Annotated in this window: 60 protein-coding genes and 1 tRNA gene (1 of these 61 running past the window's edge); 51 read left to right on the forward strand and 10 right to left on the reverse strand. The window is 63.4% G+C overall.

The window, feature by feature from the left end; genetic code table 11:
* Positions 1 to 142: 142 nt before the first annotated feature.
* Positions 143 to 706, reverse strand: coding sequence for a hypothetical protein (locus ACPUD7_RS14080; protein WP_425120257.1), 564 nt, complete (start codon positions 704 to 706; stop codon positions 143 to 145).
* Between the two features lie 269 nt (positions 707 to 975).
* Here ACPUD7_RS14080 and ACPUD7_RS14085 point away from each other — a divergent pair, with 269 nt between their 5' ends.
* From ACPUD7_RS14085 to ACPUD7_RS14110, 6 genes are all read left to right on the forward strand, one after another.
* Positions 976 to 1,656: a hypothetical protein gene (locus ACPUD7_RS14085; protein ID WP_425120258.1), complete on the forward strand. Its 681-nt coding sequence runs from the start codon at positions 976 to 978 to the stop codon at positions 1,654 to 1,656.
* A 52-nt stretch (positions 1,657 to 1,708) separates the two neighbouring features.
* Positions 1,709 to 1,966: a hypothetical protein gene (locus ACPUD7_RS14090; RefSeq protein WP_135809917.1), complete on the forward strand. Its 258-nt coding sequence runs from the start codon at positions 1,709 to 1,711 to the stop codon at positions 1,964 to 1,966.
* Between the two features lie 178 nt (positions 1,967 to 2,144).
* Complete coding sequence (locus ACPUD7_RS14095) at positions 2,145 to 2,354, forward strand: hypothetical protein (protein ID WP_425120259.1); 210 nt, start codon at positions 2,145 to 2,147, stop codon at positions 2,352 to 2,354.
* The gene (locus ACPUD7_RS14100; protein ID WP_425120260.1) at positions 2,354 to 2,983 is read left to right on the forward strand and encodes a hypothetical protein; all 630 of its coding nucleotides are present in this window, start codon (positions 2,354 to 2,356) and stop codon (positions 2,981 to 2,983) included. The genes ACPUD7_RS14095 and ACPUD7_RS14100 overlap by 1 nt, the downstream gene beginning before the upstream one ends.
* Positions 2,980 to 3,228 (forward strand): hypothetical protein, encoded by a 249-nt coding sequence (locus ACPUD7_RS14105; protein ID WP_425120261.1) that lies wholly within the window; start codon positions 2,980 to 2,982, stop codon positions 3,226 to 3,228. The genes ACPUD7_RS14100 and ACPUD7_RS14105 overlap by 4 nt, the downstream gene beginning before the upstream one ends.
* Before the next feature lie 149 nt (positions 3,229 to 3,377).
* Entirely contained in the window at positions 3,378 to 4,349 is a 972-nt protein-coding gene (locus ACPUD7_RS14110; RefSeq protein ID WP_425120262.1) for a squalene cyclase, read from the forward strand.
* A 13-nt stretch (positions 4,350 to 4,362) separates the two neighbouring features.
* Here the strand turns inward: ACPUD7_RS14110 and ACPUD7_RS14115 are convergent, their stop codons facing one another.
* From ACPUD7_RS14115 to ACPUD7_RS14130, 4 genes are all read right to left on the reverse strand, one after another.
* Positions 4,363 to 4,824, reverse strand: a complete 462-nt coding sequence (locus tag ACPUD7_RS14115; protein ID WP_425120263.1) for a nuclear transport factor 2 family protein — start codon at positions 4,822 to 4,824, stop codon at positions 4,363 to 4,365.
* A gap of 187 nt (positions 4,825 to 5,011) precedes the next feature.
* Positions 5,012 to 5,608 (reverse strand): hypothetical protein, encoded by a 597-nt coding sequence (locus tag ACPUD7_RS14120; RefSeq protein ID WP_425120264.1) that lies wholly within the window; start codon positions 5,606 to 5,608, stop codon positions 5,012 to 5,014.
* 312 nt (positions 5,609 to 5,920) lie between these two features.
* Positions 5,921 to 7,249: a serine hydrolase domain-containing protein gene (locus tag ACPUD7_RS14125; RefSeq protein ID WP_425120265.1), complete on the reverse strand. Its 1,329-nt coding sequence runs from the start codon at positions 7,247 to 7,249 to the stop codon at positions 5,921 to 5,923.
* Between the two features lie 97 nt (positions 7,250 to 7,346).
* The gene (locus tag ACPUD7_RS14130) at positions 7,347 to 9,101 is read right to left on the reverse strand and encodes a biotin carboxylase (RefSeq protein WP_425120266.1); all 1,755 of its coding nucleotides are present in this window, start codon (positions 9,099 to 9,101) and stop codon (positions 7,347 to 7,349) included.
* 184 nt (positions 9,102 to 9,285) lie between these two features.
* On the opposite strand from ACPUD7_RS14130, the gene ACPUD7_RS14135 reads away from it, so the two are divergent.
* The 14 genes from ACPUD7_RS14135 to rplL all read left to right on the forward strand — a co-directional run bounded on the left by ACPUD7_RS14135 (position 9,286) and on the right by rplL (position 21,702).
* Entirely contained in the window at positions 9,286 to 9,735 is a 450-nt protein-coding gene (locus tag ACPUD7_RS14135) for an FAS1-like dehydratase domain-containing protein (RefSeq protein WP_425120267.1), read from the forward strand.
* Positions 9,732 to 10,175: a MaoC/PaaZ C-terminal domain-containing protein gene (locus ACPUD7_RS14140; protein ID WP_135537151.1), complete on the forward strand. Its 444-nt coding sequence runs from the start codon at positions 9,732 to 9,734 to the stop codon at positions 10,173 to 10,175. The genes ACPUD7_RS14135 and ACPUD7_RS14140 overlap by 4 nt, the downstream gene beginning before the upstream one ends.
* A complete protein-coding gene (locus ACPUD7_RS14145) occupies positions 10,172 to 11,269 on the forward strand; it encodes a UDP-N-acetylmuramate dehydrogenase (RefSeq protein ID WP_425120268.1) in 1,098 nt (365 codons plus the stop codon). Before ACPUD7_RS14140 ends, ACPUD7_RS14145 begins: the two co-directional genes overlap by 4 nt.
* A gap of 42 nt (positions 11,270 to 11,311) precedes the next feature.
* Positions 11,312 to 12,970, forward strand: coding sequence for a metallophosphoesterase (locus ACPUD7_RS14150; protein ID WP_425120269.1), 1,659 nt, complete (start codon positions 11,312 to 11,314; stop codon positions 12,968 to 12,970).
* A 126-nt stretch (positions 12,971 to 13,096) separates the two neighbouring features.
* Positions 13,097 to 13,169: transfer RNA gene (locus ACPUD7_RS14155), tRNA-Trp, on the forward strand.
* 96 nt (positions 13,170 to 13,265) lie between these two features.
* Positions 13,266 to 13,544 carry a preprotein translocase subunit SecE gene (secE, locus tag ACPUD7_RS14160; RefSeq protein WP_135537149.1) on the forward strand — a complete coding sequence of 93 codons (279 nt, stop codon included), beginning with the start codon at positions 13,266 to 13,268 and terminating at the stop codon, positions 13,542 to 13,544.
* Between the two features lie 82 nt (positions 13,545 to 13,626).
* On the forward strand, positions 13,627 to 14,469 hold the full coding sequence (gene nusG / locus ACPUD7_RS14165) for a transcription termination/antitermination protein NusG (RefSeq protein WP_135537148.1): 843 nt from the start codon (positions 13,627 to 13,629) through the stop codon (positions 14,467 to 14,469).
* Between the two features lie 303 nt (positions 14,470 to 14,772).
* On the forward strand, positions 14,773 to 15,210 hold the full coding sequence (rplK, locus tag ACPUD7_RS14170; protein WP_135537147.1) for a 50S ribosomal protein L11: 438 nt from the start codon (positions 14,773 to 14,775) through the stop codon (positions 15,208 to 15,210).
* A 65-nt stretch (positions 15,211 to 15,275) separates the two neighbouring features.
* The gene (gene rplA, locus ACPUD7_RS14175) at positions 15,276 to 15,971 is read left to right on the forward strand and encodes a 50S ribosomal protein L1 (protein ID WP_135537146.1); all 696 of its coding nucleotides are present in this window, start codon (positions 15,276 to 15,278) and stop codon (positions 15,969 to 15,971) included.
* A 244-nt stretch (positions 15,972 to 16,215) separates the two neighbouring features.
* On the forward strand, positions 16,216 to 17,508 hold the full coding sequence (locus ACPUD7_RS14180; RefSeq protein WP_425120270.1) for a GAF domain-containing protein: 1,293 nt from the start codon (positions 16,216 to 16,218) through the stop codon (positions 17,506 to 17,508).
* A gap of 192 nt (positions 17,509 to 17,700) precedes the next feature.
* Positions 17,701 to 19,224, forward strand: coding sequence for an acetaldehyde dehydrogenase ExaC (gene exaC, locus ACPUD7_RS14185; RefSeq protein ID WP_135537144.1), 1,524 nt, complete (start codon positions 17,701 to 17,703; stop codon positions 19,222 to 19,224).
* A gap of 125 nt (positions 19,225 to 19,349) precedes the next feature.
* Positions 19,350 to 20,369 carry an alcohol dehydrogenase AdhP gene (adhP, locus tag ACPUD7_RS14190; RefSeq protein ID WP_135537476.1) on the forward strand — a complete coding sequence of 340 codons (1,020 nt, stop codon included), beginning with the start codon at positions 19,350 to 19,352 and terminating at the stop codon, positions 20,367 to 20,369.
* Positions 20,370 to 20,722: 353 nt separating this feature from the next.
* Positions 20,723 to 21,256, forward strand: a complete 534-nt coding sequence (gene rplJ / locus ACPUD7_RS14195) for a 50S ribosomal protein L10 (RefSeq protein ID WP_135537143.1) — start codon at positions 20,723 to 20,725, stop codon at positions 21,254 to 21,256.
* A 59-nt stretch (positions 21,257 to 21,315) separates the two neighbouring features.
* Positions 21,316 to 21,702 (forward strand): 50S ribosomal protein L7/L12, encoded by a 387-nt coding sequence (gene rplL / locus ACPUD7_RS14200; protein ID WP_135537142.1) that lies wholly within the window; start codon positions 21,316 to 21,318, stop codon positions 21,700 to 21,702.
* Between the two features lie 148 nt (positions 21,703 to 21,850).
* Here rplL and ACPUD7_RS14205 read toward each other — a convergent pair whose 3' ends face one another.
* Positions 21,851 to 22,645 (reverse strand): MBL fold metallo-hydrolase, encoded by a 795-nt coding sequence (locus ACPUD7_RS14205; protein ID WP_135537141.1) that lies wholly within the window; start codon positions 22,643 to 22,645, stop codon positions 21,851 to 21,853.
* A gap of 139 nt (positions 22,646 to 22,784) precedes the next feature.
* Here ACPUD7_RS14205 and ACPUD7_RS14210 point away from each other — a divergent pair, with 139 nt between their 5' ends.
* The 3 genes from ACPUD7_RS14210 (at position 22,785) to ACPUD7_RS14220 (ending at position 31,467) form a co-directional block, all read left to right on the forward strand.
* Positions 22,785 to 23,849 (forward strand): GNAT family N-acetyltransferase, encoded by a 1,065-nt coding sequence (locus tag ACPUD7_RS14210; RefSeq protein ID WP_425120271.1) that lies wholly within the window; start codon positions 22,785 to 22,787, stop codon positions 23,847 to 23,849.
* 197 nt (positions 23,850 to 24,046) lie between these two features.
* Positions 24,047 to 27,526, forward strand: coding sequence for a DNA-directed RNA polymerase subunit beta (gene rpoB / locus ACPUD7_RS14215; protein WP_135537139.1), 3,480 nt, complete (start codon positions 24,047 to 24,049; stop codon positions 27,524 to 27,526).
* A 68-nt stretch (positions 27,527 to 27,594) separates the two neighbouring features.
* Entirely contained in the window at positions 27,595 to 31,467 is a 3,873-nt protein-coding gene (locus tag ACPUD7_RS14220) for a DNA-directed RNA polymerase subunit beta' (RefSeq protein WP_135537138.1), read from the forward strand.
* Positions 31,468 to 31,623: 156 nt separating this feature from the next.
* Here ACPUD7_RS14220 and ACPUD7_RS14225 read toward each other — a convergent pair whose 3' ends face one another.
* The gene (locus ACPUD7_RS14225; protein WP_135537137.1) at positions 31,624 to 32,649 is read right to left on the reverse strand and encodes an ATP-dependent 6-phosphofructokinase; all 1,026 of its coding nucleotides are present in this window, start codon (positions 32,647 to 32,649) and stop codon (positions 31,624 to 31,626) included.
* Entirely contained in the window at positions 32,646 to 33,341 is a 696-nt protein-coding gene (locus ACPUD7_RS14230; protein WP_135537136.1) for a DUF1707 SHOCT-like domain-containing protein, read from the reverse strand. Before ACPUD7_RS14230 ends, ACPUD7_RS14225 begins: the two co-directional genes overlap by 4 nt.
* Before the next feature lie 294 nt (positions 33,342 to 33,635).
* On the opposite strand from ACPUD7_RS14230, the gene ACPUD7_RS14235 reads away from it, so the two are divergent.
* Genes ACPUD7_RS14235 through ACPUD7_RS14245 form a run of 3 tightly spaced genes read left to right on the forward strand, consistent with a single transcriptional unit; the run spans position 33,636 to position 35,885 of the window.
* Positions 33,636 to 34,352 carry a response regulator transcription factor gene (locus tag ACPUD7_RS14235; RefSeq protein WP_135537135.1) on the forward strand — a complete coding sequence of 239 codons (717 nt, stop codon included), beginning with the start codon at positions 33,636 to 33,638 and terminating at the stop codon, positions 34,350 to 34,352.
* Positions 34,349 to 34,732 (forward strand): hypothetical protein, encoded by a 384-nt coding sequence (locus ACPUD7_RS14240; RefSeq protein ID WP_425120272.1) that lies wholly within the window; start codon positions 34,349 to 34,351, stop codon positions 34,730 to 34,732. The genes ACPUD7_RS14235 and ACPUD7_RS14240 overlap by 4 nt, the downstream gene beginning before the upstream one ends.
* Positions 34,659 to 35,885 carry a sensor histidine kinase gene (locus tag ACPUD7_RS14245; protein ID WP_425120273.1) on the forward strand — a complete coding sequence of 409 codons (1,227 nt, stop codon included), beginning with the start codon at positions 34,659 to 34,661 and terminating at the stop codon, positions 35,883 to 35,885. Before ACPUD7_RS14240 ends, ACPUD7_RS14245 begins: the two co-directional genes overlap by 74 nt.
* Positions 35,886 to 36,167: 282 nt before the next feature.
* On the opposite strand, the gene katG is transcribed toward ACPUD7_RS14245, so the two are convergent.
* Both katG and ACPUD7_RS14255 read right to left on the reverse strand, forming a co-directional pair.
* Positions 36,168 to 38,375, reverse strand: a complete 2,208-nt coding sequence (gene katG, locus ACPUD7_RS14250; RefSeq protein ID WP_425120274.1) for a catalase/peroxidase HPI — start codon at positions 38,373 to 38,375, stop codon at positions 36,168 to 36,170.
* A 120-nt stretch (positions 38,376 to 38,495) separates the two neighbouring features.
* The gene (locus ACPUD7_RS14255; RefSeq protein WP_425120275.1) at positions 38,496 to 38,972 is read right to left on the reverse strand and encodes a Fur family transcriptional regulator; all 477 of its coding nucleotides are present in this window, start codon (positions 38,970 to 38,972) and stop codon (positions 38,496 to 38,498) included.
* Between the two features lie 535 nt (positions 38,973 to 39,507).
* On the opposite strand from ACPUD7_RS14255, the gene rpsL reads away from it, so the two are divergent.
* The 25 genes from rpsL to secY all read left to right on the forward strand — a co-directional run.
* Positions 39,508 to 39,882: a 30S ribosomal protein S12 gene (gene rpsL, locus ACPUD7_RS14260; protein ID WP_092015674.1), complete on the forward strand. Its 375-nt coding sequence runs from the start codon at positions 39,508 to 39,510 to the stop codon at positions 39,880 to 39,882.
* A complete protein-coding gene (rpsG, locus tag ACPUD7_RS14265) occupies positions 39,882 to 40,352 on the forward strand; it encodes a 30S ribosomal protein S7 (protein WP_135537132.1) in 471 nt (156 codons plus the stop codon). The genes rpsL and rpsG overlap by 1 nt, the downstream gene beginning before the upstream one ends.
* A gap of 98 nt (positions 40,353 to 40,450) precedes the next feature.
* On the forward strand, positions 40,451 to 42,556 hold the full coding sequence (gene fusA, locus ACPUD7_RS14270; RefSeq protein WP_425120276.1) for an elongation factor G: 2,106 nt from the start codon (positions 40,451 to 40,453) through the stop codon (positions 42,554 to 42,556).
* 116 nt (positions 42,557 to 42,672) lie between these two features.
* Complete coding sequence (gene tuf / locus ACPUD7_RS14275) at positions 42,673 to 43,866, forward strand: elongation factor Tu (protein ID WP_135537130.1); 1,194 nt, start codon at positions 42,673 to 42,675, stop codon at positions 43,864 to 43,866.
* A 459-nt stretch (positions 43,867 to 44,325) separates the two neighbouring features.
* The gene (gene rpsJ / locus ACPUD7_RS14280) at positions 44,326 to 44,634 is read left to right on the forward strand and encodes a 30S ribosomal protein S10 (protein ID WP_009379191.1); all 309 of its coding nucleotides are present in this window, start codon (positions 44,326 to 44,328) and stop codon (positions 44,632 to 44,634) included.
* Between the two features lie 11 nt (positions 44,635 to 44,645).
* Positions 44,646 to 45,320, forward strand: coding sequence for a 50S ribosomal protein L3 (gene rplC, locus ACPUD7_RS14285; RefSeq protein WP_135537129.1), 675 nt, complete (start codon positions 44,646 to 44,648; stop codon positions 45,318 to 45,320).
* Positions 45,321 to 45,325: 5 nt separating this feature from the next.
* On the forward strand, positions 45,326 to 45,979 hold the full coding sequence (gene rplD, locus ACPUD7_RS14290) for a 50S ribosomal protein L4 (RefSeq protein WP_135537128.1): 654 nt from the start codon (positions 45,326 to 45,328) through the stop codon (positions 45,977 to 45,979).
* A complete protein-coding gene (gene rplW, locus ACPUD7_RS14295) occupies positions 45,976 to 46,275 on the forward strand; it encodes a 50S ribosomal protein L23 (protein ID WP_135537127.1) in 300 nt (99 codons plus the stop codon). Before rplD ends, rplW begins: the two co-directional genes overlap by 4 nt.
* Before the next feature lie 30 nt (positions 46,276 to 46,305).
* Positions 46,306 to 47,142 (forward strand): 50S ribosomal protein L2, encoded by an 837-nt coding sequence (gene rplB / locus ACPUD7_RS14300; protein ID WP_135537126.1) that lies wholly within the window; start codon positions 46,306 to 46,308, stop codon positions 47,140 to 47,142.
* A gap of 15 nt (positions 47,143 to 47,157) precedes the next feature.
* Complete coding sequence (rpsS, locus tag ACPUD7_RS14305) at positions 47,158 to 47,439, forward strand: 30S ribosomal protein S19 (RefSeq protein ID WP_135537125.1); 282 nt, start codon at positions 47,158 to 47,160, stop codon at positions 47,437 to 47,439.
* A gap of 42 nt (positions 47,440 to 47,481) precedes the next feature.
* The gene (gene rplV / locus ACPUD7_RS14310; RefSeq protein ID WP_025777926.1) at positions 47,482 to 47,868 is read left to right on the forward strand and encodes a 50S ribosomal protein L22; all 387 of its coding nucleotides are present in this window, start codon (positions 47,482 to 47,484) and stop codon (positions 47,866 to 47,868) included.
* Positions 47,868 to 48,683 carry a 30S ribosomal protein S3 gene (rpsC, locus tag ACPUD7_RS14315; protein ID WP_135537123.1) on the forward strand — a complete coding sequence of 272 codons (816 nt, stop codon included), beginning with the start codon at positions 47,868 to 47,870 and terminating at the stop codon, positions 48,681 to 48,683. The genes rplV and rpsC overlap by 1 nt, the downstream gene beginning before the upstream one ends.
* 3 nt (positions 48,684 to 48,686) lie before the next feature.
* On the forward strand, positions 48,687 to 49,103 hold the full coding sequence (gene rplP, locus ACPUD7_RS14320; protein ID WP_135537122.1) for a 50S ribosomal protein L16: 417 nt from the start codon (positions 48,687 to 48,689) through the stop codon (positions 49,101 to 49,103).
* 2 nt (positions 49,104 to 49,105) lie between these two features.
* The gene (gene rpmC, locus ACPUD7_RS14325) at positions 49,106 to 49,357 is read left to right on the forward strand and encodes a 50S ribosomal protein L29 (protein ID WP_135537474.1); all 252 of its coding nucleotides are present in this window, start codon (positions 49,106 to 49,108) and stop codon (positions 49,355 to 49,357) included.
* A complete protein-coding gene (gene rpsQ, locus ACPUD7_RS14330; protein WP_135537121.1) occupies positions 49,357 to 49,644 on the forward strand; it encodes a 30S ribosomal protein S17 in 288 nt (95 codons plus the stop codon). Before rpmC ends, rpsQ begins: the two co-directional genes overlap by 1 nt.
* A gap of 144 nt (positions 49,645 to 49,788) precedes the next feature.
* Positions 49,789 to 50,157 (forward strand): 50S ribosomal protein L14, encoded by a 369-nt coding sequence (gene rplN / locus ACPUD7_RS14335; protein WP_135537120.1) that lies wholly within the window; start codon positions 49,789 to 49,791, stop codon positions 50,155 to 50,157.
* Between the two features lie 2 nt (positions 50,158 to 50,159).
* The gene (gene rplX / locus ACPUD7_RS14340; protein WP_135537119.1) at positions 50,160 to 50,528 is read left to right on the forward strand and encodes a 50S ribosomal protein L24; all 369 of its coding nucleotides are present in this window, start codon (positions 50,160 to 50,162) and stop codon (positions 50,526 to 50,528) included.
* The gene (rplE, locus tag ACPUD7_RS14345; RefSeq protein WP_135537118.1) at positions 50,528 to 51,097 is read left to right on the forward strand and encodes a 50S ribosomal protein L5; all 570 of its coding nucleotides are present in this window, start codon (positions 50,528 to 50,530) and stop codon (positions 51,095 to 51,097) included. Before rplX ends, rplE begins: the two co-directional genes overlap by 1 nt.
* Positions 51,098 to 51,164: 67 nt before the next feature.
* Positions 51,165 to 51,563, forward strand: coding sequence for a 30S ribosomal protein S8 (gene rpsH, locus ACPUD7_RS14350; RefSeq protein ID WP_135537117.1), 399 nt, complete (start codon positions 51,165 to 51,167; stop codon positions 51,561 to 51,563).
* Between the two features lie 16 nt (positions 51,564 to 51,579).
* Positions 51,580 to 52,116 (forward strand): 50S ribosomal protein L6, encoded by a 537-nt coding sequence (gene rplF / locus ACPUD7_RS14355; RefSeq protein ID WP_135537116.1) that lies wholly within the window; start codon positions 51,580 to 51,582, stop codon positions 52,114 to 52,116.
* A 2-nt stretch (positions 52,117 to 52,118) separates the two neighbouring features.
* Positions 52,119 to 52,499 carry a 50S ribosomal protein L18 gene (rplR, locus tag ACPUD7_RS14360; RefSeq protein WP_135537115.1) on the forward strand — a complete coding sequence of 127 codons (381 nt, stop codon included), beginning with the start codon at positions 52,119 to 52,121 and terminating at the stop codon, positions 52,497 to 52,499.
* On the forward strand, positions 52,496 to 53,179 hold the full coding sequence (rpsE, locus tag ACPUD7_RS14365; RefSeq protein ID WP_135537114.1) for a 30S ribosomal protein S5: 684 nt from the start codon (positions 52,496 to 52,498) through the stop codon (positions 53,177 to 53,179). The genes rplR and rpsE overlap by 4 nt, the downstream gene beginning before the upstream one ends.
* The gene (gene rpmD, locus ACPUD7_RS14370) at positions 53,179 to 53,361 is read left to right on the forward strand and encodes a 50S ribosomal protein L30 (RefSeq protein ID WP_135537113.1); all 183 of its coding nucleotides are present in this window, start codon (positions 53,179 to 53,181) and stop codon (positions 53,359 to 53,361) included. Before rpsE ends, rpmD begins: the two co-directional genes overlap by 1 nt.
* A 1-nt stretch (position 53,362) precedes the next feature.
* Positions 53,363 to 53,815, forward strand: a complete 453-nt coding sequence (gene rplO, locus ACPUD7_RS14375; protein ID WP_135537112.1) for a 50S ribosomal protein L15 — start codon at positions 53,363 to 53,365, stop codon at positions 53,813 to 53,815.
* Positions 53,816 to 54,052: 237 nt separating this feature from the next.
* On the forward strand, positions 54,053 to 55,148 hold the 5' portion of the coding sequence (gene secY, locus ACPUD7_RS14380; RefSeq protein ID WP_135537111.1) for a preprotein translocase subunit SecY. The gene runs 206 nt beyond the window's last position; the window shows 1,096 of its 1,302 coding nt (coding positions 1-1,096); its start codon is at positions 54,053 to 54,055; the stop codon falls past the right edge of the window.

The raw sequence follows: 55,148 nt of genomic DNA on the forward strand, positions 1-55,148 counted from the left end.
CGCGACGGCGTCGGCCTTGAACTCCGAGGTGAACTCTCTGCGGGGCCGCCGCGGGGATTGGTTGGTAGTCATGTGCAGCAGTTTCCTTTCATCGGGTTCTGCTGTCTACTCAAATCATGACACCCCACTTCGCCAGAAACTCTCAGATGCTTTCAGCGTGGTCTTTCGAGGTCCTGGCGGTCTCCACAATGTTCTTCAGCTCCGGAATGGCGATGTACAGAGCGCAGAGCAGCCACTGCAGAGTGAAGGTCACCGCGAGCCGTGCCGCTTTCCTCTTCTGCTCGACAGTGCCTTCTCCTGCATCGTCGGACTCGGCCACTGTTTCAATGGCGTCCTCGATTTCGGGGGCGACCTCGGAGTAGTCGAACTCATTTTCGTCGATGTCCAGCTCGCCCGATCTCACGCCAGCCAGCACGTGGGCGAACATTTGCTCAGTTATTGAATCGGACACTCCGTAGCGGGCAACAGCCGAGTTGATCTTGGCGATATGAGTGAATGAAGGAATGTAGGTAGAGGCGACCAGTTTCGACTGGAGTTGCGCATGTAGTGCTGGCGATATGCCGAATCGTGCATAGTTGATCTTGAGGTCTGGTGAAAGCGCCTGGTTAAGCGTCTTGAGTTGCGTCTCGAGCGTCGACTCTCGCGGCAAGAAGCTGGCGACATTGAGGATCTGCTGAATCGCGGGATTGAACTTGGGTTGCACCATCTGCCGATCCGATCCCTGAAAACTACATCGTGCGTGAGGCTGGCGAGCTACTGCATGAACGTCTTCCACCGGTCTTGCCGGCGTTCGATCGCGAACCGTTCCGCCCGCAAGCGTCTGACCCGATCGACAACGGCCAGGGCGTAACTGTATGCGGTGTCCGTATCCGCCAGCTCAGTCGGAAAGTTTTGGCTAAATCTCATACTTACGTGCGATGTGGGGAAGCTATGGCGATACATATAGTTGCGGTTACATCAAGAAAGGATGTGCGAATGACCGCAACCACAAGAAGCGTCACAGTAGTCGCTTCGATACTCAGCTCTGCAGCTCTACTGCTGGGAACCGTAGTCCCTGCGCAGGCAAGCACCCCCGCTGGGCTGCACAAAGTGTCGACCACCAACTTCGTCGACGAGTCCTGTGTGAAACAAGTCGAGGAAGCCTACGAGAAGGTTGGCCAATCGGCTGAAGCCAAAGACCTCGAGCTCTGCGAAGGCAAGGTCACCGTCGAAGAAGGCGCTACAGAAACGGTCGATATTGCAGAGGCCAAGGCGTTCGCTGCCACCGAAGACATGGGCAAGCAGGAAACAGTTCAGGTCGTCGAGGCCGCAAAAGCAGGGAAGATAAAGAGCAAGAAGTGGAAGCACGCCTACTGGGGCGGCTCCAACTATGAGAAGCATGCAGGCAGAACCTACTGGAATGGTTCGAAAGCTTGGGTCAAGAAGTACAAGGGTAAGACCGGGTATCACACTTGCCACTCCGAAGGATCGTGGCAGGTTGGCTGGTCTGTCAAGCCCACCCGGTGCACCAAACCCAAGGCTGGCACCTACGCTGATTCGTACTACCGGTTCGACGCTTCGCTCTTCGTGAAGGGAAGTCCGATCACTCTCGGCGTGGGCCTTCACTACCGCACGTCCAAGTCAGGGGCGGTTAAAACCTGGCAGGTTGGCGGCTAATATTGAATCAATCATCAACGCAGTCACGACTAAACGGATGCAGGTGCAAGATATGGCGACCGATCAGCGTGAGCGATTCCTCTCAAAGACGGAATGGAAGTTCATCGGCTTCCTCGCACTCGCATTTGTGTTGACACCGATCTTCTACGGTCTGCCCTTGCTTAGCCCTTTGTTTGCTTTAGGCACGAGCGTCCGCTCGCATAAGGCAAAGATGGTGTGGCTTTGGGTGGTCTCATCGGTCCTGGTTCTGATGTCGATCGCACCGTTCATCCTAAGGATCGCTGGCCTGAGCAACTTCATCGTTGAATGACATTGCGAGGCATCAGACTTCGATCGAGCCTCGGCGCGTATCCGCCATTTGTTGGTAGTTGAAGTAAACAGCCCCTGAGCCTGAATGGACGGGGGGCTGTTTTCGTTCCTCAACTTGCGCCCAGAACCTCGCGTGTCGTCGCTGGCAACTCTTCCGTGTCCGGTCACAAGCTACGGGCATGATCATCCGACACTTGACCGCCGAGCACATCGGTAAGACCGTCACCCTGCCGACCCTCGCAGCCCTCGGCCGGTGCCGTAGCGGCACACTCCACTCCATCACCCTCGAAACCGCCACCGACACGAGTACCCTCCGCATCGGCGACCACCTGCACTCGGTACCCAACGACGCGACCGTGTACGTCACCACCGAAGTGAGCGGACTCTGATGGTCGACAAGTCCGGTTGGGATCCGGAGAAATGCCAAGCCACCAGCAAGAAACGCGGCGACCAGTGCAAAAACGACCCCGTCCGCGGCCTCCGCGTATGCCTACGCCACGGCGGGGGATCGAAGAAAGCCCGTACCGCAGCTACCCGCAACCCCGAGCAGGAGAAACTCACCCGCGTCGCCCGTCGTCTCGGCACACCTCACGAGAACCTCGACCCCGCACAGGCACTGCTGGACCTCGTCGCATCCAAAGCCGGCGAAGTGGAGTGGTTGCGACACCAGGTGGAGCTCCTCGAAACCGACGGCGACCTCTGGTGGGGTGAAACCAAGGTCGTCGGCAAGGACAACCCGGAGTTCGGGGAACAGTTCGAACGCACCGAGGAAGCCCGCCAACACATCGTCTACACGCTGTTGCACAAAGCGCAGGACCAGCTCGCGAAGTACGCCGGCGAAACACTCAAGGCCGGCGTGGACGAACGCCAAGTGCGTATCGCCGAGCAGACGGGCGCCCAGTTCGAAACCGTCCTCACATCACTCCTCACCGCCATCAGTGCCACACCCGAACAGATGCAGACCGCGACCACCGAGATCCCACGGATCCTCAGCAACCTCGCAGGGGGTGGCAAATGAACGTCGAATACGTCAGATACCAAGAAGGCGAGAAGCAACGCCGCCGCATCCGCAACGCCTCCATCGAACTCGCCATGACTTACCACGCGATCGACCGCACACCGGACGGCATGACGATAGGTGATCACGTCAACAGCATTGAAACCAACGCCCTCGAGCAGACCGATAATGCGGCCGGCACGGGCATGTTGTGGGTGCAAACAGGGGCCTCTCCCGCTACCGATCAAGCCCCTCACCAGGGATAAGGTCCCGGCGTGGGGGTCTTCTCGTATGCTCAGGGCCGGTCCGAGCGCGACGGATGTCCGTTCGACCGCAATTCGGCGGCGGGTATGGTCATCGGACGGTTCGTCACCTACTCTCATAGAGACTGTTCGACCGAAGCGGGAGATCAACGATGATCAACGCACAACTGTCCGACTGGCTGCTCGATTCCGACCCGTCCTTGCGCTGGCAGGTCGAACGTGACCTCCTCGGTGCTGAGGACTCGACCTGGCAGTCAAGCAGAGCCGAAGTCGCGCACGTCGGATTCGGTGCCGAGCTGCTCGCCAGGCAGGACCCGGATGGTCAATGGGCCGGCGGAGCATATTTCCCCGCCGGCTTCGATTTCGACACTGAGCGTTCACAGCCGTGGACGGCGACGACTTGGGCGCTCAAGGACCTGCGCGAGTGGGGAGTGGCTGCGTCGGTGCTGGCAGGGACCGCAGAGAAACTGGCGCCCGTTCGGTGGGAATACGAGAACCTGCCCTACTGGGGCGGCGAAGTCGATGTGTGCATCAATGCGTGGACACTGTCGAACGGCCTCTGGCTGGGTGCCGATGTCGACGGGCTCGTCGACTGGTTCCTCGACCACCAGCTCGATGACGGCGGGTGGAACTGCGAATGGGTCGACGGTGCGAAGGTGTCCTCCTTCCATTCCACCCTCAACGCCCTCGTCGCGCTCCTCGATTACCAGAAGTCCACCGGCGACAGCGCACGCGTAGCTCAGGCCCGGGCCGGGGGAGAGGAATACCTGCTCGTCCGAGACCTGTTCCGCCGCCGAGGCACCGGCGAACCCTTCGACGAACGTGCCCTGGCGCTGTTCTGCCCCACACGATGGTTCTACGGGATCCTGCCGGCACTCGACTACTTCCGAGAAGCAGCACGAACCGATGGCACCGATCCGGATCCGCGCATGCGCGCAGCCGTTGAGATGATCCGGCCTCGCCGAGGAGCGGACGGACGCTGGCAACAGGAGCACCGCCTCGGCGGGGAAGTCTGGTTCCATGTCGACGCACCCGTCGGCGAACCCTCGAAATGGGTGACGCTGCAAGCCCAGCGGATCCTCGACTGGTGGGATGCCTCCGCCACCGCCCAACGCGGCGATTGAGCACACGAATGTCTTACCGGAGGTCGAATTCCCTTCCGCGATCCTCGGCCGGTCGGGGCCCACGGATCCAGCGGTCCGCCTCGGCGATGGCGACATCATTGATGCTTGCTTCACGGCGTGCCATCAGCCCCTGAGCATCGAACTCCCACAACTCGTTTCCATAGCTGCGCCACCACCGACCGCCGGCATCGTGCCATTCGTATTGGAAGCGGACGGCAATGCGGTTGTCATCGAATGCCCACAGATTCTTGCGCAGCGCGTAGTCGAGTTCGCGGTCCCATTTGCGGGTGAGGAACGCAAGGATCTCATCGCGGCCGGTGATGAACTCATCGCGATTGCGCCACACCGAATCCACGGTGTAGGCCGAGGCGACTGTCCGCGGATTGCGAGTATTCCACGCATCCTCGGCGCCCTGGACCTTCTGCGCGGCGGAGTCCCGATCGAACGGCGGCAATGGGGGACGGTGTTCAGTCATGAGGGATCCTTCCCGGCCGCGTCCGTGTCTGCCTGTCTGGAGGCGTGCCTGCGGCCTGGCACTTCATGCTACTCGGTGCCAACCGCGGCGGGAAGGTCGATGCGCAGCCGCGGCACAGAGACCCCATCCCCGCCGAGTGACGGGGACGGGGTTGCGTCGGGGTGGTGCCTGCTGGAATCTGACCGAGTCAGTCCTTGAAGTCGAAGTCTTCCTTGTCGATGCCGGGGAACATGAGTTCGTACTTGATCATCTGACCTTTGTGGTCGACGATCTTCACCGTCCCGAAGTACTTCCGCTCGCCCTTGTAAGCCTCTTTGTCCTTGACGGTGACCTGGCAGGACTTGAATCCGTACCACTCTCGGAGCTCCATATCGGAGTCGCACTTGGCTTCTTTGAGCTTCAGCTCGAGCTTGTTCTCGAACAGATCGACGAGGTCGGCTTCGATCGACGAAGCGGGAACGGTGCCGTTGCCGTCCTTGTCGATCTTCATACCGTCGTCACTGGCCCAGTTCGTCGTCTTCGCAGCGTCGGCGAACGGATCGGTCGATTCGGTGTCGGTCGGCTCCGCCTCGGCGGGTTCGGAACCCGGCGATTCCGCCGGTGTCGTCTCGACTGACCCTCCGCCGAATCCGCCTTCGGGGGACTCGGCGGCTTCGGACTGTGTGTCTTCGGCCGGCTTGTCGGCACCGGACCCGCCGCAGGCGGCCAGGGACAGGGCGAGGGCAGTTCCTGCGGCCGCGGTCAGCAGGCGGGGCATCAGATAAGTCCGACGAGTTGGTGTCATGGTCTCTCTCCTTCGCACGAACTGCGATCACAGAAGTTGTCAATACGTGAATGATTCTGCCATGGCCGTCAGCCTGCCGATGCGGCTGAGTGTGCGGATCCGGCGACAGCTGTGCCGATTCGGACACACGGAACCTGCGGAAGTGCCGGAACGCGGCCGACGAGACAGGCCGACCGGTTGTGCGGCAAGCATCAGTCACCGTCAGCGTCGCACTGCACCGTTGCACCGAGGTGGTGTGCCGCTGATGGTGACTGATGGTTCGGTACGTGGAGGAGAAGAGCCCACCGGCTCGGGGCGACTCGGTGTCGGTCGTTACCCGACTGCCGGGGCGGTCGTGTTGACGGCCTTCGCCATGGCCTCGAAGGCGCGGATCGTGGGGAACAGCTTCGTCGCATCCTGCGGCAGCCCCCAGCTGGAGAACTTGACGCCGACGATGTTCGCCCCTGGGTTCATGTAGATCATCTGGCCGTGGATGCCCAGGGCCAGGAACGCGTGGGAATCGGGGAACGGGAACCAGAACTGATTGTGATAGGCCCCGCCGGGCATCCGATTGTCGCCGGGTCCTTCGGCAAAGGCCCGCCGCACCTCCGCCGAGGTCGTCAGGGTGTCGCCGATCCACGTCGTCGGTGCGACCTGCTGGCCGGTCAGCGATTGGCCGCGATTGGCGTAGACGTGACCGAATCGAGCGAGGTCGCGCAGAGTGGTGTTGATGCCGCCGTCGAACATTCCGACGCCGTATTGGTCGGTGGCGATGAGCGCATCCTGCTCCGCGCCGATGTGCGACCACAGCACCCGCGACATCAGCGACTGCATGCTCTCTCCGGCAATCTTCTCGCACACCCAGCCGAGCACATCGGTCTCACACGAGCGGTATTCGAAAACGCCGCCGTGTTCGGACTTCGCCTCTAAGGTGGTGAGGAACTCGTACATTCCGATGCCCGGGTTCTCGCGCTTGGCCTCGGTCCAGCCGATCGACTCCTCGATCTGTCTGACCTCGGACTTCGGATCGAGGTAGTCCTCGGAGAACCGGATGCCCGAACGCATATCGAGGATGTGGCGCACCGTGGCTCCGGCATAGCCGGACTTCGCGAGTTCGGGAACGTAGTCGGTGACCAGGCGGTTCGGGTCGAGGTCGCCGGAGCCGACGAGCACGCCGGCGACCGTTCCGACCAGCGACTTCGATACCGACATGAGCAGATGTTCGGTGCCCGGCGTCATCCCGCCGAAGTACTCCTCGGCGAGCACTGTCCCGTTGTGCATGAGCAGCCACGCGTCCGTATCCGAAGCTTCGATGACGCTGCGGACGCTGCGCGCATCGGAGTGCTCGGTCGCCGGTATCTCGACCTCACCGAGGTCCTGCAGGTCGGCCGGGAGTTCGGCCACCGGCCCGGTCCCGCGCGAGATCGGCGTCGTGGGCAGAACCTCTTTCACGTTCTGGAATGACCACCGAACATTGCCGGGTTCCTGCCAGTTGTCCCGATCGACGCCCGCGGAAGGGTCCAGGCCCAGCGGCGGCGCGACCGCAGCGGGATCACCGCCGGCGGCGGCCGCGACATCGACGGACGGATCGGCGATGGGCGGAGTGCCGACCCCCGCCGAGGAGGGGGTGGGTGTGGCGTTGTCCGGTGACGGTTCGGTCACGGTGCACCTTTCGGTCGGTTCGGAATGTTGCGCATCCAGGGCAGGCAGGAACCCCGCCGCATCAACTGTGACGAGGCTACCACCGGGGATCCGCCGCTCAGTCGCCCTTCGCACCGGGCCCGCCGAGGGCCGGTGCCGGGTCCTCCGCGGCGACCGGGACGCCGGCATACATGGCGCGGATCGAATCGATGAAGTGCTTGGCCCTGATGCTCAGCGAATCGGGTCCGCCCACATTGGTCTGCAGCGGGTTCTTCGTCACCAGCACTCCGAGGTCGGCGCCTTTCCACCGGTAGTCGCCGGCGCCGAAGATGCGCAGGAAGAACACTTCGTTGCCGTTCTGCAGCGGATGCCAGTCCAAGGCCGCCCGCTTATAGGTCAGCGTCCCGTACTGGTCGAGGTAGTACTGACCGGTCAGCGGCGAATGCGTGATGTATTCGGTGATCGGAGCCGTCTCCTTGATGATCATCTGGCTCCACTCGTCCGCACCGGAGAGCTCCTCCCACCGTTCGTTGATCTCGTTGACGTCGAGGTCGAATTCGACATCGAGGTACTCGAGCAGGTGGAACAGGAACAGCGGCACATCGGCGTAGGCACCGGCGGTGACGTTCGTGATCGCCGAGGCGCCGGAGATACGCGGATTGAGCTCACCGAGGTAGCAGACGTCGCTGTCGAGATCGACGAGGACATCGACTTCGAAGAACCCGCGATAGCCGCGTTTGCGCAGACCCTCACCCATTCGCCGAACGAGGTCGCGGGTCTGGGCCCGCTGTTGGGCGGTGAGGACGTCGGGCTTCATCTCGTTGCCGCACCATCCTCCCTTGTAGGGAGTGAGTTCGGCGAAACCGGCGAGCTCAGTCAGATACGGACCGACGACGACACCGCTGGAGGTGATGACCGCCTCGACGGCGACCGGAGTGTTGTTGATCCGCTTCATCACCTTGAGCTGCTCGCCGATGATGTCGTCCTTATGCTTCTCCCAGTCAGCGGGTCCGGAGATGAAGAACGTCGTCTTCCCCGAATCGCCGTAGGGAGTCTGTACGACCAGGTCGGTGCCCAGCCCCTCCTCGGCGGCCCGCTTGTTGAGCTCTTCGTACGCCTCAGCTGTGGTCAGCACGTTGGGGACGGAGAAGGCGCCGGCCTCGTTGCCGAGCTTCGTCGTCTCGATCTTCGAATCGAGCTGATTGCGCAGAGCCGCCGACGGCAGGATGAGATCGTAGCCGAGCTCGCGGCAGATCCGTTCGGTCTCCTCATCGAAGAAGACCATCGCCACCTTCACCCGCTCCCCGTGGGGAACGCTGCGCGTCATATGCGCGCGCACTTCGGCATTGAGCAGCAGCCAGTTGTTGATCGCCTCACCCGAGTCGAACTCGACATAGGGCTTGTAGCGGGGGGAGAACACCCGCGGGTGCGCGCCGTCCCACCCGTCGTAGTACGTGATGTAGGAGAAGTTGCGCACCCACCGGTCGAGACCGAGGAGGTTGAACGGGGTGGCCCCGACAAAGTAGATCGGAGTCTGATTCGTCCGGAAGAAGTGACGCACTTCGGAGACGTTGCGCAGCGGGCGGCGGATCTGGACGCGGTCGGCTTCTTTGCCTGTGTAGGCGGCGTCGGTGGCGACTGCGACCTCGACCTGCGGCTCGGCGTCCTCGTGCACGGTCGGCTCAGAGCTCGCGACGGCAGCGACTGCAGGGGGTGCAGCAGGCGTCGCGGCGGCCGGTCCGGCGGCCGCTGGAGAGCCTGGTCCGGGAGCATGCGGAGAGGGAACGGCGACTGCGTCCTTGACTCGGGCACCGGAATTCGCTTTCTGCGACTCAGGGATCGCTGGGCCTGCGCTGGGGGATTCGTCGGTCATCGCACTACTCCTTAGCAAACGTGATGTGGATAACATATACCAGTTTCGTAGTCCTGGGCCCGATGGTGCGGCAATTGTGTGAATCGGACGCGAACGAGCGGCCGAATGTTCGCCGATGAGCGTCGCGGCAGGCCTGTGCCTTAGGCTGGTGTCGATACTGACCACAGTGGAAGAGAGAGCGCATATGCCGGTGAATACCGAGAAGCAGGGGGCCTCGTTCTCCCTGCCGCAGCCCTATGAAGTCTCGCGGGAGGCGGTCGCGGAATTCGCGCTCGCCACCGGGGCCAAGGCCGAATACCATTTCGACACCGAGGCGGCCACCTCACTGGGCTACCGCGACGTCGTCGCTCCGACGACCTTCGCCGTGATCATCGCGCAGAAGTCCGAGGCGGCCTACATCTCCGATCCCGATTCGGGCATCGACTTTTCGAAGGTCGTCCACGGCTCCGAGCAATTCTCCTTCACCCGCCCCATCGTCGCCGGCGACGTGCTCTCCGCCGTCACCCATGTCGACGGTGTCCGTTCCGCGGGCGACAACGCCATGATCACCACCCGCACCGAGATCACCGACGCCGCCGAACAGCCCGTCGTCACCGTGACCTCGACCATTGTCGTGAGAGGAGACGGAGAATGAATCCCATCGACTTCTCCGCGCTGACCATCGGAGACACTGTCGTGGAGTCCGAGATCCCACTGTCTCGGGCCACGCTCATCGACTACGCCGCGGCCTCGGGCGACCACAACCCGATCCACTGGAACGAACGCTTCGCCCGCGAGGTCGGACTTGACGGAGTCATCGCCCACGGCATGCTCTCCATGGCCGTCGTCATCGCCCCTCTCGTCGAATGGCTCGGCGACCCCGGTGCGATCGTGGACTACCGGACGCGCTTCTCCGCTCCGGTGCCCGTCCCCGACGCCGAGACCGGATCGCCGGCGACCCCGACGACCGCGCTGAAGATGACCGCCACCGTCGGAGCGGTCGACGCCGCCGTCGGCACCGCCCGCATCGACATCGCCGTGAAGTCCGGCGAAGCCGATGTCCTCAGCCGCACCCAGGTTCGGATCTCCCGGTGACCGAAGCCGTGAATGAGGATCTCTCGACATTCACCACCTTCCGCCTCGGCGGTCCGGCCGAGCATGTGACCATCGCGGAGACCCGCGAGGAGCTGCTCGACTTCTGTCACGCCCACCCGCTGGAGCTGACCGGCGACGACCGTTCCGACGTCCTCTTCATCGGGGGCGGGTCGAACCTGCTCATCTCCGATGACGGGTTCGACGGTGCCGTGTGCGTCGTGCGCACCACCGGGGTGACGACGACCGAGACCACGAGCACCGATACACAGGTCACTGCCGAGGCGGGGGAGGACTGGGATGCATTCGTCGCCCACGCCCTCGACCTCGGTCTGTCCGGGCTCGAAGCGCTCTCCGGCATCCCCGGCTCGGTCGGGGCGACCCCGATCCAGAACGTCGGGGCCTACGGCACCGAGGTCGGTGAGCTCATCACCTCCGTCGAGGTCTTCGACCGTGTGGCCGGGCAGATCCGTCGTCTCAGCGCCGTCGAACTCGAATTCGGCTATCGCACCTCGGCGCTCAAACGCGCGCAGGCCGCGGTCGGAACCCCCCAGTTCGTCGTGCTGTCGGTGACCTTCGATCTCCAGCACAGCGAACTCTCCCTGCCCGTGCGCTACGCCCAACTCGCGTCCGCACTCGACGTCGAGATCGGCACCCGCGTTGCGGCGGCCCTCGTGCGCGACAGCGTCATCGCGCTGCGTCGGTCGAAAGGCATGGTCCTCGACGGGGACGATCACGATTCCTGGTCGGCCGGCTCCTTCTTCACCAACCCGATCGTCGACGACCCCGAGATCCTGCCGGCGGAAGCCCCGCGCTACCCGGTGACCGATCCGCTCAGCGGGGCGAAGATCGAAGGGAAGACGAAGACCTCGGCGGCCTGGCTGATCGAACACGCCGGGTTCGCCAAGGGCTTCAGCATCGGTGACGGACACGCCGCCTTGTCGAACAAGCACACCCTGGCGCTGACGAATCGAGGACACGCGAGGACGGCCGATGTGATCGATCTCGCCCGCACCGTCGTCGACGGAGTCGCGGACGCCTTCGGCATCACGCTCGAACCGGAGCCGACATTCATCGGCTGTTCGCTGGACCGCTGAGACCAGCCGTGGGCAGCCAGCACCTTCTTTAGACTGGTGGACGTGTCTTCACGTCGCAGAACCATCACTCTCATCATCACCCTGGCCGCGGTCGGTCTCCTGACCCTGCCGTGGGCGCTGTTCACCTCGCGGGCCGATCTCACCTTCGGTCCCCACGAAGCGCAGTACCAGGTCACCGCGGACTCCCGGCTGACCGTCGACTTCGGTCCTCTGGGGAAGCTGCTCGTCCCGGCCGAGGACTACATCCCGCTCGGCCTCGGGCTGCGGGTCTCCATCGGCGAGATCCCGGTCTCCGGTGATGCCAGTGATGAGCAGCGACCCGCCGCAGACCCCGACGCGGTCGACGATCCCGGTGGAGGAACGGTCGACGCCCTCGGCGGTGACGTGGCCTCCTACGCCTCGCTCTTCTCCGCCCCGCAGGCCCAGGTCGACCAGATCGTCCACGGACTCAGCCAAGCGATCCTCATCCGCTGGGCTCTGGCGGTCTGTGTGATCACCGGCGGGCTCGTCGGTCTCGCCGCCTTCCTCGGCCCGCGGCGCGTAGAGGCCATCTCGCGCGCCTTCGTCGGCAAGGAGCTCCTCGGCATCGGCCTGGTCGTCGTCCTCGTCCTCGCCGGTCTCGGCACCGTCGTGTTCAATCGGCCGAAGCCGATCTCGGCGGACCCGGCTTTCGACGGCACGCCCTTGGCCGGATCTCAGGTCACGGGCCGCCTCGGCGGGATCATCGACACCGCGGTCACCGCGGTGCAGGACTTCGCCGACGACAACGATGCGTTCTACGACAAGGTGCTCACGACCCTGCGCGCCGAATGGGATCAGCGGCCGATCTCGGGCAACTGGACGGACAGGGGCATGGTCCCGCCCGCCGGAATCGGAGGTCCGGGGGGAGAGGACGGGGACTCCGCCTCAGGGGCGGACGAGGATGCGGGCGTGACGACCTTCGTCTTCGCCTCCGACATCCACTGCAATATCGGTATGGCGCGCGTCGTCGGAGCCGTCGCCGGAATGAGCGGCGCCGATGCCTATATCGACGGCGGGGACGTCTCCATGACCGGCACGTCGGCTGAGAACTACTGCCTCGACGTGCTCGACGATGAGCTGCCTGAGAAGCTTCCGCGCATGATCGTCAAGGGCAACCACGACTCCGTGGAGACGACCAGGCATGCGAAGTCGACCGGGTGGAAGGTGCTCGAGGACTCGACGGCCGAGATGGGCGGGGTCACCTTCTTCGGAGCCGCGGATCCGCGTCGGACCGTCTTCGGCTCCGGACCGCAGCTCGAAACGGAGCTCACCGTCGACCAATACGCTCAGCGACTGCGTGATGAAGCGTGCGCGACCGACTTCGACATCATGCTCGTCCACGACCCGGCAGTCGGTGCCCCGGCGCTGCGTTCGGGGTGTGCCGACTACGCTCTGAGCGGACATTGGCACCGGCGAGTGGGCCCGGAGACCTCCGGTTCGGGGGTCCGCTACGTGAGCTCGACAACGGGCGGAGCGCTGGCGAATGCGCTCACCCCGGGCCCGCTGCGCATGGACGCGGAACTGAGCATCATCCGCGTGGACAACCGGACCAAACGACCCATTGACATGCAGCTGATCACGGTCAACCCCAAACAGGAAGTCCGCATCGATCCGTGGGTGCGCTTCCCCGAACCCCTGCCGCTCGTGGCTCAGCCACCGGCCGAGGAACCGGGTGAATGAGCGGGTGCCGGCACGCCTGAGGAACCATCCGGATGCTCGGTTCGACGAACGGCGGTCGGGCACGGTATGCTCGTTTCTCGTGGTCGGACACCACAGAGATCCGCACGGAACTCATCGTCCGGCCGAAGGGGTGTGGCGCAATTGGTAGCGCAACGGTCTCCAAAACCGTAGGTTGCAGGTTCGAGTCCTGTCACCCCTGCGCAGTTGACTCTGCCGAAGTCTCATCGGCCAGGCGCCGTCCTCGACCGGCATGAACAATTGTGAAGCCCCAACGAAACCGACCGAGTGAGGATGTGTGAGCGACACACCGGCAAAGAAGACTGGCAGCGCACCCAGCAGTGCCTCCGGTCCTAAGAAGCTCGGGTTCTTCGGACGAATCCTGCAGTTCTTCCGCGAGGTCGTGGCCGAACTCAAGAAGGTCGTCACCCCGACACGGAAACAGCTGGTCAACTACACGTTGGTCGTCCTGGGGTTCATTCTGTTCATGATGCTCCTCGTCACGGTCCTCGACCTGGTGTTCGGCAAGCTCGTCGGATTCGTCTTCGGCGGAACACCGCTGTGGCCTTTGTGGTGACTCGCTGTTCGCAGCGACGCACCTTATGCTGAACCTTCACTCCCATCCGGGAATCACAACACGCGAAGCGAGGAATTGATCGGTGTCGGATACCAACTCACCTGAGCAGGAGACCCCTGAGACCCAGGACGTCACTCCCGAAGAGTCGGGTGCCGCTGTGGTGCCCGAAACCGAAGCTTCGGACGTCGAGGCTGTCGCCGCCGATGACGCGGACGTCGAAACTGCTGACGACGAGCAGACCGCCGAGGCCGACCAGGCCGAATCCTCCGAAGACAGCGATGCTGCCGAAGCCGCTGCCGACGAAGTCGATCCTGCCGAGGAGTTCAAGGCCGAGCTGCGCATGCAGGAAGGTGACTGGTACGTCATCCACTCCTACGCCGGCTACGAGAACCGCGTGAAGCAGAACCTCGAGAACCGCACCATCAGCCTCAACCTCGAAGAGTACATCTTCGAATCGCAGGTGCCGATGGAAGACGTCGTCGAGATCAAGAACGGACAGCGCAAGCAGGTTCGCCGCGTGCGCATTCCCGGCTATGTGCTCGTCCGTATGGAGCTGACCGACGAGTCGTGGGGCGCCGTGCGCCATACCCCGGGTGTGACCGGATTCGTCGGCAACGCCTACGACCCGACCCCGCTGTCGATCGACGAGGTCTTCTCGATGCTCGCCCCGGTCTTCGAAGAGCGCCAGGCCGAAGCCGCCGCCGCTGAAGGTCCGGCCGCCGAAGCCGCTGCGAAGTCCGCCCCGATCACCGAGGTGGAGTTCGAGGTCGGCGAGTCCGTGCTCGTCAAGGAAGGCTCCTTCGAGGGCCACCCCGCCACGATCCAGGAGATCCGTCCCGAATCGCAGAAGCTCACCGTGCTGCTGTCGATCTTCGAACGCGACGTCCCCGTCGAGCTCGGCTTCGACCAGGTCGCGAAGCTGTGACATTGCACTTCTGAGCCGATCGTGCAGCCGCGCAGCGGCGGCGATCGCCGACGCAGGGGCCCGGATGATTCCGGGCCCCTGCGTCGTCTCCGGGGGCGCTGATGCAGCGGTCGTGTCCGCGGGGGAGGGGGCGGCCGCCTCGGCGATGGTGGCGTGCGGTGATCCGCCTCACGGGCATTTGCTCCCGGGACTGCCCGCATGGAATACTGGTGTGGTTTGATTGCGGCCCTTATCGGATGGTCGCCGTCGAACGATGTGCTGTATATGTCTGGCACATCGAAACTTCAAGATTAAGGACCGTACATGCCTCCCAAGAAAAAGGTAGCCGGCCTCGTCAAGCTCCAGATTCAGGCAGGTGCCGCTAACCCGGCTCCTCCGATCGGTCCGGCGCTTGCCCAGCACGGCGTCAACATCATGGAATTCTGCAAGGCCTACAACGCCGCCACAGAATCCCAGCGTGGAAACATCGTTCCCGTCGAGATCACCGTGTTCGAAGACCGTTCGTTCACCTTCGTTCTCAAGACCCCGCCGGCCGCTGAACTCATCAAGAAGGCCGCTGGAGTCAAGTCGGGTTCGGCCACTCCGCACACCGTCAAGGTTGCTCACCTGAGCGCCGACCAGGTGCGTGAGATCGCCACCACGAAGATGCCCGACCTGAACGCCAACACCCTGGAACAGGCCGACCGCATCGTTGCCGGAACCGCGCGTTCCATGGGCGTCACCACCGACATCGAGGTCTGAAGACCTCACCTCACACAGTGGCAGGGCCTGCGCAGCCCACACCACGACTGCAAGGAGCAAAGCAGATGGCAAAGCGTTCAAAGGCCTATCAGGCCGCGGCTGAGAAGATCGCCGCAGATGTGAACTACGAACCGGCTCAGGCAATCGCCCTGGCTAAAGAGACCACCGTGGCGAAGTACGACGCTACGGTCGAGGTCGCCCTCCGCCTCGGGGTTGACCCCCGCAAGGCGGATCAGATGGTGCGCGGCACCGTCAACCTTCCGCATGGTACCGGTAAGACCGCCCGGGTCCTGGTGTTCGCTGCCGGCGACCGTGCAGAAGCTGCCCGTGAAGCAGGTGCTGACTTCGTCGGCTCCGATGACCTGCTGGAGAAGGTGGCCGGAGGGTTCACCGACTTCGATGCCGCTGTTGCGACCCCTGACATGATGGGCAAGGTCGGTCGTCTCGGTAAGGTGCTGGGTCCCCGTGGCCTGATGCCGAACCCGAAGACCGGAACCGTGACCATGGATGTCGCGAAGGCCGTGACCGACATCAAGGGCGGAAAGATCGAATTCCGCGTCGACAAGCACTCGAACCTGCACTTCATCATCGGAAAGGTCTCCTTCTCCGAGGAAGCACTGCAGGCGAACTTCGATGCCGCGGTCGACGAGATCCTGCGACTGAAGCCGTCCTCCTCGAAGGGCCGCTACATCAGCAAGGCTACGATCACGACCTCGAACGGCCCCGCCGTTCCGGTCGATCACTCGGGCCTGCGCCTCTGATCGTCTGATCAGCGCGCTTGAGGGGCGGGAAGCGAGTTTTCGTTTCCCGCACATTCCCTTTCCCTCCCCCCTTGCTACCTGCCGCCGGCCCAGCAACCTCGCGCGAGGTTGCTGGGCCGCCGTCAGGTAGCAAGGGGGGAGTCTCGGTGGGTGGGTGCGGTCTTGCCCGAATACAGGTTCGCGGTTAGATTATGAGCATTCGAGGCTCTCTTCCGATAACCGCCGATGGAGGTGGATCGTCCGCATGGATTCGACGCTTCTGCTCGAAGACGCGTATCAGCGCACCGTGCGTCGGGCCCATGAGCGCCTGGAGCCGCTGATACCCGGCCGACCGAGCGATGAGTCCCGGCTGCATGGTCATCTTCGCGGTGTGCGCACCTCAGTGCTCGAATCGTGGCATCGATCGCTCGACCGGCTGCGTGATCCCGCGGGTGCAAGGGTGCACGTGGCGTATGAAGCAGATCAGCTGACCGAGGTGAGACGTCGCCATCCTTTTCACGCGATCATGCCTCTGCTGCGATCGCATCTGCTCGAACCTGCGAAAGACTCGGGCCTGCTGGCCGCGCTCGGTGATGAGCAGGGCCGTCTGCTGTGGATCGAAGGCGAGCGGAGCGTGCGCAATCGGGCTGAGACCATGGGCTTCGTCCCCGGAGCCGACTGGTCGGAGGAAGTCATGGGCACCTCGGCGCCGGGCCTGGCCCTGCAATCGGGAACTGCGGTGCAGATCAGCCGTGCCGAGCACTTCGCTCCCGACGTCCATTCCTGGAGCTGCAGCGCCGTCCCGGTGACGCATCCGCTGACCGGGCAGGTCATCGGCATCATCGACGTCACCGGCGGAGACGACGCCGTGTCCTCGATCGTGCTGCCGCTGCTCTCGTCGACGGCCAAGGCAGCCGCAGCCCGCCTGTCCGAGCTCTACACGCCGCAACAGGGACGAGACACCGGCACCGAGGCGGCTGGAACAGAGCTCACCGTCCTCGGTGCGGGGCCCGCCCTGCACTCACCCGGCCGGGCGGAAGTCGCCCTGACCCGGCGTCATGCCGAGATCCTGCTTCTGCTCCACCGATTCCCCGACGGGATCAGCGGATCAGGACTCGTCGAAAGGCTGTGGCCGGTCGGCGGCAGCGAAGTCACCGTGCGGGCGGAGATCACCCGGCTGCGCAGGGCCATCGACGGAGTCGAGCATCTGAGCATCGAGGCGCGTCCCTACCGGTTGCGCGGGCAACTGGGCTCCGACCTCGAGCGCACTCTCCAGGCGCTGTCCCGGGGCGACATCGATACAGCGCTGGAGTTCTATCGGGGGAGTGTGCTGCCGGATTCGGACGCTCCGGGCGTACGCGAGATCGGCGCGGAGGTCGATGCGCTCATGCGCGAGACCCTTCTTCAGGACGGGACTTGGCAGCAGCTTTGGCGCTATTCCGAACTTCCGGACTTCCGCGAGGACAACGAGATCCTCATGGCTGTCCTGAGGCTGGCGCCTCCGGATGCGGCCGAGCGCAACTCGGCCGTTGTGCGGTTGGAATCCCTCGGGCACTGACGCCCTCCGGCGCTGACTTCGGGGAGAGTCGCGGGTCGATGAGCTTCTTGCCGCAAGGGTGCGGGAGGGGGCGGGAACCGATGATCCGACCGCTCACGGGCTGTGATGCAACCCCTATGCAACGTTGCCTTCAGTAGCGTCATTCTCACACGGAGAACATCCGGTGAAAGCAGACGCATCAAAGGAGTTGCAATGACTGTCTACGCACAGCCTGGTCAGGACGGATCGCTCGTCACATTCAAGTCCCGCTACGAGAACTTCATCGGGGGCCAGTGGGTGCCGCCGGTCAACGGGAACTACTTCGACAATCCCAGCCCGGTGACCGGCCAGGTATTCACCGAGATCCCGGCCAGCACCGCCGAGGACATCGAGCTTGCTCTCGACGCTGCGCACAAAGCCGCGCCGGCCTGGGGTAAGACCTCGGTCGCCGAGCGGGCGAACATCCTCAACAAGATCGCAGACCGCATCGAGGAGAACCTCGAGACGCTCGCCGTCGCTGAGACCTGGGACAACGGCAAGGCGATCCGCGAACCCCTCAACGCGGACCTGCCCCTGGCCGTCGATCACTTCCGCTATTTCGCCGGGGCCATTCGCGCTCAAGAAGGTGGGCTGTCGCAGATCGACGAGGACACCGTGGCCTACCACTTCCACGAACCGCTCGGCGTCGTCGGACAGATCATTCCCTGGAACTTCCCGATCCTCATGGGAGTGTGGAAGCTGGCACCTGCCCTGGCGGCAGGCAACGCCGTCGTCCTCAAACCCGCGGAGCAGACGCCGGCCTCGATTCTCGTGCTCGTCGAACTCATCGCAGACCTGCTGCCCGAGGGTGTGCTCAACGTCGTCAACGGCTTCGGCCTCGAGGCCGGAAAGCCCTTGGCCTCGAACAAGCGGATCTCGAAGATCGCGTTCACCGGTGAGACGACGACGGGCCGTCTGATCATGCAGTACGCCTCGCAGAACATCATTCCGGTGACTCTGGAGCTCGGCGGCAAGTCGCCGAACATCTTCTTCGAAGACGTGTTGGCCAAGAACGATGCGTTCGCGGACAAGGCCCAGGAGGGCTTCACCATGTTCGCGCTCAATCAGGGCGAGGTGTGCACCTGCCCGTCGCGTGCACTGATCCAGGATTCGATCGCCGACCCGTTCCTCGAGGCGGCCGTCGCCAGGACGCAGAAGATCGTTCAGGGCAACCCGCTCGACACGGAGACGATGATGGGTGCGCAGGCCTCAAACGATCAGTTCGAGAAGATCATGTCGTACCTGGACATCGGGCGGCAGGAAGGCGCCGAAGTACTCACCGGCGGCGGCAAGGCCGAGCTCGACGGAGATCTGGCCGGCGGCTTCTATGTCCAGCCGACGATCTTCAAGGGCACGAACAGGATGCGCATCTTCCAAGAGGAGATCTTCGGTCCCGTCGTCTCGGTGGCGACTTTCTCCGACTACGACGATGCTCTGACCACCGCCAATGACACTCTGTACGGCCTCGGTGCCGGAGTCTGGTCTCGGGACGGCAACACCGCCTACCGGGCCGGTCGCGACATTCAGGCCGGACGTGTGTGGGTGAATAACTATCACGCCTACCCGGCCCACGCGGCCTTCGGCGGGTACAAGGCTTCGGGCATCGGGCGTGAGAACCACAAGATGATGCTCGACCACTACCAGCAGACGAAGAACCTGCTCGTCAGCTACTCGGAGAACGCGCAAGGCTTCTTCTGATCCAATTGCTACCCGACGGCGGTCCAGATACCTCGCGCTAGGTTGCTGCGCCGCCGTCGGATGCTTCCACCACAGATCCAAACCCCGTTGTCACATGTATTCACGTCATCACAAAGGAGCGAATGATGTCCGAAATGAAAGCTGCAATGGTCAAAAGCCTGGGACAGGAACTTGTCGTAGGTGACAGCCCGATTCCCGCGCCCGGTCCCGGTCAGGCACTGGTCAAACTCATCGCCTCCGGCGTCTGCCACACCGATCTCCATGCCGCTCATGGAGATTGGCCGGTCAAACCGAAGGTCCCGCTCATCCCCGGCCACGAAGGAGTCGGCATCGTCGAGCAGGTCGGTGAAGGCGTCACCGAGGTCGAAGTCGGCCAGATGATCGGCAACGCCTGGCTGTGGAGCGCCTGCGGAACCTGCGAGCATTGCCGTCAGGGGTGGGAGACGCTCTGCGAGCAGCAGGTCAACGGCGGCTACGGAGTCGACGGATCCTTCGGCGAGTACATGCTCGTCGATACGAAGTTCGCCGCGGTCATTCCGGACGGTGCCGACCCCTACGAGATCGCGCCGGTTCTGTGTGCGGGAGTCACCGTGTACAAGGGACTCAAACGCACCGAAGTCAATCCCGGCCAGTGGGTCGTCATCTCCGGCATCGGTGGACTCGGCCACATCGCTGTCCAGTACGCGGTGGCCATGGGCATGCGTGTCGTCGCGGTCGACGTCGCCGAGGACAAGTTGGCTCTGGCGAAGAAGCACGGAGCGGAGATCACCGTCAATGCCTTCGCCGAAGACCCTGCCGAGATCATTCAGGAGAAGATCGGAGGATCCCATGGAGTCCTCGTCACCGCGGTCCACCCTGCGGCGTTCGGTCAGGCGATCGGTATGACCCGCCGAGGCGGCACCATCGTCTTCAACGGTCTGCCGCCAGGTGATTTCCCGGCCCCGATCTTCGACATCGTGCTCAAGGGCCTGACGATCCGCGGTTCGATCGTCGGCACTCGTCAGGACATGGTCGAAGCGCTCGAGTTCTACGCTGCCGGCAAGATCCACCCGACCTTCTCGAAGAGGCCGCTGGATGACATCAATGCGATCTTCGACGAGATGATCCACGGGAAGATCGACGGCCGCGTCGTCATCGAGTACTGACGGGCCAGGTTACCCAGAGAACTCCCTGACGGCGGCGCAGCAACCTCGCGCGAGGTTGCTGCGCCGCCGTCAGGTGGTGTGAGGGGGATCTCTGGGGGCGATTGGACTTGCTGCGAAAGACTTCGTTACACTGAAAACACCCAAGACCGTCGGTCTCTGTGGAACCACCAGGATTCGCCATCGAATCTCGGTGTCTGCAGGCGAAGACTCCCAGAGAGTGACCCACGCAGGTGAGCTCGAGATTCTTCCGTTCGATTCCTTCCGGAATCCTACGGCCAAGCGTTTCACGCCTTCCTGCGTGAAGCGCTTTTTCTGTTGTCGGGACAGACCGGACGACTTATGAAAGGAACACCATGGCGAGGCCAGACAAGGCAGCCGCAGTCGAGGAGATCAAACAGCAGTTTGAGAACTCCGACGCTGTGTTGCTGACCGAGTACCGCGGTCTCACCGTCGCGCAGCTGAAAGAACTGCGCGTTTCTCTCGGTGAGAACGTCAGCTACGCCGTGGTAAAGAACACGCTGACCAAGATTGCAGCCAAGGAAGCCGGGATCACCGGTCTCGATGAGCACCTCAATGGGCCCACCGCGATCGCGTTCGTCAACGGCGAACCCCCTGAGGCTGCCAAGGCTCTGCGTAACTTTGCCAAGGCGAACGACAAGCTCGTGGTGAAGGGCGGCTACTACGATGGAGCCGCACTCAGCCCCGAACAGGTCAACCAGCTCGCCGACCTCGAATCCCGCGAAGTGCTGCTTGCAAAGGCAGCTGGTGCTATGAAAGCAAGCCTCCACCAGGCGGCTTACCTCTTCACCGCTCCGCTGGTCAAGGCCGTGCGCACTGTCGATGCACTCCGCGAGAAGCAGGACGACGCTCCTGCTTCCGACGCCTGAGCATCACCCCCAACCAACCCGGTCACACACTGTGACCATCACAGGAAGGACTAGCCACCATGGCTAAGCTCACCACCGACGAGCTCCTCGAAGCTTTCAAGGAGCTCACGCTCATCGAACTGTCCGAGTTCGTCAAGAAGTTCGAAGAAGAGTTCGACGTTGAGGCTGCCGCTCCGGCCGCCGCTGTCGCCGTCGCCCCTGCCGCCGGAGGCGGAGAGGAGGCTGCTGAAGAGCAGACCGAATTCGACGTCGTCCTCGAAGCAGCCGGCGAGAAGAAGGTTCCCGTCATCAAGGAAGTCCGTGGGCTCACCTCCCTCGGACTCAAGGAAGCCAAGGACCTCGTCGACGGAGCTCCCAAGGCCGTCCTCGAAGGCGCTTCGAAGGAAGACGCAGAGAAGGCCAAGGAGGTCCTCGAGGCCGCCGGTGCCACCGTCACCCTCAAGTGACTCTGTGCTGATTGCGGCCAGTGCCGCATTCTGAAGAACCCCACAGCATCAGCTGTGGGGTTCTTTGCGTCTTCACCCGTTCGGTCCCAGCCAGCCCCGGGCTGAGCATGCGGCGTTCGAGGCTGCGGAAGAGGTGGGGCACGAGACCTCAGGAGAGGCTGAACTCCAACGGAACTCGGCGGTCATGATCCCCGGGCATCGTGCGGGCGGGCAGGGCCACCTCGGTGTCGTCCTGGTGAAGACGCATTCCATCGATGTCGCCGAGCTGACGCTGTACGAACCCGCGATCGACGGGCACGCCATGTCCGGGAATGAAGGTCGTCGCCTCCGGGAAGTCGAGGATCCGACGAAGGCTGTTCGCCCACTGACTGAGAGAGGAATCGGCGGCTGCCTGGGGAGGATCGCCCTCTTCGACGAGGTCGCCGACGAAGACGACACCCGACTCGGGCAGGCGGACGATGAGATCGGCTGTCGAATGGCCTCCGAGGACATGGAATTCCGCCCAACAGTCACCGAGATCGACGCCGCTGACATGCTGAGTGGACGAGTCGACCGCGGTGACGTCGACGAAGAGCTCGCTGGGATCGAGAGGCAGCTGTGAGGCGAAATCGGCGGTGGCGGGGTCGTGGCGCAGCGCATCGAGGGCAAGCCATGTGCTGGCCGCCTGATCCGTGGCGAAGGAGGACGAGGCGAAGGCTCGGTCGCCTCCCGCTTCGAGCAGCGCGGCGGCCCCGAAACAGTGGTCCCAATGATCGTGTGTGATGACCAGATCGGTTCGTGCCGGACCGCTGGTCTGCGCTTGCAGCTCTGCCGCCCGTGCGGCGAGGTGCCGGCCGGTGTCCGGGCAGGGGCCGGCATCGACGATGAGGCTGCCGCTGCTGCCGGTGATGATCGCGCTGTTGACGGTCGCGGGATCGGTGCGAAGCACGCTGATAGTCGTCATACTATGAGTCTAGAGGGGACGAGCCTTGCTGCTGCGGGTGAGCTGAGGCACGTCGAGCACGACATCCGTCCTCCTCGGTGGCTAAGATCGCAGTCGGCGGCGACAACGCAGTCATCAGCTTCTGGGAACGAGGAGATCGATGGAGATCACGCATATTCGCTCCGGCACGCTGACCGACTCCGACGTCGACGGGCTCCTTGGTGAGATCGTCGACTTCGATCGCAGGATCAATCGTGCCCTCGGGTTCGGTGAGGACTTCGACCCATTGCCCGGTTCGGTGCGCGGGAAACTCGTGCGCTGTGACGAATTCACCTCTCATGAGATCTGGCTGGGCCGCGTCGACGGCAGACTCGTGGCGAAAGCGGGAGCCTATCTGAGCCTGTTCGACAACACCGACGTCGCCGATGTCTACATCGGCATCCTGCCCGAACTGCGGCGGTCGGGCTTGGGCACCGAGCTGCTGACGGTCATGGAGCGGCAGCTGGCTGAAACCGGGAGGACACGACTGACTGCCTGGGCCGAAATCCCGGCAGCAGACTTCGACGCCGATCCGCGCAGACCTCGGATCGCCGCGGCCGCCGGCACCGGCAGCCTTCCGGCCGAACGGGCCGAGGTCGTTTTCGCCCAAGGTCATGACTACCGGCTCCAGCAGGTCGAGCGATGCTCTGCTGCGGTCGTTCAGTGCAGTTCCGGCGGGGGAGTAGACTCGTTCAGGACCGAAGACGGATATGTCATCCGCACCTGGGCGGGACCGGTACCGGAGGAGCACATCGAGGCGATCGCGCTGCTTCACCAGAGGATGTCCACGGATGCTCCCGGAGCTGCCGACCTCCATGACGAGGAGACCTGGGATACCGCTCGAGTCCGGGCTCTCGAAGCGGACCGTGAATACACAGGAGGGCGCACGTACACGGCGTTGGCGCTCTTCGATGGCGAAGGGGTCGGCTTCACCGAGGTCGTGAGTTACACACAGCGTCCGCACGTGGCTTATCAGGGCGCCACTCTCGTGCTCAGCGAGCACCGTGGCCACGGGTTGGGAGCGCGACTGAAGATCGCCAATCATGAGGCGCTGTGTCAGTCCTCGCCGGTCGAGCGCGTCTACACGTGGAATGCGGCGGAGAACTCGTGGATGCTGGCCATCAACGATCAGGCCGGGTTCGAAACCGTGGGGTGGGTCGGTCTGTGGAAGAAGATTCTTGCATGACTTGACCAGATGCTATAAGGTTGATATTTGCATCGTTCTGCCTGTGGTGTGCCTTCATATAGCGGTGGGCACGTCATTTCCACTCAAGTGAACCACGTCGGTGCCGGGAGTCGAAATCTGACACACCCGGAAATTGCCGAAGGGAAGTCGAGTGGGCAGACGAGGTATCAGATGGTGAAGCACTCGGAAGGAACCAATTGGCCGCCGCCAACGACAACACCAGGACCGCTAATCCCCCCCAGAGAATTTCCTTCGCGAAGATTCGCGAACCTCTCGAGGTTCCCGATCTGCTCGGTCTGCAGACGGACAGCTTCGACTGGCTGATCGGATCGGAGGCGTGGCAGGACCGCGTCGCCGAAGCCATCGAGATCGGAGACGACTCCGTCGCAACCACCTCGGGACTCGAGGACATCTTCGAAGAGATCTCGCCGATCGAAGACTTCGGCGGATCCATGTCGCTGTCGTTCCGCGAGCACCGGTTCGAGGCTCCCAAGTACTCGATCGATGAGTGCAAGGAACGCGACATGACCTACTCGGCGCCGCTGTACGTCACCGCCGAGTTCATGAACAACAACACGGGCGAGATCAAGAGCCAGACCGTGTTCATGGGCGACTTCCCCCTCATGACCGACAAGGGCACGTTCATCGTCAACGGCACCGAACGCGTCGTCGTCTCCCAGCTCGTCCGGTCGCCCGGCGCCTACTTCGAATCCAGCGTCGACAAGACCACGGACAAGGACATCTTCACCGCGAAGATCATCCCCTCCCGTGGCGCATGGCTGGAGTTCGAGGTCGACAAGCGCGACCAGGTCGGTGTGCGTCTCGACCGCAAGCGCAAGCAGTCCGTGACCGTTCTGCTCAAGGCTCTCGGCTGGACCGAGGCGAAGATCCTCGAAGAGTTCGGCGAGTTCGAGTCCATCCGCGAGACGATGGCCAAGGACACCGTCAACACGCAGGACGAAGCGCTGCTCGACATCTACAAAAAGCTGCGCCCGGCCGAGCCCGCGACGGCTGAGGCCGCCCGCAACCTGCTCAACAACCTCTACTTCAACCCGAAGCGCTACGACCTGGCCAAGGTCGGCCGCTACAAGGTCAACCGCAAGCTCGGCGTCGAGGCCCCGCTGTCGGACTCGGTCCTCTCGACCGACGACATCGTGGCCACCATCCGCTACCTCGTGTCGCTGCACGCCGGAGTGGAGACCTCCAAGGGCACCCGCGACGGCGAAGAGGTCGAGCTGAGCGTCAAGCTCGACGACATCGACCACTTCGGCAACCGCCGCATCCGCGCCGTCGGTGAGCTCATCGAGAACCAGATCCGCACCGGTCTGTCGCGTATGGAGCGTGTCGTGCGTGAGCGCATGACCACCCAGGACGTCGAGGCGATCACCCCGCAGACCCTGATCAACATCCGCCCCGTGGTGGCTGCGATCAAGGAGTTCTTCGGCACCTCGCAGCTGAGCCAGTTCATGGATCAGAACAACCCGCTGGCGGGTCTGACCCATAAGCGTCGTCTCTCCGCGCTGGGACCTGGTGGCCTCTCTCGTGACCGCGCCGCGATGGAAGTCCGTGACGTGCACCCCTCGCACTACGGCCGCATGTGCCCGATCGAGACCCCGGAAGGCCCGAACATCGGCCTGATCGGTTCTCTGGCCTCCTATGCCCGCATCAACCCGTTCGGCTTCATCGAGACCCCGTACCGCAAGGTCGTCGACGGTGTCGTGACCGATGAGACGCAGTACCTGACCGCCGATGACGAACTCGACTTCAACATCGCTCAGGCCAACGCGCCGCTGACCGAAGACCAGCGTTTCGCCGAGGTCGAGGTCCTGGCCCGTCCGAAGGGCGGCGGCGGTGAGGCCGAGCTTGTCCAGGACGACCAGATCGACTTCATGGACGTCTCCGCACGCCAGATGGTGTCCGTGGCTTCGGCCCTGATCCCGTTCCTCGAGCACGACGATGCCAACCGTGCCCTCATGGGTGCGAACATGCAGCGTCAGGCCGTGCCGCTGGTGATGGCCGAATCGCCCGTCGTGGGCACCGGCATGGAATACCGTGCCGCCGTCGACGCCGGTGACGTCATCACCGCCGAGAAGCCCGGTGTCATCACCGAGGTCTCGGCCGACTTCGTCACGGTCCTCGCCGACGACGGAACCCAGCTGACCTACAAAGCGTCGAAGTTCAAGCGTTCGAACCACGGCACCTCGTACAACCAGCGCATCCTCGTCGACGAAGGCGATCGTGTCGAAGCCGGCACCGTCCTCGCCGACGGCCCGTCCACCGAGAACGGTGAGATGGCTCTGGGCAAGAACCTCCTCGTCGCGTTCATGTCCTGGGAAGGCTACAACTACGAGGATGCGATCATCCTCTCCCAGCGCCTCGTCCAGGACGATGTGCTGTCCTCGATCCATATCGAGGAGCACGAGGTCGACGCCCGCGACACCAAGCTCGGCGCCGAAGAGATCACCCGGGACATCCCGAACATCTCGCCCGATGCGCTGGCCGACCTCGACGATCGCGGCATCATCCGCATCGGCGCCGAGGTCACCGACGGTGACATCCTCGTCGGCAAGGTCACCCCGAAGGGTGAGACCGAGCTGACTCCCGAAGAGCGCCTGCTGCGCGCGATCTTCGGTGAGAAGTCCCGTGAGGTCCGCGACACCTCGCTGCGCGTTCCGCACGGTGAGATCGGCACCGTCATCGGAGTCCGCGTCTTCGACCGTGAGGATGACGACGAGCTCTCGCCCGGTGTCAACCAGATGGTCCGCGTCTACGTGGCTCAGCGCCGCAAGATCACCATCGGTGACAAGATGGCCGGCCGTCACGGCAACAAGGGCGTCATCTCGACGATCCTGCCGGTCGAGGACATGCCGTTCCTCGCCGACGGCACTCCCGTCGACGTCATCCTCAACCCGCACGGTGTTCCCCGTCGTATGAACATCGGACAGGTCTTCGAAGTCCACCTCGGATGGATCTCGAAGCAGGGTTGGAAGATCGAAGGCAACCCCGAGTGGGCAGCCGAACTGCCGGAAGCGGCCCGCGAGGCTGAGGCCGGCACGAACCTGGCCACCCCCGTCTTCGACGGTGCACACGAGCAGGAGCTGCGCGGACTGCTGGATTCGACCACCCCGAACCGCGATGGGGACCGCCTCATCGATTCCTCGGGCAAGGCACAGCTGTTCGACGGACGCTCCGGCGAGCCGTTCCCGTACCCGATCTCGGTCGGCTACATGTACATGCTCAAGCTCCACCACCTCGTCGACGACAAGATCCACGCGCGTTCGACCGGACCGTACTCGATGATCACGCAGCAGCCGCTCGGTGGTAAGGCGCAGTTCGGTGGTCAGCGCTTCGGTGAGATGGAAGTCTGGGCCCTCGAGGCCTATGGCGCCGCCTACACGCTGCAGGAGCTTCTGACGATCAAGTCCGATGACATCCCGGGCCGTGTGAAGGTCTACGAAGCCATCGTCAAGGGTGAGAACCTGCCCGACCCGGGAATTCCCGAGTCGTTCAAGGTCCTCATCAAGGAGATGCAGTCCCTGTGCCTCAACGTCGAAGTTCTCTCTTCCGACGGCGGCCACGTCGAGATGGGCGAATCGGAGGACGAGGTCTACCGTGCCGCCGAGGAACTCGGCATCGATCTCTCGCGCCGCGAAGCACAGACCGTAGAAGAAGTCTGAGGACTTCCACTTCAACCGACACAACTTTTTGGTGAACGATTCGTTCATCGCCAGGAAAGAGGATTTACGTGCCTGACGTCAATTTCTTTGATGAACTGCGCATCGGTCTTGCCACCGCAGAGAATATCCGCGGCTGGTCACACGGTGAGGTGAAAAAGCCCGAGACCATCAACTACCGCACCCTGAAGCCGGAGAAGGACGGACTCTTCTGCGAGAAGATCTTCGGGCCGACCCGCGACTGGGAGTGCGCCTGCGGAAAGTACAAGCGCGTCCGCTTCAAGGGCATCATCTGCGAACGCTGCGGCGTCGAGGTGACCCGTGCCAAGGTGCGTCGTGAGCGCATGGGCCACATCGAGCTCGCCGCTGCCGTGACCCATATCTGGTACTTCAAGGGTGTGCCCTCCCGTCTGGGATACCTGCTGGATCTGGCCCCGAAGGACCTGGAGAAGGTCATCTACTTCGCGGCCTACATGATCACCTCCGTCGACGAGGACTCCCGTCACCGTGATCTGCCCAGCCTGCAGAACAAGATCGACGTCGAGAAGCAGCAGATCGGCACCCGCCGTGACGCCGACATCGATCGTCGTGCCAAGAAGCTCGAAGAGGATCTCGCCGCACTCGAGGCCGACGGCGGCACAGCCCAGGCCAAGAAGAAGCTGCGCGACACCGCCGAGAAGGAAATGGACAAGCTGCGCAAGAACGCCGACCGCGAGGTCGACCGTATCGAGCAGGTGTGGGACCGTTTCAAGAACCTCAAGGTCAACGACCTCGAAGGCGACGAGAGCCTGTACCGCGAGATGTTCCACCGTTTCGGGCTCTACTTCACCGGAGCCATGGGCGCCGAGGCGATCCAGAAGCGCCTCATCGACTTCGACCTCGAGTCCGAAGCCGAGAAGCTGCGTGAGCTCATCGCCACCGGCAAGGGGCAGCGCAAGACCCGTGCGCTCAAGCGCCTCAAGGTCGTCAACGCGTTCCTGACCACCGACAACAACCCCGAGGGCATGGTCCTCGACGTCGTTCCGGTGATCCCCCCGGAGCTGCGCCCGATGGTGCAGCTCGACGGCGGCCGGTTCGCCACCTCGGACCTCAACGACCTCTACCGTCGTGTCATCAACCGCAACAACCGTCTCAAGCGTCTGCTCGACCTCGGTGCTCCCGAGATCATCGTCAACAACGAGAAGCGGATGCTGCAGGAAGCTGTGGACTCGCTGTTCGACAACGGGCGTCGCGGACGTCCGGTGACCGGTCCGGGCAACCGCCCGCTGAAGTCGCTGTCGGACATGCTCAAGGGCAAGCAGGGACGTTTCCGTCAGAACCTGCTCGGTAAGCGTGTGGACTACTCGGGCCGTTCGGTCATCGTCGTCGGCCCGCAGCTGCACCTGCACCAGTGCGGTCTGCCCAAGACCATGGCTCTCGAACTGTTCAAACCGTTCGTGATGAAGCGCCTGGTCGATCTCAACCATGCACAGAACATCAAGTCGGCCAAGCGCATGGTCGAGCGCCAGCACCCGCAGGTGTGGGACGTCCTCGAAGAGGTCATCACCGAACATCCTGTGCTGCTCAACCGCGCACCGACTCTGCACCGTCTGGGCATCCAGGCGTTCGAACCCCAGCTCATCGAGGGTAAGGCGATCCAGCTGCACCCGCTCGTGTGCTCGGCGTTCAACGCTGACTTCGATGGTGACCAGATGGCTGTGCACCTGCCGCTGAGCCCCGAGGCGCAGGCCGAGGCCCGCGTCCTCATGCTCTCGGCCAACAACATCCTCAAGCCTTCGGACGGCAAGCCCGTGACGATGCCTTCGCAGGATATGATCATCGGTCTGTTCCACCTCACCTCCGAGCGCAAGGGACTGGCCGGCGAGGGACGTTCGTTCTCCGGTATGGGCGAAGCCATCATGGCATTCGACCGTGGGGAGCTCGACCTCGGTTCGCCGATCACCATCCGCCTGGAGGACGTGGTTCCCGGTGCGGACATCGAGGTGCCCGAAGGCTGGGAGGCCGGGGATCCGCTGGACGTGCAGACGACTCTGGGTCGGGCACAGTTCAATGAGTACCTGCCCGCCGACTACTCGTTCGTCAACTCGACGATCGACAAGAAAGCGCTGAGCCGGATCGTCAACCACCTCGCCGAGGAGTACCCGAAGGTCGAGGTCGCCCACACGCTGGACAACTTCAAGGCCGGCGGCTTCTACTGGGCCACCCGTTCGGGCATCACCATCGCGATGTCCGACGTCGTCTCGCCCGAGGCGAAGACGGAGATCCTCAACGAGGCCGAGGCCATCGACACGAAGGTTCAGCAGCAGTACGAACTCGGTGCGCTCACCGACGACGAGCGCCGCAACGAGCTCGTCAAGCTGTGGACCGAGACGACCGAGAAGGTCGACCAGGTCATGCGCACGAACTTCCCTGAGGAGAACTCGGTGCTGCGTCTGGTCGAGTCCGGAGCATCCGGTAACTGGATGCAGGTGCGTCAGCTGGCCGGTATGCGTGGTCTGGTGACGAACCCGAAGGGTGAGATCATCCCGCGTCCGATCGTGTCGAACTATCGCGAGGGCCTGGCAGTGCTCGAGTACTTCATCGCCTCGCACGGTGCTCGTAAGGGTCTGGCCGACACGGCTCTGCGTACTGCTGACTCCGGTTACCTGACCCGTCGTCTCGTCGACGTGTCGCAGGACGTCATCGTGCGCACCGCGGAAGCCGACTCGAACAAGGGCATCACCCTGCCGGTTGCCGAACGCGATCACGAGGGCAACCTCGTCCCGCACGAATTCGCGGAGACCAGCGTCTACGGTCGACTCACCGTCAACGACGTCACCGACGCCGATGGCAATGTCATCGTCCCGGCGAAGTCCGATGTCACCGCCGCCACTGTCGACGCCCTCGTGGCGGCCGGCATCGAGGAGCTCAAGGTCCATTCGGTGCTGACCGCGGACTCCGATACACAGATCTCCGCCGAGCACTACGGTCGCTCGATGGCGACCGGCAAGCTCGTCGACATCGGCGAGGCCATCGGCACCGTCGCTGCCCAGTCGATCGGTGAGCCGGGAACCCAGCTGACGATGCGTACGTTCCACACCGGTGGTGCGGCGGCCTCCTCGGGTGATATCACCCAGGGTCTGCCGCGTGTGACCGAGCTCTTCGAAGCTCGCACACCGAAGGGCTTCGCCCCCATCGCCGAGGCGACCGGTCGGGCGAAGGTCGACGACAGCCGCAAGACCCGCTTCGTCATCATCACCCCCGATGACGGCAGCGAGGAGATCGAGCATGCCGTGTCCAAGCGCGCCCGCCTCCTCGTCGAGGATGGTCAGCACGTCAAGGCCGGTGAGCAGCTCATCGTCGGTGCGGTCGATCCGAAGCAGGTGCTGCGCATCCGCGGTCGTCGTGAGGCCGAGCGTTTCCTCGTCGAGGAAGTCCAGAAGGTCTACCGTTCGCAGGGCGTGGGCATCCACGACAAGCACATCGAGGTCATCGTGCGGCAGATGCTGCGTCGCGTGACCGTCATCGAGTCGGGCGACACGAACCTGCTGCCCGGCGAGCTCGTCGACCGCGGCCGCTACCAGGCGGAGAACCGTCGTGTCGTCGCCGAAGGCGGACAGCCCGCATCGGCTCGTGACGAGCTGATGGGCATCACGAAGGCGTCGCTGGCCACCGAATCGTGGCTGTCGGCCGCATCCTTCCAGGAGACGACCCGCGTCCTCACCGAGGCGGCCATGGAAGGCAAGTCCGATACGCTCATGGGTCTCAAGGAGAACGTCATCCTCGGTAAGCTCATCCCTGCGGGCACCGGCCTGCAGAAGCACCGCAACCTTGTGGTGGAGCCGACCGAAGAGGCCAAGGCCGAGATGTTCACCAACAGCTACGGGGACTTCTACGCGGGCATCGGATCCGAATCCGGTTCCGCCATCCCGCTGGAGGACTACGACTACGGCGCGTTCAGCTGAGTCTCAACGGCTGAGCCGGGCCGGGCCGGGCGCGCACCGCACACAGCGGGCGCGGCCCGGGCCTCGTGCCCGACAGAGCTGACACAGAGGAGGGGCACTCACCATGCGGTGAGTGCCCCTCTTCTGTGTCTGCCTGGTCCTGAGCCCGTTGGGTGCTCAGCCGAAGAGCACCTGCGCTTCCTCCCACCGGTGCAGAGGCACGGACTTGAGACTGTGCACCGCCGATGACATCTCCACGGAGACGATATCGGTGCCCTTGAGGCTGGCCATCTTGCCCCAATGACCGTGCTGAGCGAGGTCGGCAGCCGCCATTCCCAGCCGGGTGGAGAGCACACGATCGTAGGCAGTGGGGGAGCCGCCTCGTTGCAGGTGCCCGAGGATCGTGGCCCGGGATTCGATTCCGGTGATCTCTTCGATCTTCGGTGCCAGATAGTTCGCAATCCCGCCGAGGCGGACTCGACCCTTGTTGTCCAGCCCCTGATCGGCGACCTGGGTGTCGAAACCCTCGGGGATGAAGCCTTCGGCGACGACGACGATGGGAGCGCGCCCGCGCTCCTTCGCCGAAGTCACCCAGTCGGCGATCTGATCGAAGGAGACGGGGAACTCGGGCATGAGGATCGCGTGCGCTCCGGCGGCCATGCCCGCGTGCAGTGCGATCCAGCCGACGTTTCGGCCCATGACCTCGATGACCATGCAGCGGTGGTGCGATTCGGCGGTGGTGCGCAGCCGGTCGATCGCCTCGGTGGCGATGGATTGGGCGGTGTCGAAGCCGAAGGTGTAGTCCGTGCTGCCAAGGTCGTTGTCGATGGTCTTCGGGACCCCGACGATGTGAAGACCTTCCTCGTTGACCAGGCGCGACGCCCCGGCCAATGTGCCTTCGCCGCCGATGGCGATGAGCGAATCGATGCCGTGGGCGGCCATGACTTCGCGCATCCGCTCCGGCCCGCCGTCCTCATAGGGATGGGTGCGGGAGGTGCCGAGGATGGTTCCGCCCCGACCGGACAGGCCGCGCACATCGAGCATGGTCATATCGAACATGTCGTCCTCGAGCAGTCCGCGCCATCCGTCGCGGATGCCGACGAAAGACGCCCCATGGGTGCGCATGCCCTTGCGGACGATGCCGCGGACGACAGCGTTGAGTCCCGGGCAGTCGCCGCCCGAGGTGAGTACACCGATCTTCATTCCAGCTGACCCTGATCCTTTGTTCGATAGCCTTTGGCGAGCCGGACATCGTGTCCGGCCATGAGAGAGAAGCCTTTGAGGATGACGGTGCCGTTCGACCCGTCGCCCCGCGCGGACTGGCGGACCTCGTTGCCCGCCATGATGTTGATCGTCTCGTCTCGGACGCGTACGCCCGGCGGGACATAGATGTCGTTGCCGGCCCACATCGCATAGGAGACCACTTCGACCGTCACTCCGGGCCCCATGACAGCGCACAGGTCGATGTTGTCCCCGCCCATGAGGGCGTAGGTGGTGACCTCCGCGGTGCCGGGTGGGACGTCGATCTCACGACCGGACATGATGGCCACAGAGCTCATCGGTCGGGCCGAGCCCGGTTCGGCGGTGGGCGAGAGTTCGGAGGGCCCGCGCCGTTGGAGGGCCGAACCCGGGACCGAGGAACCGGTGGCCGAGCCGTGGCCGGTCTGGCGGGCGAAACGGCGGTGGAGCTGTTCGCCCTCGGGCAGGTCGTCGAGGAGCGGCATGAGTTCGTCGACGAACTTCGCGGCGATCGCATCGTCTTGGCGCTCCGCAGTCTCCTCCGGGTCCAGCCGCCCGTTCGTGACCGCCTCGGTGATCACCGAGAGCGTATCATCACGGTCCTTGTCGGAGGCGCGAACGCGGCGTTGAGGAGGAGGGGAGTCATCATCGGCCATGCTCTCCAGTGTAGCGGGACTCGAAGCAGGGGACAGGTCGGTCTGCTGAGCGGATGAGTCCACAGCGGGACCACAGCAGCGACCAATCCGGGGCCCATGTGGTGCCGCGAAGGTGGAGGCTATGAGATACGAGACCGGCGCCCGGCGGCGAAACGGGGAATCAGACGTGAAATCATCTCCTGTTCTTGCAGCCGGCTGCTCAGGACCAGTCTTCGTGCCGGCTTCTCCGACGCACAGGGCCCCGGCTCCGTCTCCTCTGCGATCTCAGCGCGGAATGAGGGGGATAATCGACCTATGACATCGACAGCGGCGGCTCCGGCACGCATTCTCCTCGTCGACGACGAAGCGAACCTCACCGAACTGCTCGTCATGGCCTGCCATGTTCGGGGTTGGCAGGCCACAGGCGTCGGCACCGGACGGGAAGCGGTGGCGCTGGCGCGCAGTGAGCATTTCGATGCGATCGTCCTCGACGTGATGCTGCCCGACCTCGACGGGTTCGCTGTGATCGAGAAGCTCCGCGGGGAGGGGATCGAAACCCCGGTGGTGTTCCTCTCCGCCCGCGATGAGGTCGATGACCGACTCACGGGGCTCCGCCTCGGCGGGGATGACTATGTGACGAAGCCGTTCAACCTCGACGAGGTCATCGCCCGGATCGAGGCCCGTCTCCGCCGCAGCGTGACGAACGGTCCGGGCGACGAGGACGACGTGCTGCGGGTGGGGGACCTCGAACTCGACGAACGCTCGCACGAGGTCACCCGCGCCGGTCACCCGATCGAGCTGACGGCCCGCGAATACGAGGTGCTGCTGCTGTTCATGCGCAATCCGCGAGTCGTGCTGTCCAAAGCGCAGATCCTCGACCGCGTATGGGACTACGACTTCGGCGGCAACGGCAATATCGTCGAACTCTACGTCTCCTACCTGAGGAAGAAGATCGACGCTCCGTTCCCGGATCTGGAGAACCTCTTCCACACCAAACGCGGAGCCGGCTACATCATGCGAGCCGAATCATGAGACTGCGCCGGTGGCGGCTGCAGACGCGGCTGATCGTCCTCGCCGGACTCGTCCTCATGCTCGTCGGAGCCGGGATCGGCGCCGCCTCCTGGCTGAGTGTGCGCAGCTCCCTCATGGCGGACCTCGACGCACAGCTGACGTCGATGACCTCGCATGCGCGCTCGGCGGACGGTCCTGGTTCGGGCCGAGATGCGGCCGCAGGACCGGGCTCTGGCACCGGCACGGACGGCGGATCGTCCGCGGCCGTCGATTCGGCGCTGCGCTATCTCTTCCAGCCGGGCGTGGGAGACGGTGCGCTCGTCGTCGTTGATTCCGGCAGCGGGGGGAGAAGGTCTGATCGCCGAGGCGGGGCTGACCCGACCGCGACCGCTGTCTGCTGAGGCGATCACTGCCCTTCTCGAGATCGAACCCGGCGACGAGGCCGCCCATGAGTCCGTGCGCGTGCCGGGGTTCGGCTCCTACCGGGTGGTCGCCTTCGCCGACGGCGACACCACCACCGTCTACGGTGTGCCGCAGGGCAGTGTCGACGAGGCACTCGACCGCACAGCCTGGACAACCGCGTTCGTCGTCCTCATCGGCGTACTCACCACTGCCGCGCTCATGGCAGTGATCATTCATCGTCAGCTGCGTGACCTCCGCGACGTCGCCCGCACCGCACGGGAGGTCACCGACCTCGAACTGGGGGCCGGCAAACCCGAGCTCGCGCTGAGAGTGCCGAGCGAACTCGCCGTCCCCGGCACCGAAGTCGGTGATGTCGGGGCCTCGGTCAACCGGATGCTCGACCATGTCGGCTCCGCCCTGGAAGAACGGTATCGGGGCACGGAGCAGATGCGCCGGTTCGTCGCTGACGCCTCCCATGAGCTGCGTACCCCGATCGCGACGATCCGCGGGTGGGCCGACCTCACCCGCCCATACCGTGAGGAGCTTCCCGCCGAGGTAGCCACCTCCTTGGGCCGGATCGATTCCGGGGCGATGCGGATGTCGGTCCTGGTCGACGACCTTCTTCTGCTCGCCCGACTCGAGGCCGGTCGGCAGCCGACGCGCAAGGACCCCGTCGATGTGTCCGCCCTGCTCATCGAACTCGTCGAGGACGCGCATGTGGTCAACCCCGACCATGCCATCGTCCTCGATGTGCCGCCCGAGGCCCTCGAAGTCCGTGGCGCTGTCGATCAGGTCCGACGCGTCGTGTCGATCGTGCTCACCAATGCGTGTGTGCACACGCCTCCGGGGACTCGAGTGCGTGTCGAAGCCTCAGCGCAGCGCAAACCGGTTGCCGGTCAGCTGCCCCGCGATGTCGTGGTGGTCCGCATCAGCGACGACGGTCCGGGCATACCCCCGGAGATCCGGGACCGGGTCTTCGACCGGTTCGTCCGCGGCGACCCGTCGAGGACTCGTCAGGACGGGGCGAAGGGCGGCTCCTCGGGCCTGGGCCTGGCCATCGCGTCTGGGCTCGTCGAGCTCATGCACGGCAGCATTTCGATGACGAGCACGGGAGAGGGCACGGCCTTCGAACTGCGGCTGCCGACCCCATGAACGGGGCTGTTGAGACGGATGCCTGACCCGGGTGGATCGCACAGCCCGAACACAGGGCCGGCCTGGGCGGACTGCAGTCCCGAGGCCGAGAGTGCCATCGGCCTCGCCGACCTCAACAGGAACGAATGATGACACGACGATGCCCCCACCGACTCCGGTGGGGGCATCGTCGTTGCGGGGCCGACTCAGTCGCAGACTCGAAGAGCCGTGGACCGACTCAGCAGCAGACCGGTCGAGTCACAGCTTCACTGCGGAGTCGCCTCGGCGGAGTCGATGCTCATCTCAGCGGTGCAGATCGTAGCGATCGGCTTCGACGACCTTGGTCCAGGCCTTGACGAAGTCGGCGACGAACTTCGCGCCGGCATCGTCGGATCCGTAGACCTCCGCGATGGCGCGCAGCTCGGAGTTCGCACCGAAGAGCAGATCGACGCGGCTGCCGGTCCACAGCTTCTCACCGGCAGGGGAGAAGCACTCGTAGAACTCGGCGGTTTCGGAGTCGCCGACCGGCTTCCACACGTTGCCGAGCTCGAGGAGGTTGACGAAGAAATCGTTCGTCAACTCGCCCGGTCGGTCGGTGAACACTCCGAGATCGGAGTCCTCGAAGTTCGCTCCGAGGACGCGCAGACCGCCGATGAGCACGGTCAGCTCCGGCGGGGTGAGCCCGAGCAGGCTGGCCTTGTCGAGCAGCAGGTACTCCGCCCGGAGCGGAAGATCCGCGGTCAGATGATTGCGGAACCCGTCATGGGTGGGCTCGAGGAAGCCGAAGGAATCCACATCCGTCTGCTCCTGTGTGGCATCCCCGCGACCGGTCGAGACCGGCACGGTGACCTCATGGCCGGCCGCCTTCGCAGCTGTCTCGACTCCGACGGCACCGGCGATGGCCAGCACATCGGCGAACGACGCACCGGTCGACTCGGCGATCTCCTCGAGGACTGGCAGAACCTGCGCGAGCTTGGTCGGCTCGTTGGCCTCCCAGCTGCGCTGCGGTTCGAGGCGGAGACGTCCGCCGTTGATTCCGCCGCGCATATCCGAGACCCGGTGGGAGGACGCCGCCGCCCACGTGGTCGACACCAGCTGGGACACCGTGAGACCCGAGTCGCGGACGGCGGCCTTCACGGCCTCCAGGCCGGCGGCGTCGAGCGAGGTGCCGGCGGGAATCGGATCCTGCCAGATGAGCTCCTCGGTGGGAACCTCGGGGCCGAGGTAGCGGGTGGCCGGTCCCATGTCACGGTGAGTGAGCTTGAACCAGGCGCGGGCGAAGGCATCTTGGAAGGCCTTCTGATCGTCCTTGAACCGGCGGGAGATCTCCCCGTAGATGGGATCGTAGCGCAGGGCCAGGTCGGTCGTGAGCATGCGGGGCTCACGGCGGCCGGTGCCCTGTGCCATCGGCACCATATCGTCGCCGCCGCCGTCGATGGGACGCCACTGGAGATGTCCGCCTTCGTTCTCGAAGACTTCCCACTCGTAGGCGAAGAGGATGTGGAAGAACTCGTTGTCCCAACGGGTCGGGTGGTAGGTCCAGGTGACCTCGATGCCGCTGCCGACGGTGTCGTTGCCCTGACCGGTTCCGTAGTCGCTGCGCCAGCCCAGGCCCTGCTCCTCGAGCGGAGCTGCCTCGGGGTCGGTGCCCTTGTGGGATTCGGGCGCCGCACCGTGGGTCTTGCCGAAGGTGTGGCCGCCGGCGATGAGGGCGACGGTCTCTTCGTCGTTCATCGCCATCCGTGCGAAGGTCTCACGGATCTCGAGCGCCGACTTCAGCGGATCCGGCTCGCCCTCGGGGCCCTCGGGGTTGACGTAGATGAGGCCCATGGTGGTCGCGGCCAGAGGCTTCTGCAGCTCTCCGTTGCCCACATAGCGCTTGTCGGTGCCCAGCCATTCGGACTCCGAGCCCCAGTACACGTCATTGTCCGGCTCCCACACATCGGCGCGGCCGCCGGCGAATCCGAAGGGCTCGAAGCCCATCTGCTCGAGGGCGACGTTCCCGGCGAGGATGAACAGGTCGGCCCAGGAGATCTTCTTGCCGTACTTCTTCTTGACCGGCCACAGCAGACGGCGCGCCTTGTCGAGCAGGACATTGTCGGGCCAGGAGTTCAGGGGAGCGAAACGCTGCTGGCCTTCGCCTCCGCCGCCGCGACCGTCCTGGACGCGATAGGTTCCGGCCGAGTGCCAGGCCATACGGACCATGAACGGACCGTAGTTGCCGAAGTCCGCGGACCACCAGTCCTGGTTGTTCTTCTGCAGTGCTTCGATATCGGCTTTGAGCGCGAAGTAGTCGAGGCTGTTGAACTCGGCCGCGTAGTCGAAGTCGGGGTCCATGGGGTCGCGTGCCGGCTGGCCCTTGGCGAGGATCTTGAGGTTGAGGCGATTGGGCCACCACTGCGCATTGGCGTCGCCCTGGACGGGGTTGACCAGCTGTCGGGAATCCGGCGCCGTTGCCGGCTCCGTGGAGGTGTGGGCGACCGGGCAGCCGCCTGTGGTCGTCTGGGTCATCGTATTCCTTTCACAGTCGAGTCGACTTCGGCGACTCCGTTGAAGATAAGGGCTGACCTCGGAAAGAGGGCATAGGGGTGTCCTCGGAAGAAGACGGATGGAAATGAACGGAGCGTGGACTCACACGGCGGAACGACGGCCGACCTCGGGCCTCTCGGCACCGGAGTCCGCGCAGTCGGGACACAGGCCCCAGAAGGTGACTTCGGCCTGTTCGATGAGGAAGCCGGCATCGTGGGAGGGCGTCAGGCACGGTGCCTGACCGATCGTGCAGTCGACATCGACGATGAGATTGCATGACCGGCACACCAAGTGGTGGTGATTGTCTCCGATCCGCCGTTCGTACCGAGCAACCGAGCCGGATGGCTGGATGCAGCGGACGAGACCGACCTCGGTGAGGGTGTGGAGCGAGTCGTACACGGCCTGGTGGGAGACCGCAGGCAGCGACTCGCGCACTGAGCGGATGACGGTGTCGGTGTCAGCATGCGGATGATCCCGCACGGCTTCGAGCACCGCGACCCGCTGTTTCGTCACGCGCAGAGACGTCTGCCGCAGAGCGGCGCCAGCCTCGTCGACGTGTTCTTGATTCGTCCCGTTCACACCACCAGAATGCACGCTTCTTTTGAATGAGTCAAGGAAACGATGAAAACCCCTCGCCGAGGCGGTCCGGCCCATCCGTGCCCCATTCACGGCGCGGATGTCGGTGGACGCCGTCGCGTCGAACCCGGGTGTCCGCAGGGCCGGGAGTCGAGGTCACAGGCGTGCCTCGCTGATTTCCGCGAGTTTGCAGGGTACCGTGGACGACCGTGATTTTGACCAGATACCGAAGTGCGGGATATTCTGGTAAGCGACTGATTGTGTTATCTGCGTTGTCGAACGCTCCTGCCGAGTCTTCTGTGAGTTTCGGATCCCTTGTGAGAATTCGTCGATGCAGGCCGCCGAGACGTCGAACCTGCGCCGCAGCGTCCTTGCGACACACCCGAGCGCAGGGGTCGGTGACTCGCGTGGTTACTGGCATCGGGAGCCAAGCTTCACCCGGTGTGCAGTCGGATATGTCCCACGGTTCACAGACATGACTGCGGTCATGGCCGGTGTTGGGAATTAGGTCTATCGAGAAGCAAATGGAGAACGCTTAGTGCCGACAATCCAGCAGCTCGTCCGCAAGGGACGGCATGTCAATTCAGCAGGATCTGACGCTCCTGCCCTCAAGGGCAGCCCGCAGCGTCGTGGAGTGTGCACCCGTGTGTACACCACTACCCCCAAGAAGCCGAACTCGGCTCTTCGCAAGGTCGCTCGTGTCAAGCTTTCGAGCCAGATCGAAGTGACCGCCTACATCCCCGGCGAGGGACACAACCTGCAGGAGCACTCGATCGTGCTCGTGCGCGGTGGCCGCGTCAAGGATCTGCCCGGTGTGCGCTACCGGATCGTTCGCGGTTCGCTCGACACCCAGGGCGTCAAGGGTCGTCAGCAGGCTCGCAGCAAGTACGGTGCGAAGAGGGAGAAGAAGTAATGCCACGTAAAGGTCCTGCACCCAAGCGACCGATCGTCGTTGACCCGGTCTTCAGCTCACCGCTCGTCACGCAGCTGATCAACAAGATCCTGCTCGACGGCAAGCGTTCGACCGCAGAGCGCATCGTCTACGGTGCCCTCGAGGGCACCCGCGAGAAGAACGGCAACGATCCCGTTGTCAATCTGAAGAAGGCTCTCGACAATATCCGTCCGTCCCTCGAGGTCCGTTCCCGCCGCGTCGGCGGAGCGACCTACCAGGTGCCGGTCGATGTTCGCCCGAGTCGTTCGACCACCCTGGCTCTGCGTTGGCTGGTGGGCTACGCCCGTCAGCGCCGTGAGAAGACTATGACCGAACGACTCATGAACGAGATCCTCGATGCCGCCAACGGCCTCGGTGCAGCAGTCAAGCGCCGCGAGGACGTTCACAAGATGGCCGAGTCCAACAAGGCCTTCGCCCACTACCGCTGGTAATCGTTTTCCCAGCTGCCCGGCCGGCGGACAGCGTCCGCGCGAGCTGCCGACCGGGCCGCAGGGGAGTCGAGCAAATCATCGATTGAGAGAGAGATACCGTGGCACTTGACGTGCTCACCGACCTGAACAAGGTCCGCAATATCGGCATCATGGCCCACATCGATGCCGGTAAGACAACCACGACCGAACGCATCCTCTTCTACACCGGCGTGAACTACAAGATGGGCGAGACCCACGACGGCGCCGGCACGATGGACTGGATGGCGCAGGAGAAGGAACGCGGCATCACGATCACGTCGGCCGCGACGACCTGCTACTGGCACGACAACCAGATCAACATCATCGACACCCCGGGTCACGTCGACTTCACGGTCGAGGTTGAGCGCTCGCTGCGCGTCCTCGACGGTGCTGTCGCCGTGTTCGACGGCAAGGAAGGTGTCGAACCGCAGTCCGAGACCGTGTGGCGTCAGGCTGACAAGTACGACGTTCCGCGTGTCTGCTTCGTCAACAAGATGGACAAGCTCGGCGCAGACTTCTACTTCACCGTCCAGACGATCAAGGAGCGCCTCGGAGCCAAGCCGCTGGTCATTCAGCTGCCCATCGGTGCCGAGAGCGAATTCGCCGGTGTCGTCGACCTGCTTGACATGAAGGCCTACGTCTGGCCGGACGAGTCCAAGATGGGTCAGGACATGACCGAGATCGAGATCCCCGAGGATCTCAAGGAGAAGGCTGTCGAGTACCGTGCGCAGCTCGTCGAGGACGTCGCCGAGAGTTCGGAAGAGCTCATGGAGAAGTACCTCGAGGGCGAAGAGCTCACGACTGCCGACGTCAAGGCCGGAATCCGCGAGCTCGTCATCAAGTCGGAAGCCTTCCCGGTCATGTGCGGTTCCGCATACAAGAACAAGGGCGTCCAGCCCATGCTCAATGCGGTCATCGACTACCTGCCCTCGCCGCTCGATGTGCCTCCGATGATCGGACACAACCCGAGCAACGAGGACGAGGACCTCACCCGCAAGCCCGCCAAGGACGAACCGTTCTCGGCACTGGCGTTCAAGGTCTCCACACACCCGTTCTTCGGATCGCTGACGTATGTCCGCGTGTATTCCGGTCATGTGAAGTCCGGTGAACAGGTGCTCAACACCACTTCGGGCAAGAAGGAACGCGTCGGCAAGCTCTTCCAGATGCACTCCAACAAGGAGAATCCCGTGGAAGAGGCCTTCGCCGGCCACATCTACGCCTTCATCGGTCTCAAGGAGACCACAACGGGTGACACGCTCAGCGATCCGGCCAACCCGATCGCGCTTGAGTCGATGACCTTCCCGGAGCCGGTGATCTCCGTGGCCATTGAGCCGAAGACGAAGAGCGACCAGGAGAAGCTGTCCTCGGCGATCCAGAAGTTCGTCAAGGAAGACCCGACCTACCAGGTCGAGCTCGACGAGGAGACCGGTCAGACGGTCATCCGCGGAATGGGCGAACTCCACCTCGACATCCTCGTCGACCGCATGCGTCGCGAGTTCAAGGTGGAGGCGAATGTGGGCAAGCCTCAGGTCGCCTACCGTGAGACCATCCGTCGCACTGTCGAGAAATACGATTACACCCACAAGAAGCAGACGGGTGGATCGGGACAGTTCGCGAAGGTCCAGGTCACCTTCGAACCTCTCGAGGTCGATGGCGATACGATCTACGAATTCGAGAATGCCATCACGGGCGGACGCGTTCCGCGCGAGTACATTCCGAGTGTCGATGCCGGAATCCAGGATGCCATGCAGCTTGGCACACTGGCCGGCTACCCGATGGTCGGTGTCAAGGCCACCCTGGTCGATGGCGCCTACCACGATGTCGACTCTTCGGAGATGGCATTCAAGATCGCCGGATCGATGGTCTTCAAGGAGGCCGTCAAGAAGGCGAGCCCGGTTCTTCTCGAACCGGTCATGGACGTCGAGGTGCGCACCCCTGAGGAATACATGGGTGACGTCATCGGCGACCTGAATTCCCGGCGTGGACAGATTCAGTCGATGGACGATGCTTCCGGTGTGAAGGTCGTCAAGGCTGTAGTCCCGCTCTCGGAGATGTTCGGTTACATCGGTGATCTGCGGTCGAAGACCCAGGGCCGTGCGGTGTACTCGATGACTTTCTCCAGCTATGCGGAGGTCCCGAAGGCTGTTGCCGAGGAGATCATCCAGAAGGTGCGCGGCGGAGAGTAATCTCCGGAATCCGGTCGCCCCGGTGACCAAGAACATGGTCATCGGAATGAAAGATAACCAACAAAAGGTCTAAGATATGTACCGCATATCTTTTGACAACCACGAGGAGGAACCCAGTGGCAAAGGCTAGTTTCGAACGGACTAAGCCGCACGTCAACATCGGCACCATCGGCCACGTTGACCACGGAAAGACCACCCTGACCGCCGCGATCACCAAGGTCCTGGCGGATCAGTACCCGGAGCTCAACGAAGCTCGCGCCTTCGATCAGGTCGACAACGCACCTGAGGAGAAGGAGCGCGGCATCACCATCAACGTCTCGCACGTTGAGTACCAGACGGAGAAGCGTCACTACGCTCACGTCGATGCCCCGGGCCACGCTGACTACGTGAAGAACATGATCACCGGTGCAGCTCAGATGGACGGTGCGATCCTCGTCGTGGCCGCTACCGACGGTCCGATGCCTCAGACCCGTGAGCACGTGCTGCTCGCGCGTCAGGTCGGTGTGCCCTACATCGTCTGCGCTCTGAACAAGTCCGACATGGTCGATGACGAAGAGCTCCTCGAGCTCGTCGAGTTCGAGGTTCGCGACCTGCTCTCGAGCCAGGACTTCGATGGCGACAACGCACCGGTCATCCCGGTCTCCGCTCTCAAGGCGCTGGAAGGCGACGAGAAGTGGGTCAAGAGCGTGCAGGATCTCATGGCTGCCGTCGACGACAACGTTCCCGAGCCGGAGCGCGATGTCGACAAGCCGTTCCTCATGCCCGTCGAGGACGTCTTCACGATCACCGGTCGTGGAACCGTCGTCACCGGTCGTGTCGAGCGCGGTGTGCTCCTGCCGAACGACGAAATCGAAATCGTCGGCATCAAGGAGAAGTCGTCCAAGACGACCGTCACCGCTATCGAGATGTTCCGCAAGGTTCTGCCGGATGCTCGTGCAGGCGAGAACGTCGGTCTGCTCCTCCGCGGCACCAAGCGTGAGGACGTGGAGCGCGGTCAGGTCATCGTGAAGCCGGGTTCGATCACCCCGCACACCAAGTTCGAAGCTCAGGTCTACATCCTGAGCAAGGACGAGGGCGGACGTCACAACCCGTTCTACTCGAACTACCGTCCGCAGTTCTACTTCCGGACCACGGACGTCACCGGCGTCATCACGCTGCCCGAGGGCACCGAGATGGTCATGCCCGGCGACAACACCGACATGTCGGTCGAGCTCATCCAGCCGATCGCCATGGAGGACGGCCTCCGCTTCGCAATCCGCGAAGGTGGCCGCACCGTCGGCGCTGGTCGAGTCACGAAGATCAACGCCTGATCTGACTCACCGAGTACCACAGGCAGGGCCGCAGTCCTTCGGGACTGCGGCCCTTGCCGCATTCACCGGCCCGATCGGCCTGCGAAGACTCCGGTCGGAGCGCAGGGCGGCCGTGAGAGATCCCTCACAGGAGCGATGGCTGGAATTGCGCCTGTGAAGTGCTATGTGACAAGATAGTGAAGTTGCGTTTTGAGCGTTGACCCCTGCACTGCGGTAGAGATACCGCGAACAGCTCAGAACACTATCGGATCGATGAATCTGCAGCATGCGGGTTCGGACCGAGCAGCCAATGAGTAGAAGCGCCGTCGGCGGCTGATGGGCAGAAGTGAGAATTTCTCCGTCAGGAACAGCCGACACGCCCGACCTCGGGGGTCGGTCATGGTCAGCCGGCACAGACGGCAGTCACCTTCGGGTGCTGCGGGTTGATGGCCGGAAGTAACTAAAGAAAGAGACGACGCCATGGCGGGACAGAAGATCCGCATTCGGCTCAAGTCGTACGACCACGCTGTGATTGACAGTGCCGCGCGCAAGATCGTGGACACCGTCACTCGTGCTGGTGCGACTGTTGTGGGCCCCGTGCCGTTGCCGACGGAGAAGAACGTGTACTGCGTCATCCGTTCGCCGCACAAGTACAAGGACAGCCGTGAGCATTTCGAGATGCGCACGCACAAGCGTCTGATCGACATCGTCGACCCGACGCCGAAGGCCGTCGATTCGCTTATGCGTCTCGACCTCGCTGACGACGTCAACATCGAGATCAAGCTCTAAGGGAGGCAGCAATGGCGAACACTCGTTCATCGGCTCTCCCGACCACCCGCAAGGTCAAGGGCCTTCTGGGAACCAAGCTGGGCATGACCCAGGTGTGGGATGAGCAGAACAACCTCGTTCCGGTGACCGTCGTGGCCACCGGAAACAACGTCGTGACCCAGATCCGCAACGAGGAAACCGATGGTTACCCCGCCGTGCAGATCGCGTTCGGCGAGATCGATCCTCGTAAGGTCAACAAGCCGACTGCAGGCCACTTCGAGAAGGCCGGCGTGACCCCACGTCGTCACCTCGTCGAACTGCGCACCGCAGACGCTGCTGACTACGAGCTCGGCCAGGAACTCGGTGTCGACTCGTTCGAGTCCGGGATCAAGGTCGATGTGACCGCGAAGACCAAGGGCAAGGGAACCGCCGGTGTCATGAAGCGTCACGGCTTCGCCGGTGTCGGTGCCTCCCACGGTCAGCACCGCAACCACCGCAAGCCAGGTTCGATCGGCGGCGCCGCAACACCTGGTCGCGTGTTCAAGGGTATGCGCATGGCCGGCCGTATGGGCGCTGTCAAGCACACCACCCAGAACCTCACGATCCACGCCGTGGACAGCGAGAACAACTTCCTGCTCATCAAGGGTGCCGTTCCCGGCCCCAAGGGTGGAGTCGTCCTCGTTCGCTCGGCCGTGAAGGAGGCCTGAACGTAATGACTGATGTCAAGACAGTCGACGTCATCGATGCCGCTGGTGCCAAGTCCGGTTCCGTTGAGCTGCCCGCCGAAGTCTTCGGTGTGCCTGCAAACGTGCCGCTGATCCACCAGGTCGTCGTTGCGCAGCTCGCTGCGGCCCGTCAGGGCACACACAAGACGAAGACCCGTTCCGAGGTCCGCGGCGGTGGCCGCAAGCCGTACCGTCAGAAGGGAACCGGCAACGCCCGTCAGGGTTCGATCCGCGCTCCTCAGTACAACGGCGGCGGTATCGTGCACGGACCGGTTCCGCGCGACTACTCGCAGCGGACCCCCAAGAAGATGAAGGCTGCCGCACTGCGCGGTGCCCTGTCCGATCGTGCACGGCTCGATCAGGTCTTCGTCGTGAAGAATCTGGTCACCGGCGACGCACCGTCGACCAAGCAGGCGAAGGCCGCACTGGCCGGCCTGTCCGACCGTAAGAACACCCTTGTGGTGCTCGATCGCGACGACGAGCTCAACAACTTGAGCGTGCGCAACCTGCCGCATGTCCACGTGCTCACCTTCGATCAGCTCAACACCTACGATGTGCTGCTCGCCGATGACATCGTGTTCACCGAGGCAGCTCTGCAGTCGTTCCTGAGCGGCAACCGCAAATCGGAGGACGCATCATGAGTCTCAACTTCAAGGACCCGCGCGACATCATCGTCGCACCGGTCGTCTCGGAGAAGACGTACAGCCTGATGGACGAAGGAAAGTACACCTTCCTCGTCGACCAGGACTCGAACAAATCCGAGATCAAGCACGCCATTGAATCGATCTTCGATGTGCAGGTCGCCAAGGTCAACACCCTGAATCGCCAGGGCAAGCGCCGCCGCACCCGCACCGGTTGGGGAAAGCGCAAGGACACCAAGCGTGCCATTGTCGCCCTCAAGGACGGATCGATCGACATCTTCGGTGGATCGCTCTAAGCGATCCTTCGTCAAAGAAGGACAAGACTCATGGGAATCCGTAAGCACAAGCCGACGACCCCGGGCCGCCGTGGCTCGTCGGTCGCCGACTTCGTCGAAGTGACCCGGTCTACACCGGAGAAGTCGCTTCTGCGTCCGCTGCCCAAGCGCGGCGGCCGCAACAGCCAGGGACGCGTGACCACCCGCCACCAGGGCGGCGGTCACAAGCGCCAATACCGTGTCATCGACTTCCGCCGCCATGACAAAGATGGCGTTCCGGCGAAGGTCGCACACATCGAATATGACCCGAACCGTACGGCTCGCATCGCTCTGCTGCATTATGCAGACGGAGAGAAGCGCTACATCCTCGCCCCGCAGAACCTCAAGCAGGGTGCACAGGTGGAAGCCGGTCCGGGTGCAGACATCAAGCCGGGCAACAACCTTGCCCTGCGCAACATCCCGGTCGGTACCGTGCTGCACGCAGTTGAAATGCGTCCCGGCGGCGGTGCCAAGATCGCTCGTTCTGCCGGTTCGTCCGTGCAGCTCGTGGCGAAGTACGGCCGTTTCGCACAGCTGCGGATGCCTTCGGGCGAAATCCGCAATGTTGATGCGCGCTGCCGTGGCACGGTCGGCGAGGTCGGCAACGCCGAGCAGTCGAACATCAGCTGGGGCAAAGCAGGCCGCATGCGTTGGAAGGGCCATCGCCCGTCCGTCCGCGGTGTCGTGATGAACCCGATCGACCACCCGCATGGTGGTGGCGAGGGCCGTACTTCGGGTGGTCGTCACCCAGTCAGCCCGTGGGGTCAGTTGGAGGGCCGCACACGCCGGCCGAACAAAGAGAGCGACAAGTACATCGTGCGCCGTCGCCGGACCGGCAAGAAGCGCTGATTGGAGTACTGACTTATGCCTCGTAGCCTCAAAAAGGGTCCTTTCGTCGACGAGCACCTTTACCAGAAGGTCGCTCGCCAGAACGAGAAGAACACCAAAAATGTCATCAAAACATGGTCTCGTCGCTCGATGATCATCCCGGACTTCCTGGGACACACCATCGCGGTACATGACGGACGCAAGCATGTCCCCGTCTTCATCACTGAGTCGATGGTCGGACACAAGCTCGGCGAGTTCGCACCGACACGGACGTTCCGTGGCCACGAAAAGGACGATCGCAAGGGTCGCCGCCGCTGAGGCGGGGCACTCTTACGATCCTAGACAAGAGAGAAGGAAGCGATGGAAGCCAAGGCTAAGGCGCGTTACCTGCGCGTCACGCCTCGCAAGGCTCGGCGCGTCATCGACCTCATTCGTGGTCAGCAGGCGACCGAAGCACTTGCAGTGTTGAAGTTTGCAGAACAGTCGGCATCAGATCCGATTTACAAGCTCGTTGCCTCCGGCATCGCCAATGCGCGTGTCCGGGCCGACGAGGAAGGCGTTGCGTTCGACGAGAACGAACTGGTCATCTCCGAAGCATTCGTGGACGAGGGACCGACCATGAAGCGGTTCCGTCCGCGTGCCCAGGGTCGCGCTTTTCGCATCGAGAAGCGCACGAGCCACGTGACCGTGGTCCTGGCCAGCGGCGACGACCTGCCTCAGCGCAAGAGCCGGAAGGGGAACCGCTAATGGGCCAGAAGATCAATCCGAACGGATTCCGACTCGGAATCACCACGGATCACAAGTCGAAGTGGTTCGCTGACTCGACCAAGCCGGGGCAGCGCTACAAGGACTACGTGCTCGAGGATGTCAAGATCCGCGAGATGATGAACACCGGCCTCGAACGGGCCGGCATCTCGAAGGTCAACATCGAGCGCACGCGTGACCGTGTCCGCGTCGATATCCACACCGCACGTCCGGGCATCGTCATCGGACGTCGTGGAGCCGAAGCGGACCGCATCCGCGGTCAGCTCGAGAAGCTCACCGGCAAGCAGATTCAGCTCAATATCCTTGAGGTGAAGAACCCCGAGATCGACGCACAGCTCGTCGCTCAGGGAGTTGCCGAACAGCTCGCCAGCCGCGTGGCCTTCCGCCGCGCAATGCGCAAGGCGATCCAGAGCGCGCAGCGTGCCGGTGCCAAGGGCATCCGCGTGCAGTGCTCCGGCCGCCTCGGCGGTGCTGAGATGAGCCGGTCCGAGTTCTACCGCGAAGGCCGTGTGCCGCTGCACACCCTGCGTGCGAACATCGATTTCGGTCTCCACGAAGCACACACCACATTCGGACGCATCGGCGTCAAGGTGTGGATCTACAAGGGCGACATGACCGACAAGGAGCTTGCTGCCGAGCAGGCGAAGGCTCCTGCTGCTCGTGGCCCGCGTGGCCGTGGGCGCGGTCGTGGTGGCCGCGGACGTGGTCAGGAAGGCGCACCGCGCCGGGGTGACCAGGCCCGTAACACTGAGAACAATGCCGAAGCCCCCGCGGCTGAGGCCGGATCGGAGGGCTGAGATATGTTGATCCCTCGTCGAGTGAAATTCCGTAAGCAGCACCATCCCCGTCGGGGCGGCGCCGCCAAGGGAGGCACGACGGTGTCCTTCGGTGACTACGGCATCCAGGCTCTCGAGCCCGCCTACGTCACCAACCGGCAGATCGAGGCCGCACGTATTGCCATGACGCGCTACATCAAGCGCGGCGGCAAGGTGTGGATCAACATCTACCCCGACCACCCGCTGACGAAGAAGCCTGCCGAGACCCGTATGGGTTCCGGTAAGGGATCGCCTGAATGGTGGATCGCCAATGTCAAGCCGGGTCGGGTCATGTTCGAACTCGCCGGTGTGTCCGAGGAAGTTGCTCGCGAGGCTCTGCGCCTGGCGATCCACAAGCTTCCGCTGAAGGCCCGTATCGTGGCCCGCGAAGGTGGTGAGTGAGAATGGCAATCGGTTCGAAGAACCTTTCCATCGACGCACTGGACGGTTTCGACAACGAGCGTCTGCTCGAGGAGCTCAAGAAGGCCAAGGCCGAGCTGTTCAACCTGCGTTTCCAGTCGGCCACCGGCCAGCTGGAGAGCCACGGTCGCCTCAAGGCTGTGCGTCGCGACATCGCTCGTATCTACACCGTGCTCAACGAACGGGAGCTGGACATCCGTCCGAACCCCGCTGATGCTAAGGAAGAGGGCAAGTGATGGCGGAGACCGCGAACACTGAGGCCACTGCTGCGGAGCGGAACTCCCGCAAGACTGCACGTGGTTACGTCGTATCCGACAAAATGGACAAGACCATCGTCGTCGAGGTCGAGGAGCGCATGAAGCACCGCCTCTACGGCAAGGTCCTGCGCAAGTCGGTCAAGTACAAGGTTCACGATGAGGAGAACACCGCCGGTATCGGTGATTTCGTCCTCGTGGCCGAGACGCGGCCGCTTTCGGCCGCGAAGCGTTGGCGGCTCGTCGAGATCATCGAACGCGCCAAGTAACCAACGCCACCCCACCCACCCGGTCCCGCCCGCGGTCTCCTGGAGACTGCGGGCGGCTACCGGGAACGGGGTGAAATGTCAATGAATCCGTTCCGCAAGGCTCACGCCTGTGCGTGAGAACCAGCGCGACGACAGGAGAAAATAGTGATTCAGCAAGAGTCGCGACTCAAAGTCGCCGACAACACTGGCGCCAAGCAGATCCTGGCCATCAGGATCCTGGGTGGCTCCGGTCGGCGCTACGCCTCGATCGGTGACACCATCGTGGCAACCGTCAAGGACGCAATCCCCGGCGGAAACGTGAAGAAGGGTGACATCGTCAAGGCTGTCATCGTTCGCACCGCCAAGGAACGCCGTCGTCCCGACGGCTCCTACATCAAGTTCGACGAGAATGCAGCTGTCATCCTCAAGAACGATGAGGAGCCGCGCGGAACCCGCATCTTCGGGCCCGTGGGACGCGAACTCCGCGACAAGAAGTTCATGAAGATCGTCTCCCTGGCACCGGAGGTGTTGTGAGCATGGCGAACAAGCTCAAGATCAAGAAGGGCGATCTCGTCCAGGTGATCGCAGGCGCTCGGGAGTCACGTGGTGGCGATCGCGGGAAGCAGGGCAAGGTTCTTGCCGTCTACCCCGAACGCAACCGTGTGCTCGTCGAGGGCGTCAACCGCGTGATCAAGCACAAGAAGGCTACGCAGACTCAGGCCGGCGGCACCGCTGGTGGCCGTGAGACCCACGAAGCCCCCATCCACGTGTCCAACGTGGCGCTCGTTGATCCCAAGGACAACAAGCCCACCCGCGTCGGATACCGCGAAGAGAACGTCGAGCGCGACGGTCGCACCAAGACCGTTCGGGTTCGCTACTCGCGTCGCACCGGGGAGGAGATCTGATGACGGAAACAACCACCAGCCGTCCCGCACCGCGTCTCAAGCAGATTTACCGCAATGAGATCGTGGCGAAGATGCAGGAAGAGTTCAACTACGCCAACCCCATGCAGGTTCCCGGACTGACCAAGGTCGTCGTGAACATGGGTGTGGGTGACGCAGCACGCGATTCCAAGCTGATCGAAGGCGCCGTCAACGATCTGACTCTGATCACCGGTCAGAAGCCGGTCGTGACCCGGGCTCGGAAGTCCATCGCTCAGTTCAAGCTGCGCGAGGGCCAGCCCATCGGTGTCCACGTCACCATGCGTGGAGCACGGATGTGGGAGTTCATCGACCGCGTCATCACCCTGGCACTGCCGCGTATCCGCGACTTCCGCGGACTCTCGGATCGTCAGTTCGACGGACACGGCAACTATACCTTCGGTCTCACGGAGCAGTCGATGTTCCACGAGATCGACCAGGACCGGATCGACCGTGTCCGCGGTATGGATATCACCGTGGTCACCACTGCCACGACGGACGATGAGGGACGTGCACTGCTGCGTCACCTCGGGTTCCCGTTCAAGACAAAATAATCGCTACGTTGCAGGTCCAAGCACAGCATGTGGGCGGAAACCGTAACGAGGAAGGGCAAGTGCCCAAATGACAATGACTGATCCAGTCGCAGACATGCTCACGCGTCTGCGCAACGCCAACTCGGCTTATCACGAGGACGTCAGCATGCCGTTCTCGAAACTCAAGTCGAACATCGCCGAGATCCTCAAGACGGAGGGTTACATCACCGGCTGGAGCGTCGAAGACGCCGAGGTCGGAAAGACCCTGTTCCTGGACCTCAAGTTCGGACCCAACCGGGAACGTTCCATCGCCGGACTGCGTCGTGTGTCGAAGCCGGGACTGCGCGTCTACGCGAAGTCCACGAACCTGCCCAAGGTTCTCGGCGGACTCGGCATCGCCATCCTGTCGACCTCGTCAGGCCTCCTGACAGACCGCCAGGCCGCCAAGAAGGGTGTGGGTGGGGAAGTCCTCGCCTACGTCTGGTAAGGAAGGAGAGAAGAATATGTCACGTATTGGCAAGAACCCGATCTCCGTTCCCAGCGGCGTCGAGGTCAAGGTCGACGGCCAGGATGTTGCCGTCAAGGGACCCAAGGGCGAACTGTCTGTCACCATCGCCGAGCCGATCACCGTATCGCTCGAAGACGGTGTCGTCACCGTGGCGCGTCCGGACGAGGAGCGCGAATCGCGTTCCCTGCACGGACTGTCACGCACGCTCATCAACAACCTGATCGTCGGTGTGACCGAGGGCTACTCCAAGGGCCTCGAGATCGTCGGAACCGGTTACCGTGTGCAGGCCAAGGGATCGAACCTCGAGTTCGCCCTCGGCTACAGCCATCCCATCGTCGTCGAGCCGCCTGAGGGAATCTCCTTCAGCGTCGAGGGTCAGACGAAGGTCGGCGTCCACGGAATCGACAAGCAGCTGGTCGGTGAGACCGCTGCAAACATCCGGAAGCTGCGCAGGCCCGAACCCTACAAGGGCAAAGGTGTGCGCTACGCCGGCGAAATCGTCCGTCGCAAGGTCGGAAAGGCTGGTAAGTAAAGATGGCCTTTGGCAAGAAGGAAAGCTACGGCAAGGGCAGGGCTGCTGCTCGCAAGCGTCGTCACGCTCGTCTGCGCAAGCATGTGAGCGGTACGGCCGAGCGCCCGCGCCTCTCAGTGACTCGTTCCACGCGCCATGTCTTCGTCCAGGTCATCGACGACACCGTCGGCAAGACCCTGGTCTCGGCCTCCACCATGGAAGCCGATCTGCGGACATTCGAAGGCGACAAGACCGGCAAAGCCCGCAAGGTGGGCGAACTGGTTGCCCAGCGCGCCAAGGACGCCGGTATCGAAGCCGTCGTATTCGACCGTGGAGGCAACGCCTACCACGGCCGTGTGCAGGCAATCGCCGAAGGTGCCCGTGAAGGAGGATTGGCGCTATGAGCACTGAAGAGAACAAGGAACAGCAGGCGACTGCTGAGACGCGCACCGACAACAGCGGTGACCGTTCCTCCCGTGGCCGCGGCCAGGGTGGACAGGGCGGCCAGGGCCGCGGACGCGGCGAAGGCCGTGGGCGTGGCGGTCGCAACGATCGTGACGACAAGAACCAGTTCGTCGAGCACGTCATCACCATCAACCGCGTGTCGAAGGTCGTCAAGGGTGGACGTCGGTTCTCCTTCACGGCTCTCGTCGTGGTCGGCGACGGCGACGGCATGGTCGGCATGGGCTATGGCAAGGCGAAGGAAGTTCCTGCCGCCATCGCCAAGGGTGTTGAGGAAGCGAAGAAGAACTTCTTCCGTGTCCCCCGCATCCAGAAGACCATTCCGCACCCGGTCCAGGGCGAGGAAGCCGCAGGCGTTGTCCTGCTGCGTCCGGCCGCTCCCGGTACCGGTGTCATCGCCGGCGGACCCGTCCGTGCAGTCCTCGATGCCGCTGGCGTCCAGGATGTGCTGTCGAAGTCGCTGGGTTCGTCGAACGCGATCAACATCGTGCACGCTGCGATCACCGCGCTGAAGAGCCTCGAACGGCCCGAGGAAGTTGCGGCTCGCCGCGGCCTTCCCGTCGACGAGGTTGCTCCGCACGCATTGCTGCGAGCAGCTGCTGAAAGTGGGGCGAAGTCCTGATGGCAAAGCTCAAGATTACTCAGCGCAAGTCCGCTATCGGTTACCGTCAGAGCCAGCGCGATACGCTGCGTTCGCTCGGTCTCAAGCGGACCAACGACGTTGTGGTGCAGGATGATCGCCCGGAGATCCGGGGAATGATCAACGCTGTTCGCCACATCGTGACTGTGGAAGAGGTCGATTGATATGTCGAACAACGACTCGCTGAAGCTGCACGATCTGCACCCGGCCCCCGGAGCCAAGACCACCAAGACCCGTGTGGGTCGTGGTGAGGCTTCGAAGGGTAAGACCGCCGGTCGCGGAACCAAGGGCACGAAGGCCCGTTACCAGGTTCCGCACGGCTTCGAGGGTGGCCAGACACCGATGCACATGCGTCTGCCGAAGCTGCGTGGGTTCAAGAACCCGGCCAAGGTGACGTTCCAGGTTGTCAACCTCGACAAGCTGTCCGCCCTGTTCCCCGAGGGAGGAGACGTCACCGTCGCCGATCTCGTGGCTAAGGGTGCTGTGCGTCCCAAGCAGCCCGTCAAGGTTCTCGGCACCGGTGAGATCACCGTGGCTCTGAACATCACTGCAGACAAGTTCTCCGGCTCAGCGGCCGAGAAGATCAAGGCTGCAGGCGGAAGCGCCAGCGAAGCCTGATCGGATCCGTTGGAACGGGCCTGAGGCTTCAATGCTGAAAGAGGGGGTGGTCACTGCGGTGACCGCCCCCTTCTGCATGCCCGGCAATACCCCGGGAATCACTCCGAAACCAGTCTGTCGGGCCACTGACCGGTTTCAGTCTGGAGGTCATACCCTGATAGTCTTTTGCAGGTATTTGTCTCATTCGCCAGGTCGCGACCACGACTCTGACTTTTCATCCGCCAACGAGGAGGACGCTTGATCGGCGCAATCCGGAGGGCTTTCAGAACGCCCGACTTGAGGAACAAACTCCTCTTCACCCTGGGCATTCTTGTCATCTTCCGACTCGGCTCGTTCATTCCCTCGCCCGGCATCGATTACACCCAGGTGCAGGAGTGTGTGGCTTCGCCTCAGCTGAATGAGGGCGGATTCGCAATGATCAACCTCTTCAGCGGTGGCGCTCTGCTGCAGCTGTCGATCTTCGCTCTGGGCATCATGCCCTACATCACGGCGAGCATCATCGTGCAGCTCCTGCGCGTGGTCATCCCGCGCTTCGAATCCCTCCACAAGGAAGGGGCGTCCGGTCAGGCGAAGCTGACCCAGTACACTCGTTACCTCACCATCGGCCTGGCGATCCTCAACTCGACCACGCTCGTGGCCACTGTCCGTTCGGGTGCGCTCTTCGGCAGCGTCGAAGGCTGCACCGACCTCATCGCCAACGACACCTGGTGGGGCATCGCAGTCCTCGTGCTCACGCTCACCGCTGGTACCGGCCTCATCATGTGGCTGGGCGAGCAGATCACCGAGCACGGTGTCGGCAACGGTATGTCGCTGCTGATCTTCACCTCTGTCGCCTCGGCGTTCCCGTCCTCGCTCGGTGCGATCTTCCGCGAGCAGGGCGTCGACATCTTCCTCATCGTCTTGGCGGTCGGCCTGGTCCTCGTCGCGCTCGTCGTCTTCGTCGAACAGTCGCAGCGTCGCGTGCCCGTCCAGTACGCGAAGCGGATGGTCGGGCGTCGTATGTTCGGCGGCACCTCGACCTATATCCCGATCAAGGTGAACATGGCCGGAGTCATCCCCGTCATCTTCGCCTCCTCGGTGCTCTACCTGCCGAGCCTGATCTCGCAGTTCTTCGATCCCGAGTCGAAGTGGGTCGAATGGATCAACACCTACTTCACCCGCGGCGATCACCCGATCTACATCACCGTCTACGCTCTGCTGACGATCTTCTTCGCCTACTTCTACGTGGCGATCACCTTCAATCCCGAAGAGGTCGCGGACAACATGAAGAAGTACGGCGGGTTCATCCCCGGCATCCGCGCCGGTCGACCGACTGCCGAATACCTCAGCTTCG

It is taken from the genome of Brevibacterium sp. FAM 24630, assembly GCF_049804075.1.
In the GTDB taxonomy this organism is placed as follows: Bacteria; Actinomycetota; Actinomycetes; order Actinomycetales; family Brevibacteriaceae; genus Brevibacterium.

What these genes read in the sequence shown, in the direction of transcription:
- ACPUD7_RS14235 (WP_135537135.1), top strand. Translation starts at nt 33,636, where the DNA reads ATGACATCGACAGCGGCGGCTCCGGCACGCATTCTCCTCGTCGACGAC.
- ACPUD7_RS14230 (WP_135537136.1), bottom strand. Translation starts at nt 33,341, where the DNA reads ATGGCCGATGATGACTCCCCTCCTCCTCAACGCCGCGTTCGCGCCTCC.
- rplE (WP_135537118.1), top strand. Translation starts at nt 50,528, where the DNA reads ATGACGGAAACAACCACCAGCCGTCCCGCACCGCGTCTCAAGCAGATT.
- ACPUD7_RS14095 (WP_425120259.1), top strand. Translation starts at nt 2,145, where the DNA reads ATGATCATCCGACACTTGACCGCCGAGCACATCGGTAAGACCGTCACC.
- rpsJ (WP_009379191.1), top strand. Translation starts at nt 44,326, where the DNA reads ATGGCGGGACAGAAGATCCGCATTCGGCTCAAGTCGTACGACCACGCT.
- rplX (WP_135537119.1), top strand. Translation starts at nt 50,160, where the DNA reads ATGGCGAACAAGCTCAAGATCAAGAAGGGCGATCTCGTCCAGGTGATC.
- adhP (WP_135537476.1), top strand. Translation starts at nt 19,350, where the DNA reads ATGTCCGAAATGAAAGCTGCAATGGTCAAAAGCCTGGGACAGGAACTT.
- ACPUD7_RS14100 (WP_425120260.1), top strand. Translation starts at nt 2,354, where the DNA reads ATGGTCGACAAGTCCGGTTGGGATCCGGAGAAATGCCAAGCCACCAGC.
- ACPUD7_RS14105 (WP_425120261.1), top strand. Translation starts at nt 2,980, where the DNA reads ATGAACGTCGAATACGTCAGATACCAAGAAGGCGAGAAGCAACGCCGC.
- rpsH (WP_135537117.1), top strand. Translation starts at nt 51,165, where the DNA reads ATGACAATGACTGATCCAGTCGCAGACATGCTCACGCGTCTGCGCAAC.
- rplF (WP_135537116.1), top strand. Translation starts at nt 51,580, where the DNA reads ATGTCACGTATTGGCAAGAACCCGATCTCCGTTCCCAGCGGCGTCGAG.
- ACPUD7_RS14180 (WP_425120270.1), top strand. Translation starts at nt 16,216, where the DNA reads ATGGATTCGACGCTTCTGCTCGAAGACGCGTATCAGCGCACCGTGCGT.
- ACPUD7_RS14115 (WP_425120263.1), bottom strand. Translation starts at nt 4,824, where the DNA reads ATGACTGAACACCGTCCCCCATTGCCGCCGTTCGATCGGGACTCCGCC.
- ACPUD7_RS14130 (WP_425120266.1), bottom strand. Translation starts at nt 9,101, where the DNA reads ATGACCGACGAATCCCCCAGCGCAGGCCCAGCGATCCCTGAGTCGCAG.
- rplB (WP_135537126.1), top strand. Translation starts at nt 46,306, where the DNA reads ATGGGAATCCGTAAGCACAAGCCGACGACCCCGGGCCGCCGTGGCTCG.
- rpsQ (WP_135537121.1), top strand. Translation starts at nt 49,357, where the DNA reads ATGGCGGAGACCGCGAACACTGAGGCCACTGCTGCGGAGCGGAACTCC.
- rplA (WP_135537146.1), top strand. Translation starts at nt 15,276, where the DNA reads ATGGCAAAGCGTTCAAAGGCCTATCAGGCCGCGGCTGAGAAGATCGCC.
- rplC (WP_135537129.1), top strand. Translation starts at nt 44,646, where the DNA reads ATGGCGAACACTCGTTCATCGGCTCTCCCGACCACCCGCAAGGTCAAG.
- ACPUD7_RS14110 (WP_425120262.1), top strand. Translation starts at nt 3,378, where the DNA reads ATGATCAACGCACAACTGTCCGACTGGCTGCTCGATTCCGACCCGTCC.
- rpsS (WP_135537125.1), top strand. Translation starts at nt 47,158, where the DNA reads ATGCCTCGTAGCCTCAAAAAGGGTCCTTTCGTCGACGAGCACCTTTAC.
- ACPUD7_RS14140 (WP_135537151.1), top strand. Translation starts at nt 9,732, where the DNA reads ATGAATCCCATCGACTTCTCCGCGCTGACCATCGGAGACACTGTCGTG.
- ACPUD7_RS14085 (WP_425120258.1), top strand. Translation starts at nt 976, where the DNA reads ATGACCGCAACCACAAGAAGCGTCACAGTAGTCGCTTCGATACTCAGC.
- ACPUD7_RS14080 (WP_425120257.1), bottom strand. Translation starts at nt 706, where the DNA reads ATGGTGCAACCCAAGTTCAATCCCGCGATTCAGCAGATCCTCAATGTC.
- ACPUD7_RS14210 (WP_425120271.1), top strand. Translation starts at nt 22,785, where the DNA reads ATGGAGATCACGCATATTCGCTCCGGCACGCTGACCGACTCCGACGTC.
- rplW (WP_135537127.1), top strand. Translation starts at nt 45,976, where the DNA reads ATGAGTCTCAACTTCAAGGACCCGCGCGACATCATCGTCGCACCGGTC.
- ACPUD7_RS14135 (WP_425120267.1), top strand. Translation starts at nt 9,286, where the DNA reads ATGCCGGTGAATACCGAGAAGCAGGGGGCCTCGTTCTCCCTGCCGCAG.
- ACPUD7_RS14205 (WP_135537141.1), bottom strand. Translation starts at nt 22,645, where the DNA reads ATGACGACTATCAGCGTGCTTCGCACCGATCCCGCGACCGTCAACAGC.
- exaC (WP_135537144.1), top strand. Translation starts at nt 17,701, where the DNA reads ATGACTGTCTACGCACAGCCTGGTCAGGACGGATCGCTCGTCACATTC.
- rpsC (WP_135537123.1), top strand. Translation starts at nt 47,868, where the DNA reads ATGGGCCAGAAGATCAATCCGAACGGATTCCGACTCGGAATCACCACG.
- ACPUD7_RS14120 (WP_425120264.1), bottom strand. Translation starts at nt 5,608, where the DNA reads ATGACACCAACTCGTCGGACTTATCTGATGCCCCGCCTGCTGACCGCG.
- rpsE (WP_135537114.1), top strand. Translation starts at nt 52,496, where the DNA reads ATGAGCACTGAAGAGAACAAGGAACAGCAGGCGACTGCTGAGACGCGC.
- rplP (WP_135537122.1), top strand. Translation starts at nt 48,687, where the DNA reads ATGTTGATCCCTCGTCGAGTGAAATTCCGTAAGCAGCACCATCCCCGT.
- rpmD (WP_135537113.1), top strand. Translation starts at nt 53,179, where the DNA reads ATGGCAAAGCTCAAGATTACTCAGCGCAAGTCCGCTATCGGTTACCGT.
- rplK (WP_135537147.1), top strand. Translation starts at nt 14,773, where the DNA reads ATGCCTCCCAAGAAAAAGGTAGCCGGCCTCGTCAAGCTCCAGATTCAG.
- ACPUD7_RS14090 (WP_135809917.1), top strand. Translation starts at nt 1,709, where the DNA reads ATGGCGACCGATCAGCGTGAGCGATTCCTCTCAAAGACGGAATGGAAG.
- rplV (WP_025777926.1), top strand. Translation starts at nt 47,482, where the DNA reads ATGGAAGCCAAGGCTAAGGCGCGTTACCTGCGCGTCACGCCTCGCAAG.
- rplO (WP_135537112.1), top strand. Translation starts at nt 53,363, where the DNA reads ATGTCGAACAACGACTCGCTGAAGCTGCACGATCTGCACCCGGCCCCC.
- rplJ (WP_135537143.1), top strand. Translation starts at nt 20,723, where the DNA reads ATGGCGAGGCCAGACAAGGCAGCCGCAGTCGAGGAGATCAAACAGCAG.
- rplD (WP_135537128.1), top strand. Translation starts at nt 45,326, where the DNA reads ATGACTGATGTCAAGACAGTCGACGTCATCGATGCCGCTGGTGCCAAG.
- rpsG (WP_135537132.1), top strand. Translation starts at nt 39,882, where the DNA reads ATGCCACGTAAAGGTCCTGCACCCAAGCGACCGATCGTCGTTGACCCG.
- ACPUD7_RS14225 (WP_135537137.1), bottom strand. Translation starts at nt 32,649, where the DNA reads ATGAAGATCGGTGTACTCACCTCGGGCGGCGACTGCCCGGGACTCAAC.
- rplL (WP_135537142.1), top strand. Translation starts at nt 21,316, where the DNA reads ATGGCTAAGCTCACCACCGACGAGCTCCTCGAAGCTTTCAAGGAGCTC.
- ACPUD7_RS14240 (WP_425120272.1), top strand. Translation starts at nt 34,349, where the DNA reads ATGAGACTGCGCCGGTGGCGGCTGCAGACGCGGCTGATCGTCCTCGCC.
- katG (WP_425120274.1), bottom strand. Translation starts at nt 38,375, where the DNA reads ATGACCCAGACGACCACAGGCGGCTGCCCGGTCGCCCACACCTCCACG.
- rplR (WP_135537115.1), top strand. Translation starts at nt 52,119, where the DNA reads ATGGCCTTTGGCAAGAAGGAAAGCTACGGCAAGGGCAGGGCTGCTGCT.
- rpmC (WP_135537474.1), top strand. Translation starts at nt 49,106, where the DNA reads ATGGCAATCGGTTCGAAGAACCTTTCCATCGACGCACTGGACGGTTTC.